We start from the raw sequence: 49,742 nt of genomic DNA on the forward strand, positions 1-49,742 counted from the left end.
AGCCTCAGTGCCATAGTCCTTGAGAAACTCAAACAGGCTGTAGCCTTTCTGGAATTGGATTTTGCTTTTGGCCATGATCTCGCACCTCGATAACTGTACGTAAGATCAGTATAGTTCGTGGTAACTGACTGCTAATCATGGGTAATTAGGAAATCGTTTGAGGCATCCAAGGTCAATATAATCTCTAAGGGCTTTTGTAAACTCTTGTATCTCAGAAAACTTATTTTTAAGGTGCCTATCATATTCGAGCCTTAGCCCTGTTAATTCCCACTCCTGCTCACCTTGGGAGGCTTTTCTAATCTCTATATCGAGCCTAGCTCTTTGTTCTAGGGAAAGTGCGAACAAGTATCCCACGAACAAAAAATGAAAATTTTAGTCATTTAATATCAATGGGTTACCAGTAAATGCTCTCGTGCCATATGACTTATTCGCACCTTCCCTATTTTTCCCTCACCCGAGCAACTCGTACGTCAGGCGTAATCGGACATTCGCGTAAATGGATTCTCCCGCCATAACGGCCAGCCGAATTCCCCCCTCCGGCTGGCCGACGCTGTTGCACGGTAACAACCGCAATCAAAGCTTCTCGTTCGTCCAATTACGCTGCGCTAATCGAACCTACAGGGGGGGTAATGAGCTGTTATCATTTGAGACAGTGCCCAGCGCCGCCACGCCCAAGAGGAAAGTCATGGATATACCTGCCGCCCCATCCCCCGCCATCTGCCAGCTGTGTCAGGAGAAAGCAGATCTCGACTTCGACTTCACCATGGCTTTTCAGCCCATCGTCGATTGCAGCCAGCGCACCCTCTTCGGCTATGAGGCCCTGGTGCGGGGGCTCAACAACGAGCCGGCGCAGAGCGTGATTGACCGGGTCAACGACGACAACCGCTACCGCTTCGATCAGCTGTGCCGGATCAAAGCCATCGCGCTGGCCGCCCGCCTCGACATGCGGGGCATGCTGAGCATCAACTTCCTGCCCAACGCGGTCTATCGCCCGGAGCGCTGCATCCGCACCACGTTGCAGGCGGCCCGCGAGCATCTCTTTCCCATCGAGCAGATCATGTTCGAGTTCACCGAGGTGGAACAGGTGCAGGACAACCGCCATATTCGCGGCATCGTGGATCACTATCAGGCCCTTGGCTTCAAGACGGCGATCGACGACTTTGGCGCCGGTTACTCGGGCCTGAGCCTGCTGGCCGATTTTCGCCCCGACATCATCAAACTCGACATGCACCTGCTGCGCGGCATCGACCAGGACCCGATCCGTCAGGCCATCGTTCGCCACTGTCTGGCGCTGTTTACGGAGTTGCAGATCACCCCGCTGGCGGAAGGGGTCGAGACCCGCGACGAGATGGCCTGCCTGCGGGAGATGGGCGTCAGCCTGATGCAGGGCTATCTGTTTGCCCGCCCCGGCTTCGAAACCCTGCCCGAAGTGGATTTCGCCAGCCTGTGAGCGGCGCTGGTCATCTCCCTTTGTTGGCGTTCATTCGGGCAAGGCGGGACGGGAGGCGGCCCGGAGGGTATCCACGGACGGACGGCAGAAAGCGCTGGACCGGGCAACCCCCTGGGCTAGGATAGGACTGTCACCCTTTGCAACCACCGCTCTGACAGGGACACCATGGCGCAGGTTTCAGGATACCGCTTCTTCGCTCTTTCACTGCTCTTGCTGCTGGCCTTCCAGGTATGGGGGGCGCAAGGCAGGGGCAACATCACACTGGTAAGCTCCCTTGAAACCAGGGACTCCCCCTATGGTCGCTGGCTCGATCTCATCTATCGGGATGCGTTCGCCCGCCTGGGCTATGACTTCCAGTACCAGGGCTACCCCGGGGGACGGGCCCCCCTGCTGGCAGAGCAGGGACAGGTCGATGGCGAGATCCACCGCGCCGCCAGCTACCAGCAGCAGACCCGTACCCTCCAGCGCGTGCCCGAGCCCCATTTCGCCGTCTCCTATCAGGCCTATGCCCACTAGCCCGGGATCCAGCTGCAGGGGTGGCACAGCCTGCAGGGCACCGGTTATCGGGTCGAGTTTCGCCGTGGCGCCAAGCTGCCGGAGATGATGCTGGGCAAGGTGGTGGCACCGGACCGGCTCTTTGCCATCGCCACCGCCGAGCAGGGGATGGGCAAGCTGCTCAAGGGGCGCAGTGACCTCTATGTGGAGCAGACCCTGATTGCCAGCCAGGCCCTGGCCGCCCTGACGCGCCAGGACCCGGGCTATGCCAGCATCTACTCCGCCGGGGTGATGGAGCTGGCCGATTCTTACGTCTATCTGCACGAACGGCATCAGGATCTGCTGGCCCCCCTTGCCGGCGTGATCCGGCAAATGAAGCAGGACGGCACGGTGGCGCGCTATGAGCAGCAGGCCATGGCGACTGAGGGCACCAGCCAACCTTAACGTCCTCTTTTTCCGCAAGCCCTCTCGCGCCCTGACCATGCAGGAAACCCGGGGCGATCAATTCTGTCGCAGACTCATGGCCGCAGCGGGCACCCTGTTCGTCAACTCCACGTTGACAAAAACGCCCCCTGTATCAGGGAACTCGCCATATAAAACCCCATCGACCTTGTGTTCATCTGGCTTGCGGCCAAAAGGCACCATGTCCGTCTGTGCATACCCCAAATCTTGCAACATCCCCCGCTCCGACCGTCCCATCATTTCGATGGAGTCGCGTCATCGTTCAGGCATATCTTCCCCTCGAGGCCCGTGCCAGGGCCCGATCACAGGAGCAATACATAATGAAAAAAGCAGTAACGGCCGCCTTGCTGGCCATGATGATGGCGGCCTCGGTTCAGGCGGCAGACAAGGTGACCACGGTGCCGGTGCACTTCGCCAAAGGCGCGCACAGCGCCAAGGTTGACGGCACCTTCTCCGGTTATGACACCATCAACTACACCCTGGGCGCCAAAGAAGGCCAGACCATGACGGTCGCCATCACCGGCAGCACCAATGCCAACTTCAACGTCTTCGCGCCGGGCGCCATCCCGGGTCAGGCCGAGGCACTGGGCGGCGGCAACCTGGACACAAAATGGCAAGGCACCCTGCCCAAGTCGGGCAAGTACCTGATCCAGGTCTACCAGATGCGCGCCACCGCCCGTAAAGGCGCCAAGGTCCCCCACTCCCTGTCGGTCGGCATTCAGTAACCGACGCCAATATTGCCTGTGTGACAAGCAAGAAGGAGCCCATGAGGCTCCTTCTTTGTCATTGTGTGCTGGCACTGCGACCCGGGTAACGGCTCAGCCCTTGTAGGCGGGCAGCAGGTCCACCATGTTGAGCAGGTGGAAGGCGGCGGTCAGCACGCCGAACAGGATCACCAGGACGATCATGAAGAGGCCGCCGGGGGCGCGGAAGCCCTCGCCACCGTCTTCGCGCCGGGCCGCCCGCACCTTCCAGGCCAGCAGAGGCGGGATGATGCAGGTCCACAGGGTCGCCACGGCGCCCGCATAGCCGATGGCCACCAGGAAGCCGAACGGGAACAGCAAGGAGAGCACCAGGGGCGGCAGGAAGGTCACCGCCCAGGACTTGGCGCGGCCACCGCGGCTGTTGTCGAACTTGAACAGGTCCGCCAGGTAGTCGAACACCCCCAGCCCCACCCCGATGAAGGAGGAGAGGATGGCCGCCATGGAGAAGGCGTTGAGGGCGCTGGCCACCGCCTTGGACTCAGTTACCGAGCCGAGCGCCTTGAGCAGGGCGTCCACGTTGCCCCCCTGTTCGATCACCGGGCCGAACTCGCTGCGCGGCAGGTTGCCAAAGACGCTCACCAGCCAGACGCAGTAGAAGGCGAGCGCGATCAGGGTACCCCCCAGGATGGCGCGGCTGGCGAGGCGCTCCTCGCCGTAATAGGCGCGCATGGAGGAGACGGAGTGGTGGTAGCCGAACGAGGTGAGCGCCACCGGCAGCATCACCAGGGCATAGGGGGCATAACTGACTTCACTGCCGACCCGGTCGAGCAGCAGGTCGAGGCGCACGTTCATCGACAGGCCGGAGATGCCGAAGGCAAAGCTCAACCCCATCAGGATCACCAGCAGCACGGAGATGCGGTCTACCGCTCGGGTGGAGTGCCACACCAGCAGGGAGAAGGCCAGGGTGAACAGGATGGAGGATACCTGGCTGCCCATCCCCGTCATGCCGTCGATGATGAGGCCGGCCGAGGTGATGTAGGCGTAGAGCAGGATGCCGCCGACGAAGTAGACGCTCAGGTTGTTGAGGGCGTTGACCTTCTCCCCCAGCAGATCCCGGGTCACGGTATCGAAGGAGACGCGCAGGGGATAGCCCCGATAGGATTCCAGCAGCATCCAGCCGGAGACCGTCATCACCACCATGGTCAGCGCCACCGCGAGCATGGACCAGAGGGTCCAGGCGCCCGCCCCCGCACTCGGCAGCCCCAGCATGCCGGCTCCCACACAGACGCCGGCAATGATGCATGCCCCGCCCACCAACGATGGTTTCTGTTCCATTACTCCCCCAAACGGATTGTCGACTGGTCACGGCACACCGCCGTGCTTCTCCTGCGTTCGCCAGTGCTGGCGCCGGGGGACTTTACCCTGCATGCCTTCGGGTATCAAATCCGGAGGGAAAATGGGGGAAACAAACTGGATCCTGCGCCCCGTCCAGACATGTGTTGGACGGGGCCAGGTTCAGACCACTCGGGTCATCCGCTGTAGACGGGCAGCAGGCCCGCCATGGCCATCAGGTGGAAGATGGCGGTAAGCACCCCGAAGACGATGACGGCCACCACCATGGGCTGGCCGCCGGGAGCCTTGAACCCCGCCTCGTCCGGGGCCAGCTCCCGGGACTTCTTCGCCAGCAGGGCCGGGATGATGCAGGCCCAGACGGTCGCCGCGGCCCCGGCATAGCCGATGGCCACCACGAAGCCGAACGGGAACATCAGGGAGAGCGCCAGGGGGGGCAGGAAGGTCACCGCCCAGGACTTGGTGCGACCGGCGCGGCTGTTGTCGAACCGGAACAGATCCGCCAGATAGTCGAACACCCCGAGCCCCACCCCGATGAAGGAGGAGAGGATGGCCGCCATGGAGAAGAGGTTGATGGCCTGGGAGACCTGCCTGGACTCTATCACCGAGGCCAGCGCCCCGAGCAGCACATCCACGTCGCCCCCCTTGGCGATGACGGGACCGAAGGCGGGGCGAGGCAGGTTGCCGAAGATGCTGAGCAGCCACAGCAGATAGAGCGCCAGCGCGATCAGGGTGCCCCCCAGGATCGCCTGCTTGGCCCTCTGCTCCTCGCCGTAGTAGGCCCGCATCGAGGCTACCGAATGGTGGTAGCCGAAGGAGGTGAGCGCCACCGGCAGCATGGCCAGGGCGTAGGGGGCCTGTCCCAGCTCCTCGGCAAAGCTGTGGAACAGCATGGCGGTGTCGATCTTGCTGGCGAGCCCCGAGACCCCGAACACGAAGCTCAGCACCATAAAGGCGATCAACACGACCGAAATCCGGTCCACCGCCCGGGTCGAATGCCAGACGAACCAGGAGAAGACCAGCACGAACAGGACGGAGGCCAGCTGATTGTCGATGCCGAGCAGACCGCCGAGGATCAGCCCCGACGAGGTGATATAGGCATAGAGCAGGATGCCGCCCACAAAGTAGACGGTCAGGTTGTTGAAGACATTGATCTTGTGACCGAGCAGATCCTTGGTCACCGAATTGAAGGAGGCGGTCAGCGCATAGGGTTTGAAGGCTTCCAGCAGCATCCAGCCGGAGACCGTCATGACGACCATGGTGAGAATAATGGCGAGCGATGACCAGGTGGTCCAGGCCCCGGCTCCCGCACTCGGCAGCCCCAGCATGCCGGCGCCGACACAGACGCTGGCAATGATGCAGGCCCCCCCGATGACGGACGGTTTTGATGTCATGTGTGTCACTCCCGAAACTTCACAAAGCTGTGAAAAAAAAGGGCACAGAAAAATCTGTGCCCCTGACTCGTTATGCTTCTATTAATTTTTTCTGCGCCTTGCCGGCTGCCTGGTCGTTATGCTCGACCTCTTTCAGTCTGGCGGTGAAGTGGCGCAGCACCGCCGGCTCGTAAATGAAGTCGAGCCCCTTCACCCGATGGGCGTTCTTCTTCACCTCGCCAAACGCCTCGATGACAAAGTCCATGTGGGTCTGGGTATAGGTGGCACGCGGAATGGTCAGGCGCAGCAGCTCCGCCGGGCAGGGGTGCTGCTTGCCGGTGGCGGGATCGCGCCCCAGCAGCAGGGAGCCGATCTCCACCGCGCGGATGCCGGCGACCTTGTAGAGCTCGCAGGCCAGGGCGTGGGCCGGGAACTGATCCGCCGGGATGTGCGGCAGCAGCTTGCCCGCATCGACGAAGGCCGCATGACCCCCCGCCTGCTGGCACACCACGCCGATGGCTTCCAGGCCGTCCACCAGGTACTGCACCTGGCCGATGCGATAGGCCAGCCAGTCCTGGCGCATGCCGTCACGCAGACCCACCGCCAGGCGCTCCATGGCGCCCCCTTCCAGGCCGCCATAGGTCGGGAAGCCCTCCTGCACCACGCACAGGGTGCGGCACTCGGTGTAGACGTCCAGCATGCTGTCATCCTTGAAGCACAGCAGCCCCCCCATCTGCACCATGGCATCCTTCTTCGCGGACATGGCGAGGCCGTCGGCGTACTTGTAGGACTCTTTGGTGATCTCCTCGATGGTCCAGTCGGCGTAGCCGGGCTCGCGCTGCTGGATGAAGTAGGCGTTCTCGGCGAAGCGGGCGGAGTCCATGATGACCGGGATGTCATACTTCCTGGCGATCTCGTAGACCGCCTTCAGGTTGGCAATCGACACCGGCTGGCCGCCGGCGGAGTTGCAGGTGATGGTGCTGACGATGTAGGGCACGTTGGCGGGGCCCGCCTCCAGGATGGCCTCTTCCAGCTTCACCAGATCGAAGTTGCCTTTGAAGTCGGCGGTGACCGAGGTATCGAACGCCTCCCTGGTGTAGACGTTCTTCGCCACGCAGCAGTTGATCTGGGTGTGGCCCTGGGTAGTGTCGAAGAAGTAGTTGGAGAGGGCCACCATCTTCTTGCGATCCAGCCCCTTCTCCTGCTCCCGCTTCTTGATGAGCACGGGGATGTAAATCTGCTCGGCGCCGCGCCCCTGATGAGTGGGGATGGTCAGGGAGTAGCCGAAGATCTCCTGCACCGCCTGTTGCAGGGCATAGTAGCTGCGGCTGCCGCTGTAGGCCTCGTCACCGCGCAGCATGGCGGCCTGCATGTCCTGAGTGATGGCGCCGGTGCCGCTGTCGGTCAGCAGGTCGATGAAGACGTCTTCGCTGTCCAGCAGGAAGGGGTTCATGCCCGCCCGGACAATGGCCTCTTCCCGATAGGCACGGGTGGTGCGCTTGACCGGCTCGATGACACGAATACGGAAGGGTTCGGGCAGATGCTTGAAGTTTTCCATAATATAAACACCCCAGATTTAAATATTCAAAATGAGTCTCTTCCCCCGCCGAAAATAGAATGTCCGGCAGGTGGGAAATATTGGGAAATGGATGCACGACATCGCCTCGCCAGAATAAACAGGCGAAGACAGGTGCAGCTATTTCAGTTCAGGAATGGAGGCGGGCTCGTGGCATGGCAGGCATGCCGCGCCGCCGCGGGGAATTACAGCGGGAAGAAGAACGCGATCTTATGGTCCAGGGTAAACCACTTGGGATAGCTGACCTTGATATTCATGTTGTTGCTCATCCAATTGATATTAACAACGCCAAATAACAGCACCCATTATGGTGGGGAGCGCTATATGATCAATTGCAATATGAGCAAAGTGGGATGGCGCTAACAATTTGGCGGGGGATTTTTATACAGCTTATTATCGCCAATCCGAAAGATCCCCCCATCATCCACCTTTTGCCCTTTCCCCCTCAGTGGCTCAACCAGGGCAGCCGCTGCAACAGCTCGTAGCGGTCAGAGATCGGTGTCTGGCTGACCCAGAGATCCAGCAAGCCATAGGAGAGTAGCGGCAACACCAGCAGCAACAGGCAGAGCAGCCCCAGCAGTTGGCGAGGCGCAAGCCGGTGCCCCTGGGTGCCCAAGTGCAGCGCATCGGCCCGCTTGGGGCAAGCGGCCACGCAGCTCTGGCAACTGGTGCACTCGAGGCTCTGCACCGCGATGAGCTGGTGCACCTGGATGCGCGAGGGGCAAACCCGGCTGCACTTGTCACAATCGTGGCCCGCACTTCGCAGGCAGCGGTCCGGGTCGCGGCGAATGCGCAATGGGGTCAGCAGGCCGAGCAGGGCGAACCAGGCGCCATAGGGGCAGAGGTAGCGGCAGAACCCTTGCCGGAAGGTGGCGGTGAGCAGCAGCACCCAGCCAAGGCACAGGCCCGAGATCAGGGTCAGGTTGAAGAAGAAGGCCCCCATCTTCATGTCCGCCGCCTGATGGTAGGGGCTGGCAAGGTAGCCGGGCAGGGCGGCGGCGGGTACCGCCAGCAATATGATGAAGAGCAGAAAGGCGAGCACCAGAAACTTCTGGCCGCGCAACACGGCATCGAGCCAGCGCGGCGGGGTCCACTCCCCCGGCAACAGGCGCGAGCGCAGGCCGTGCAGCCACTCCCCCACCAGCCCGAGCGGGCAGAACCAGGCACAAAACGCCCGACCCAGCAGCAGGGCCGACAGGGAGAGCACCAGCACGGTGACGGTGGCCGCCGGGTGATGGGGGTCCGTCAGCCCCTGCCCGAGCCAGGCCCGCAGCCCGAGACCACCTGCGATGGGCAGGAAACCATCCACCACGTCGGGGCGCACCAGCCAGGGGCTCATCCCCTGCCCCAACTGTCCGATATGAACAACATATTGAACCGCCACCAACCCCCAACATAGCAGCAATAGCTGCCTGGTAGCCGTTCTGAGACGTTGACTGTCTATATGAGCCAGCATGAGCAGGGGGTGATAGCGCAGCCAGATCGCCAGGGTCGTGGCCACCAGCCCCAGTGCGAGCCAGAGTACCGAATCCGCCACCAGCAGCCAGAGCGCGGCGGCCAACAGCAGAGAGAGCGTCCAGCCCCAACCGCTGCGGCCCTGCCACAACAACAGGACCAGATAGACCAGACCCGAGGTCATGGTCAGGGCTTCCAACAGGCTCATGTTTCCCTCACTGTGCTCATCCGAATCGAGGGGGCAGGATAACCAACATCTGAGTTGATGATTTTGATCTGCATGGGCAGAGGGGGCATTTGCCCGCTCCGCCCTCTGAGCCTTAAACCCCGTTATTTGCGGCTGTGGAATAGCGGCTGGTCGGATTCTGCCTGCTCGGCCCAGAAGTGGATGTTGAAACGGGCATCCTCCGACAGCTCGACCCTGTGCCAGTACCGGGGCGGGCTGGTGGCAAACTCCCCGGCCCGGATCACCAGGCTCACCTCGGGCTCCTCGGCCTGTTCGTCGGCAAAGCCGTGATAGGTGACGGTGCCCTCCATCACGCAGAGTTGGCCGAACACCCCGGCCGCGGTGTTGTGGTGGGTGAGCAGGGCCTGGGGCACATTCTGGCGGGTGAAGAAGGGGGTGGAGCGGCGCACCACCCAGTGAGATGGGATCAGTTGCATGGCCATATCGGTTCTCCTCGTGTGGCCGGGTCGACCCGGCCGATGCAATGTAAAGGGGTTAACGGGGCAGCTGACGCAGCAGCGGGAAGGCGGCGCTCATCTGGTCGCCCCCCACCACGAAGCCGCACAGCTCGCCTGCTTGGTCGCAGGCCTCGGCCACCATGCCGTGGCTGTTCCAGCGGCACTGCCAGGCAAGATCCTCGCCCCGGGTGCGACCGGCCAGTTGCAGCGGGTAGCGCGGCGTCTTCACCTTCACCAACATGGGGGGCAAAGTCAGCGGGGTCGGCGTCCCGAGCAGGGTGCGCGCCAGCGCATTGGCCCCCAGCACGATGGGTTGCAGGAAGGGGAGCAGCTGACCCTGCCACTGGGCGCAATCCCCCAGCGCGAAGATATGGGGGTCGCTGGTCTGCAGCCGATCGTCGACCAGGATGCCACGCTCCACTGCCAGCCCGGCCCCGCGGGCCAGGGCCAGATTCGGCCGCAGGCCGATCGCGGCGATCACCAGATCCTGCTCGCTGATGCGGCCATTGGTCAGGGTCACCCGCCAGCCATCCCCCGGCTGGGCATCCATCCTGGCGAGACCCGTTCCGAACTGCAGGCTGACCCCCTGGCTGCGTAGCGCCTGTTGCAGCGGCTCGGTCAGGGCGGCGGGCAGCAGGGCGCTTAAGGGGCTGTCGGCCAGATCCACCAGCGTCACCTCTTTTCCTGCGCTCGCCATGTCCATCGCCAGCTCGCAGCCGATGAGCCCCGCCCCCAGCACCAGGATGCGGCGGGCCTGGCGCAGTTGCGCCTCGATGGCGGCGAACTCCTGCTGGCTGTTGAGGGTGACCAGGTGTTCGCTGCCCGGCAGATCGGGGCGCGCCGCGCTCGCCCCGGTGGCCAGCACCAGCTTGCCGTAGGGGAATTCCCCCTGCTCGGTCAGCACCAACCGCCTTGCTGGGTCGATGCCATGCACCGGGCAGTGGGGCAGCAGCGCGATGCGCTGCTGCTCGGCAAAGTCGCTGCCGCTCTGGCGGGTCATGGCTGCGGCAGGGCAGCCCCGACTCACCACATGGCTCAAGTCGGGCTTGTTGTACTCGTCGCCGCTGTCGGCGGTGATGAGGCGGATGGGCTGATCCCAGTCCTGCTTGCGCAGGCTCTTGACCAGCTGCTGGGCAGCGAAGCCGCTGCCGATCACCACTATCTCCCGGCTGATGCCAGCGTCACTCTGCGTTGCTGCGCTCATACACAGGCCTCCACGGCGCAGGGTTCGAATACCTCCTTGCCGATGCCGCAACCCGGGCAGAGGAAGCTGTCAGGTACCTGGGCCCAGGGGGTGCCCGGCGCCACCAGCTGATCCGGCTCACCCAGCGCCGGGTCATAGACCCACTGGCAGACGGTGCAGAGCATGGCCTGATCATCGTCCCATTCGGCGGCGGCCGCTGCGGCTTGCGGCTCAACAGCAGGCATCGCGGGGACGGGTACCACCGCCGCATGAGTAGCGGTGATCGGGCGGGGTGCGTCCAGCGGGTGTAACGCCCACTGACGGGCGAGCTGGCGGCCATGCTCGCGGCATTCGGCCAGCGCCGAGCCATCCGGGCGCCACTTGCCCTTGAGTGAGAGGCTGATGTCGAAACCTGCATCCATCAATCGGGTCTGGATCCGGTCCACCGCACCGCCGGTCCAGCCGTAGCTGCCGAAGGCCGAGGCACGCTTGTTGCGAAAACGCAGGCCGGTGATCTCTTCGAGCATGCCCGCCACCTTGGGCATCATGACGTTGTTCATGGTGGAGGAGCCCACCAGTATCCCCTTGGAGCGGAACACCTGGGTCAGGATCTCGTTCTTGTCGTGGCGGGCCACGTTGTAGATCTTCACCGCCACGCCCGGGTCCACCTCGTGGATGCCCTGGGCGATGGCGTCCGCCATCATGCGGGTGTTGTTGGACATGGAGTCGTAGAAGAGAGTGATGCGATCTTCCTGATAGTGGTCGGCCCACTCCAGGTATTTCAGGATGATCTGGGTGGGGTCCTCGCGCCAGACGATGCCGTGGGAGGTGGCCACCATGCTCACCGGCAGGTTGAAGCCGAGCACCTCCTTGATCTTGGCGGTCACCAGGGGGCTGAAGGGGGTGAGGATGTTGGCGTAGTAGCGCTGGCACTGCTCCATCAGCTCGGTCTGGTCCACCTCGTCATTGAACAGGTGCTCGTCGCAGTAGTGCTGGCCGAAGGCGTCGTTGGAGAAGAGCACCGCATCCTCGGTCATGTAGGTCATCATGCTGTCGGGCCAGTGCAGCATGGGGGTCTCGATGAATACCAGCTGCTTGCCGTTGCCGATGTCCAGGCTGTCACCGGTCTTGACCGGGTGGAAGTTCCACTCCGGGTGGTGATGATGGCCGGTGATGGAGTCGATGGCGTTGTGGGTACAGTAGATGGGGGTGCCGGGGATACGGGCCATCAGCTCGGTCAGGGCGCCGGCGTGATCCTCCTCGGCGTGGTTGATCACCACGTAGTCGATGGCGGCGAGATCGATCTCGGCCGCCAGGTTCTGCACGAACTCCCGGCTGAACTTGTGATCGACGGTGTCGATCAGCACGTTTTTCCCTTCGCGGATGAGGTAGCTGTTGTAGCTGGTGCCCTTGTGGGTCTTGTACTCGGTGCCGTGGAAGTCGCGTACCTCCCAGTCCCGTTGGCCGACCCAGTGGATGTTGTTCTTGACGTGAATGCTCATCAGGCAGTTCCTCGAATGCAATAGTGGATGTTCAACTGAACCAGCTATTGCAGCGGACGTGCCAAATTGTAACCCATTGTTTTTAATGGCTTAGCATATCTCTCGTTGTCATTAAGACACCAGACCTTTATAGTCAAAATCACAAACACACTGTCATTTGGACAATTATCGTGATCTCGACCGACAGCCTGGCGCGCATCGCCCTCGACCTGCAACTCGGCATCTCCCATCAGGACCGCTTCCACCGCCTGATCCAGAGCGTGCGCAGCCTGCTGAACTCGGATGCCTCGGCCCTGCTGCGCTACGAGGGGGGCCAGTTCATCCCGCTGGCCATCGACGGCCTGATGCAGGACGTGCTGGGGCGCCGCTTCGCCCTCAAGGATCACCCGCGCCTCGAGGCCATCGCCCGCGCCGGGGATGTGGTGCGCTTCCCTGCCGACAGCGCCCTGCCCGACCCCTATGACGGCCTGCTGCCGGATCACGACGACTTCAAGGTGCACGCCTGCGTCGGCCTGCCGCTCTTCTCGGATCAGGCGCTGATCGGCGCCCTGACCATAGACGGCATGAACCCGGCCCAGTTCGACGGCATCAGCGACGAGGAGCTGCGGCTGGTGGGGGCCCTGGCCGCCGCCGCCCTCGACAACGCCCTGCTGCTGGAGCGGCTCGCCCGCCAGAGCAGCGAGCCCCTGGTCCCCGGCACCCGGCCCGGCCCTGAGCAACCGGAGATGATCGGCCAGTCCCCCGCCATGGCCCGGCTGCGCCACGAGATAGACGTGGTGGCGAACTCGGAGCTGAACGTGCTGATTTTGGGGGAGACCGGGGTCGGCAAGGAGCTGATCGCCAAGGCGGTGCATGGCGGCTCACCCCGCGCCCATGCCCCCCTGGTCTACCTCAACTGCGCCGCCCTGCCGGAGTCGGTGGCCGAGAGCGAGCTGTTCGGTCACGTGAAGGGGGCCTTCACCGGCGCCATCCACAATCGGGCGGGCAAGTTCGAGCTGGCGGACAAGGGCACTCTGTTTCTCGACGAGATAGGGGAGCTCTCCCTGGCGCTGCAGGCCAAGCTGCTGCGGGTGCTGCAATACGGCGATCTGCAGCGGATCGGTGACGACACCCCGCTCAAGGTGAATGTGCGCATCCTGGCGGCCACCAACCGGGATCTGAAACAGGCGGTGGTCGAGGGGCAGTTTCGGGCCGACCTCTACCACCGGCTGAGCGTGTTCCCGATCCACGCCCCGGCACTGCGGGAACGCCCAGGCGACATTCCCCTGCTGGCCGGTTATTTTTGCGAACGCTGCCGGCTCGGCCTGGGGCTGGAGCAGCTGCGTATCCAGCCACAAGCGCTGCAACTGCTCGAGCGCCACGACTGGCCCGGTAACGTGCGGGAGCTGGAGCACGCCATCCACCGCGCCGCCGTGCTGGCCAGGGCCGAACAGGGCAGCCCCTCGCCGACCCTGAAACCCCATCACTTCAACCTGGGACCGACGGGCTCATCCCTTCCAGCCGACACCGTCAGCCAGCCCGCCTCCCCGGCCATTGCCGGCCTGGGCCTTCGCGCCGCCACCGATCTGTTCCAGCGCCAGCTCATCGAGCAGACCCTGACCGCCCATGACGGCAACTGGGCCGCCACCGCCCGGGCGCTGGATCTGGACGGCGGCAACCTGCACCGCCTCGCCAGGCGGATCGGCCTCAAGGCCTGACGCCCCCAGATACCATAGGGGCCCAAAAACAGAAACCCCCTCGCTGGCGAGGGGGTTTCTTGTTCATGGCACCCGTGGCGCCGTCAGCGCAGGGACTTGACCGAGCGGCGGACGATGAGCTCGGGCTGGACCGTCATGGACTCCACTTCCAGCTCCTTGTTGCGGATCCGGCTCACCAGTTGCTGCACCGCCAGCAGACCGAGCTCGGCCTTGGGGTGGCGGATGGTGGTGAGCGGCGGGCTGGAGAAGCGCGCCATCTCCACATCGTCATAGCCGATCATGGAGATATCGTCCGGCACCTTGACCCCGGCCTCCCAGGCGGCGCAGATGGCACCGATGGCCATGGGATCGTCGAAGGCAAAGACCGCAGTCGGGCGAGGGGTGAGGGCCAGGATGCGCTGCATGGCATCGAAGCCGCTCTGGCTCTCGTAGTCCCCTTCGAAGATCTGCTCTTCTTTCAGGGTCATCCCCTGTTCAGCCAGGGCATCGCGCACCCCGTCCAGCCGTTGCTGGGTAGTCGGCTTGGCGAGATGGCCGGTGATGCAGACGATGTTGGTGTGGCCCTGCTCCAGCAGATGGCGCACCGCCAGACGCGCGCCGATGCGGGCGTTGTCGTTGATCACGTTGGCGAAATCGCACTCGTTGCCCCAGTCCAGCACCACTTGCGGCACGTTTTTGTGGATACGCAGCATGTCCCTGAACTGGGTGTCGATATCGGTCCCCAGCACCAGCAGGCCGTCGACCCGCTTTTCCATCAGTATGCGCAGATAGTGCTGCTGGCGGGGCGGCTGGTTCTCGGTGTTGCACAGGATCAGGCTGTAACCCTGCTCGAAGCAGTAGGCTTCCACCCCCTGTACCACTTCCGCGAAGAAGGGGTTGGCACTGGTGGTCACCAGCATGCCAATGGTCTTGGTCGAATTGATCTTGAGACTGCGCGCCACCGAGTTGGGCGCGTAGTTCAGCTCTGCCACCGCCTCAAGCACTTTCTGGGTTGCGTCTTCGCTGACCCGACGGGTGTGATTGAGTACATGTGAGACGGTGGAGATGGATACGCCTGCGCGCGAGGCGACATCCTTGATAGTTGCCATCTCTGTCTCCTGAATAACAAAGGCGGAACAGTAGCAGATTTCCCGAATAAAGGCTTGGTTTTAACGGGCGCAGCCAGTGAATTATCAATGCTGGCTAATCTATGCGGTCATTTCTTTTTGCGCAAACGGATTTTGGTCAAAATGAGAGCGGACGCAGAATGAAATATCGTCAGTTTTTTACTCTGGAAATTGTCACCATGACAATTTGTTAACTGTATGTTGCACCATCACAGCGACATTAAACTCCAATAAACAGCAATAAACTGCGTGTTAGTTTCACAAAACCCCTCTCGCGCCTGCTCCGGTTAGTATCTTTAACATCTTGTTATTGCCCGGCGAGGAATGATAGAACCTTATCTATCGCCGGGCTGGCGGGACACAGGCTCGGAATGACGTGCATAAAATGAAACAATTCACTGATTAAGGGACGAATCAATGCATAACTTCAGCAAAATGGCAGTCAGAGCAGCGGTTTCTTTGGCTCTGTTTGGATCAGTTTCCATGGCCAATGCGGCCGATACCATCAAGATCGGCATTGCCGGCCCCCTGACCGGCCCGGTCGCCCAGTACGGTGACATGCAGTTCACCGGCGGCAAGATGGCGGTCGAGCAGATCAACAAGGCGGGCGGCATTAAGGGCAAGCAGATCGAAGCCGTCATCTATGACGATGCCTGCGATCCCAAGCAGGCCGTGGCCATCGCCAACAAGGTGATCAACGACGGCGTCAAGTTCGTGGTCGGCCACCTCTGCTCCGACAACACCCTGCCCGCCTCCGACATCTATGAAGATGAAGGGGTACTGATGGTCACCCCCGCCTCCACCAACCCCAAGATCACCGAGCGCGGTTACCAGCTGACCCTGCGTACCATCGGTCTGGACAGCGACCAGGGCCCGACCGCCGCCAAGTACATCATCGAGCAGGTCAAACCCCAGCGCGTGGCCGTCATCCACGACAAGAAACAGTACGGCGAAGGCATCGCCTCCAGCGTGAAAGCCGCGCTGGACAAGGCAGGCGTCAAGGTCGTTGCCTATGAGGGCATCACCGCCGGCGACAAGGACTTCTCCGCCCTGATCGCCAAGCTGCAAAAAGAGAACGTCGACTTCGTCTACTACGGCGGCTACCACCCGGAGCTGGGTCTGATCCTGCGCCAGGCTGGCGAGAAGGGTCTGAAGGCCAAGTTCATGGGTCCGGAAGGCGTGGGCAACAAGGACATCTCCGCCATCGGCGGCCCGGCTTCCGAAGGCCTGCTGGTGACCCTGCCGAACAAATATGACCTGGTGCCGGCCAACGCCCCCATCGTAGAAGCGTTCAAGGCCAAGGGTCAGGACTCCTCCGGTCCGTTCGTCTGGACCACCTACGCCGCCATGCAGGCCCTGGCGGCCGGTATCGCCAAGGCGGGCGAGGATGATCCGGCTGCCGTCGCTGCCGCCATCAAGGCCGCACCGATCGACACCGTGATGGGCCCCCTGACCTGGGCGCCGAACGGTGACCTGAAAGGCTTCGAATTCGGTGTGTTCCAGTGGCACGCCGACGGTACCTCCACTCAACTCAAATAATCTGCCGGTCGGGGTGACGTGAGTCACCCCTCCTTTCTTTGCGGGCAAGTACACAGGGAACGCGGTATGTCCGAACACCTTCTTTATCTGGTTCAGCAGTTGCTGAACGGATTGACCATAGGCAGCACCTATGCGTTGATCGCCATCGGCTACACCATGGTCTACGGCATCATCGGCATGATCAACTTCGCCCACGGCGAGGTCTACATGATCGGCTCCTATGTCGCCTTCATGGTGATGGCCGGGCTCATGATGATGGGCATCGACAGCACCGTGCTGCTGCTGGGGGGCGCCTTCCTGGTCAGCATCATCATCACCGGCAGCTATGGCTGGTCCATAGAGCGGGTGGCCTATCGTCCACTGCGGGGCGGCAACCGCCTGATCCCCCTCATCTCCGCCATCGGCATGTCGATCTTCCTGCAGAACATGATGCGGATGGCCCAGGGCTCGCGTGACATCGCCATGCCCACTCTGATCTCCGGGGGCTGGACCCTCAGCGGCGAGGATGGCTTCCAGGCCAGCCTCTCCTACATGCAGCTCATCATCTTCGTGGTGACCTTCGTCACCATGCTGGCGTTGACCCAGTTCATCGGCCGCTCCCGCATGGGGCGTGCCTGCCGTGCCTGTTCCGAAGACATCAAGATGGCCAACCTGTTAGGGATAGACACCCACGTGGTCATCTCCATCACCTTCGTGCTGGGGGCCGCCCTGGCCGCCGTCGCGGGGGTGCTGCTCGGCATGTACTACGGTGTCATCAACCCCTATCTCGGCTTCATGGCGGGCTTGAAGGCCTTCACTGCCGCGGTATTGGGCGGCATCGGCAGCATTCCCGGTGCCGTACTGGGCGGCCTGCTGCTCGGCGTGGTGGAAGCGCTCACCGCGGGCTATCTCAGCACCGAGTACAAGGATGTGATGGCGTTCGCCCTGCTCATCTTCGTGTTGCTCTTCATGCCCACCGGCATCCTGGGTCGTCCGGAGGTCGAGAAGGTATGAAAAACCAATCTATGCATGCCCTCGTGCTGCTGTTCATGACCATCACTGGCATTCTCGGCCGTCCGGAAGTGGAGAAAGTCTGATGAAACGTCAATTTATCCATGCCTGCATCGCCAGCCTGGTGCTGCTGGTGCTCTCCTTCTGGCTGCTCGGCTTCAAGCTGGAGACCGATGGCTCCCGCCTGCTGGTGGTGAGCCGCCTCGATGTGTCGCTGGCCTGGCTGCTGGGGGGCGCCACCATCGTCTTCTGGTTCCAGATGCTGCGCGGCCAGATAAGCCGGCTGTTCCAGGCTTCCATCAGCGGCTTCTCCGTCGGCTTCACCAAGCTGGTGCTGCCAAGCCCCGAAGAGGCCCCCAAGCTCTATAACCTCACCGCCGTGCTGGTGCTGCTGTTTGCGGTGAGCTGGCCCTTCATGGCCTCTCGCGGCGCCATCGATCTGGCCACCCTCACCCTGATTTACATCATGCTGGGGCTGGGACTGAACGTGGTGGTGGGCCTCGCCGGTCTGCTCGACCTCGGCTACGTCGGCTTCTATGCGGTCGGCGCCTACAGCTACGCCCTGCTCAACACCTACTTCGGTCTGAGCTTCTGGGAGTGTCTGCCCATCGCCGGTCTGCTGGCGGCCACCTTCGGCTTCCTGCTCGGGTTCCCGGTGCTGCGGCTGCGGGGGGACTACCTGGCCATCGTCACCCTGGGCTTTGGCGAGATCATCCGCATCCTGCTCAACAACATGACCACCCTGACCGGCGGTCCGAACGGGATCTCCGGCATTCCGAAACCGACTCTGGGGGGGCTCGAGTTCAACCGCACCGTCAAGGACGGGGGCTTTGGCACCTTCCACGACTTCTTCGGCATCGCCTACAACGCCAACCACAAGGTGATCTTCCTCTACCTGATGGCCCTGGTGCTGGTAGTGGCGACCCTGTTCGTCATCAACCGCCTGCTGCGCATGCCGCTCGGCCGTGCCTGGGAGGCGCTGCGGGAAGACGAGATCGCCTGTAAGTCCCTGGGGCTCAACCCCACCATCATCAAGCTGACCGCCTTCACCATAGGCGCCTGCTTCGCGGGCTTTGCCGGCAGTTTCTTCGCCTCCCGCCAGGGCTTCATTAGCCCGGAATCCTTCGTCTTCATCGAGTCGGCCATCGTCCTTGCGATTGTAGTGCTGGGGGGCATGGGATCCCAGATCGGGGTGGTGCTGGCTGCCATCGTGATGACGGTGCTGCCGGAGCTCGCCCGCGAGTTCAACGAATATCGCATGCTGATGTTCGGTCTCTTGATGGTATTCATGATGATCTGGCGGCCGCAGGGACTGCTGCCCATGAGTCGACCCCATATGGAGCTGCGTAAATGAGCAACAATCAACCATTGTTGGATGTCTCAGATCTGTCGATGCGCTTTGGCGGCCTGCTCGCGGTCAACGGCGTCAAGCTGGATGTGGAAAAGGGGGAGGTGATCTCCATCATCGGCCCCAACGGGGCGGGCAAGACCACCATCTTCAACTGCCTGACCGGCTTCTATCGCCCGAGTGGCGGTGTCATTCGCTACAAGGGTGAGGAGATCCAGGGGCTGCCCGGCCACCTCATCGCCCGCAAGGGCATTGTGCGGACTTTCCAGCACGTGCGCCTGTTCAAGGAGATGACAGCGGTGGAAAACCTGCTGGTGGCCCAGCACAGGCATCTCAATACCGGCTTCATCGCCGGCCTGTTCAAGACCCCCTCCTTCCGCCGTGCCGAGAAAGAGGGGCTGGAGCAGTCCGCCTTCTGGCTGGAAAAGGTGGGCCTCAAGGATCTCGCCAACCGCGCCGCGGGGAACCTGGCTTACGGCCAGCAGCGCCGCCTCGAGATCGCCCGCTGCATGGCGACCCGGCCCGAACTGCTGATGCTGGATGAACCGGCCGCAGGCCTCAACCCCAAGGAGACCGATGAGCTCAACGAGCTCATCTCCAACCTGAGGGACGAGTTCGGGGTCTCGGTGCTGCTGATCGAGCACGACATGAAGCTGGTGATGGAGATCTCCAACCGCATCTTCGTGGTCAACCAGGGCACCCCGCTGGCCCACGGCAAACCGGACGAAATCCGCAGCAATCCGGCGGTGATCAAGGCCTATCTGGGCGAGTCGTAAGGACAAAAAGATGTTAGAACTTCGCAACGTATCGACCCACTACGGCAAAATTCAGGCGCTGCACGACGTCAGCGTCGAGGTGAAAGAGGGGGAAATCGTCACCCTGATCGGCGCCAACGGCGCCGGCAAGACCACTCTGCTGATGACCCTGTGTGGCGAGCCCAAGCCCAGCAGCGGTTCCATCTGGTTCGAGGGGGAGCAGATAGACTCCCTCACCACCGCCCGCATCATGCGCAAGGACATCGCCGTGGTGCCAGAGGGGCGCCGCATCTTCGCCCGCCTCACGGTGGAGGAGAACCTGCTGATGGGGGCCTTCTTCGTCGACAAGGCGGAGCAGCGCGGCCTGCTGGATCAGATTTTTACCCTGTTCCCCCGCCTGCACGAGCGGCTGGAGCAGCGGGCAGGCACCATGTCCGGCGGCGAGCAGCAGATGCTGGCCATCGGCCGCGCCCTGATGAGCAAGCCGCGCCTGCTGCTGCTGGATGAACCCTCCCTGGGACTCGCGCCCATCGTCATCCAGCAGATCTTCGACACCATAGAGCAACTGCGCCAGAAGGGGATGACCATCTTCCTGGTGGAGCAGAACGCGAACCAGGCGCTCAAGCTGGCGGATCGCGGCTATGTGCTGGAGAACGGCCGGGTGGTGCTGCAAGACACGGGGGCGGCCCTGCTGGCCAACCCGGCAGTGCGCCAGGCCTATCTCGGCGGCTGAGGATGCAGCAACCATCGTCACCCTTCCCCTGCCGCGCTCCCCGAGCCCGGCAGGGGAGCAGCCCCCCGCCGAGGAGCACATTGTGAGCCGTGCGCGGGCGACGCAGGATCAGCACCACTTCTGGCACGATCCCGCCCTGCCCTTCATCGAGGCGCGGGCGGTGCAGGATGGCCGGCGCGTCTGCTATGACAAGCACAGCCACCCCCACTTCTCCATCGGTGCCATCACCGGCGGCCACAGCCACTACCTCAACCAGCGCAGCCTGCAAGAGGTCGGCCGCGGCAGCCTGGTGCTGATGAACCCGGAAGAGGTGCACGCCTGCAATCCCGTCGCGGACCAGCCCTGGTCCTATCTGATGTTCTATATCGACAACCTCTGGTTGCAGCGCCAGCAGGAGGAGGCCGGGCTCGGCAACGCGTTTCGCCCCTTCGACATGACCGCAAGCCGGGATCCCCTGCTCTACCAGGGGCTCTGCCGGCTTCACCGGCAACTGGTGGAGGAGCCGGATCCCCTGGCTCGCGAAGTGGCCTGCCACCTCTTCAGCCGCCAGCTTCTGGCCAGGCTCACCCCGGCCAAGTGGGATGACCGCCCTCCCCGGCACCTGCAGCGAGCCGCCGAGCTGATGCAGGACGAGAGTGCCTGCGCCCTCACCCTGGCACAGCTGAGTGCGGTGGCCGGGCTTACCCCTTCCCACTTCGTGCGCGCCTTCAGCCGCCACTACGGCATGACGCCCCACGCCTACCTGCTCGATCAACGCATTCGCCACGCCCGCACCCTGCTGCGCCAGGGGCAGCCCCTGGCGGAAGTGGCCCTTGCCAGCGGTTTTGCCGATCAGGCCCACTTCCAGCGCCAGTTCAAACGCCGGGTGGCCGCCACCCCGGGCCAGTACAGAGCGCAGCTCGCCCCTCAGGACGAGCGCACCAGATAGGCGGCGCTGAGCAGCAGCAAGAGCGCCATGGCCCGATTGAACCAGCGCAACCGGCGGGGAGAGACCAGCCACCCCTGCAATCGGCTGCCCGCATAGGCCCAGCAGGCGATGGAGCCGAGGCAGATCACCAGATAGATGCCGGTAAAGAAAGCGATCTGGCTCATGCCGCCCGCGATCCCATAGGCTCCCATCCCCATGCTGGCGGCGAGCCAGGCCTTGGGATTGAGCCACTGCATCAAGGCCCCGTACCAGAAGGCGGGGGGCACACCCTCTACTTCCTTCACCTCGCCGCTGTCCACCAGCAACTGCCAGGCCATCCAGCCGAGAAAGAGCACGCCGCCCCAGTGAATGGCCCCCAGCGCCACAGGCCAGCGGGACAGGGCGCCGCCAAGACCCAGCCCCATCAGCAGGAGCAGCAGGATGAAGCCGAGGGTGGCCCCCACCACGTGGCGCAGGCTGGCCGTGAAACCGTACCGGGCGCCGGTGCCAAGGGCGACCAGATTGACCGGCCCCGGGGAGATGGACATGGCCAGGGCAAACCCGGCCATGGATAACAGCAGACTGAATTCCATGGATGATGCTCGTTCAATTGAGGGAAGCCCGAGCCTACCCGGCCCGGGCGGCACGATATTGAAGAAAATTGCGATCCCCTGGATGCCGCCCCCATTGCACACTTAGCGCAAACCGCCGCTTGCGGTAAACTGCCCTTCAACCCTCCATTTTCAGGACATCTCAATGGACCAGTTTGCCCATATCAGCGCCCATGATGCCCACCAGAAGCTGAGCGCAGGCGAAGCCCGTCTCGTGGACATTCGCGATCCCCAATCCTTCGAGACGGCCCACGCGGTCGGCGCCTTCCACCTCACCAACGGCACCCTGGTTCGCTTTATGAACGAGGTGGACTTCGATACCCCTGTCATCGTGATGTGCTATCACGGCAACAGCAGCCAGGGGGCGGCCCAGTATCTGCTGCAACAGGGCTATGACGAGGTCTATAGCCTGGATGGCGGTTTCGAGGCCTGGCGCAAGGAGTTCCCCATCCAGGCGGGGGACGCATGACAGAGGCGGGTCGTTCCTCCTCGACCGGCATGATCCAGCTGCTGGTGCTGGGCGACGCCCGTATGGCCCAGGCGCTGGTGGATTATCTCGCTACCCTGGGCATTCCGTGCGAGCTGACCCAGTCCGAGCTTGGCGTCTCGGTCTGGCTGGCGGACGAACGGCGCCTCGCCCAGGCCCAGCAGGAGGTCAAACGCTTCCTGAGCGAACCCAATCACCCCCGCTACATGGAGGCCTCCTGGCAATCCGGCCATGCCGATGCCCGGATCGACTACAGCAAGGGGATGACGGATCCGGTCACCGATTTCCTCCACCAGGCGGGCCCCCTGACCCTGGTGGTCATCATCGCCTGCCTGGCCATCTACGCTCTGGATGCCATCGGCCTGCCCATCTTCGACGAGCTCGCCTTCCATCCCACCCTGGCCCAGTTCACCGATTGGCAGGCCTGGCGCTACGTCACCCCGGCCTTCATCCACTTCTCGGTGCTGCACCTGGTGTTCAACCTGTTGTGGTGGTGGTATCTCGGTGGCCAGATAGAGCAGCGCCTCGGCAGCGGCAAGCTGTTCATACTGCTCATCGTCGGGGCTGCCCTGCCCAATATCGCCGAGTTCTTTGCCAGCGGCCCGCGCTTTGGCGGCCTCTCCGGGGTGGTCTATGCCCTGCTCGGCTACAGCTGGCTGCGAACCAGGCTTCAACCGGATTGCGGCCTCGCCATGCCGCCAGCCCTGATGGGCTTCATGCTGGTCTGGCTGGTGCTCGGCTTCTTGGACATGCTCGGCACCCCCACCGCCAACATGGCCCATTTGGTCGGCCTGCTGGTCGGCCTTGCCCAGGGCTGGCTGGACAGACACCACAGGCCGGGGTGACGCCTGGTTGCCGGCAACGGCTCGGCAACCATAGCGACCACCAACATAGCTCACCGGCGGGCCTGCTGATCGGCCTTGCCCAGGGCTGGCTGGACAGGCACCACAGGCCAGCCTGAGCCGATTTGCCATAAAAAAACGCCGCCCCAAGGGGCGCAATGCTGTTCACTTAAGAGAATTTGAGTTCCAGTCTACGTAGTATCAGGACAAAAAATCGAGGGAGGCATGATGCCTCCCTCTTTCTATTGCAAGCCCCGCTGGATAAAGGCTGGAGGAAGATCGACTGGACACAGCCTTGCCCCCTCAACTCAAATCCAATTTATGAATAATCAGTCAAAAAAGTGCTTATCTGAACAGCATTGCGCCCCAAGGGGCGGCGTTTTTATTGGTCGGCCAGCTTACTGCTTGAGCAGGCTGCCGTCGGTCACCTTGACCGCGGTACCGCCGCTTGCGAAGAAGCTGCCGAACTGGGTCTGCATCTCGGTGGTGACGGCGCCGGTCGGATCGAAGTTCTCGTCCGGTGCCAGCAGCGAGCTGTGACCCCCGGCCACGAAGCGGGCCGCTCTGTGGTTGGCGGCGCCGGTGGCGGTCAGCGGCTGCAGGGCCAGGACCTTGAACAGCGGCTCGGTGCCACCCAGCGGGGCGGTGGCGATGCTGTTCGGGATCACTCGATCCGACAGGCTCAGGGCGCCGTCGCCGACGATTTCGGTGGCAAACAGCGGGAAGTCCGCCGCGATGCCGCTCCCCAGGTTGATGGGGTCTGCCGAATCCAGCACCGACTGCGCCGCGAAGCTGTAGCTCTGCAAGGTGCTGGCCGCCGTGGCCTGGGTGGCCGCATCCTGGCTCGGCAGGAACTCGTTGACGAAGCAGGTCGGCACCGCCGTCTTGCAGTTCGGGGCGTAGGCGGTGAAGGCTGCCTTCAGGGCCGCACTGCCAGCGGTCAGCACGCTCATCTGGATGGTCGGGCCGAAGGTCGGCGAGTTCAGCAACAGCGGCGCTATGCCGCCACCCGGCATGGCCAGGCCGCCAGTGTCGAACTTGAACAGGGCGTCTGCCGTCGGGTTGCCAACAGACTGGTTGGCCACCGCCAGCAGGTTGGCTCCCGCGATGGCACCCAGAGAGTGACCCAGGAAGTGTACCTTGAGGCTGCCTGCGGTGCCGATGGCACCCTTGGCATTGGCCAGCCCCACTGCCAGACGCAGGCCCAGCAGATCCGCCACGCTCTGTTTCAGGTTGTCGCGGGCCACGGTCAGGTAGCTCAGGTTCAGGTAGGGGGTCGGGTTGTCGGAGGTGGTCACCGAGTCCATGCTGCCGGTCAGGGCGAAGCCGCGTTCACCGTGCAACGGATGATCGATCACCACCACGGCCACGCTCTTGCTCGCCTGGGCACCGGCACCAATCTGGCCAAGGGCCAGCGCATAGGCGTTCTCCTTCACCGAGGTGACGCCGTGCTGATAGATGATCACGTCGGTGATGTTCGCCAGCGGTGCGGCGGCGAAGATCCGCATCGGGACGGACTGCACCTCTTCCAGTGCCGGCAGCGGGTTGAAGCGCCCGATATTCATCTCGGGATCCAGCGCCTTGCCGCCAGAGGTGAGGGTCACCCCGATCAGCTTGCTCGCCTCCGCCAGCAGCTCGGCCTGACGGCTCGGATCGGCGATGAGTTCGCCCAGCAGGGCCGGATCCACACCCGCCCCCACCAGGCCGCCGATCACTTCGGCATCCTGGGCCTTCAGGGCGTTCGCGATGGCGTAGAGGCTGGGGATGGCACCGTGCCAGGACTGGGTCTTCGCCTTGTCCCAGGAGCCGGCGGTGGCCGGGGAGGAGAGGAAGTAGGGCAGCTTGACGGTGCCGGTATAGACCTGAGTCATGCCAGCCAGGCCTTTCAGTTGCGGGTTGGCGTCAACGGCGGCGGCAATCGCATCCTTCTGCTCCGGGGGCAGGAAGTTCTCGGCATCCAGCTGGGTCAGGAAGGGGCTGCCGCCGCTCACCGACAGGGTATAGGTGCCAGGCAGGCTGGTATTGCCCAGGGCGTCCTGCTTCCACAGGGCGGCAGCGTCCAGGGTCGGGCTCTTGAGCACGGATGCGGCCGCCCCTTTCACCGCCACCAGCACGTCGGCGCCGGACTGGGTACCGAACCAGTCGGAGAAGATCACGTGGTCGCTGGTGATGCCGGTGGCAGCCTTGAACAGCCCTTCCTGCAGCGCAATCAGGCCGCTGATGGTCTGCTCCTGGGCGTTGCTGCCGGTGCTGGTCTTGTAGTTGCTGTAGTCGCTACCCGGTCGCAGGGGGGCACCCGTGCTGTCTTTGAGGGTATCGGTCGCCACTATCATGTAGTAGGAAGAGGGGTTGAGCGGCTTGAGCGGCACCAGATTCAGCTTGCCGGTCGTCTCGGCCACCACGAAGTCCACCCCGTAGGTCAGCACCTTTTTCACGCCGCTCGGACGCAGGGCCGCACTGTCAAACTCCAGCTCCATCAGGTAGAGGGGTGCCACGGAGGCTGCGAATTCAGCAGCGGCCGGCGCCTTGACCTGGATGCCGGAGGCCGTCACCGGCACTATCTGGATCGCCTGGGTAGTCGACCAGCCATCCAGGGTGGAGAGGGCGGACACCGGGTTGGAGAGATCCGCCGTTTCCGTGGAGAATTTCAGGGTACCGTCGGTCGCACGGGCTGCCAGGGCGCTGGGTCGGACCGCATTGGATCCGCTCAGCAGATAATCGAGATAGCTTGAGGTATCGCCTGTGTTGTCGTCACTGCCACCACAACCGCTCAGCAGCGCACTGACGACGGCCGCATAAATTAGCTTTTTCTTCATATCCTTATCTCTTTTATGTTGTTATCCATGATGAGCCTGACGGGGTAGGGTTCAAACCCGACCGAATCATATTAACAGCAACGCAACAATTAATAAGCCTCTGGTCAGTCATCTGATCTGATTTTTTTGTGTACACCATCAAGGAATTGGAATTGATTCCCGGTGTCACAGGGTAGCAGCCAGGGTCCATCAACCAGACCCGACCAGAGCCCGATGGGATCCATGGCGCAAAAAGCCGCCCCGATCTCGGCAAAGGGGACGATTTGTCGGTAGAATGGCGCCATTGCTTAAGGAGACCCCCATGATCGACCCGAAAAAACTGGAAGAGATCGCCAAACAGATACACAACGCCCTGCCCCCCGGCATTCGCAGTATGGGTGAAGAGGTGGAGAAAAAGACCCGTCAGGTCTTGCAGGCTCAGCTCAACAAGCTGGATCTGGTGAGCCGCGAGGAGTTCGACGTGCAGACCAAGGTGCTGCTGCGCACCCGGGAGAAGCTGACCGCCCTCGAGGCCAAGCTGGCCCAGCTCGAGCAGCAGCTCGCTGCCAAGGGCGAATGATCCGGCGTGACCCGCCGTAGATAGCACAAACCCCAGCCAGGCTGGGGTTTGTCGTTTTTATGGGGACAACGAGTTTCTCATCCCCCCTTCTCTCGCAAGACGATAAGGGGGCAGATCGACGCTCTGCGGTTGGCCGTGGTCAGATAAACTCGTAGGCATCGCCGAAGATGCGCTCGGGCTCGGCGCCCAGCACCTTGAACTCTTCCCGCGCGGCACCGGCCATCTCGAAGCGGCCCGCCACATAGATGTCGTAGTCATGCAGGCTGACGAAGTCATCCATGATGGCCTTGTGCACCAGCCCGGTCCTGCCGGTCCAGTCGCTCTCGGGCTCCTGCACCACGGGAATGAAGGTCAGCGGCGCGTAGTCGCGCTCCCACTGCTGCATCTGCTCCAGCTCGTAGAGCCAGTGCGCCTGGCGTACGCCCCAGTAGAGGAACACCGGACGCTTGCTGCCGCTGCCGATCAGGTATTCCAGGATGGCGCGGGCATAGGAGAAGCCGGTGCCTCCCGCCATCAGGATCAGCGGTCGGGGGGATTCGTCGCGCAGGAACGCCTTGCCGGCGGCCAGCTCGACCTCGATCTCTCCCTGTTCGCGCATGCGGGCCAGCACCTGACCGGCATAGGCATTCTCGGGAGTGGCACCGATCTGCAGCTCCAGCACGCCGGAGCGGGTCGGCGAGTTGGCGATGGAGAAGGGGCGCTTGTCCGAATCGCTCATCACCACCAGCAGATACTGGCCCGGCTTGAAGCTCACCTCCTGCTGCGGCGCCAGCGCCACGTGCCAGATGGTGTCGACATATTCGCGCAGTTCCTCTACGCGGCACTTGATACGTTGCATTCTTGTCCTTGTGAGGGGCCTGCCCGGCCCGCTTCGCTCATGGTTTCACTGTTTTTATGGCGACCAGTTGGTGGTCAGGTCCGTCGAGCATACCCAATTCGGCACGGCAATACCGCACTTTTGCATCACAATGGCCGCGCCGCATCGGGGATCCCTCAGTCGAGGATCTTCAGCTCGTCCCAGATGGCATCGATCTTCTGCTTTACCGCCTCGTCCTGGACGATGGGCTGCCCCCACTCCCGGTTGCTCTCCCCCGGCCACTTGTTGGTGGCATCCAGCCCCATTTTGGAGCCGAGCCCGGAGACCGGCGAGGCGAAGTCCAGGTAGTCGATGGGGGTGTGCTCGATCAGGGTGGTGTCCCTGGCCGGATCCATCCGGGTGGTGATGGCCCAGATAACGTCCTTCCAGTCCCGGGCGTTGATGTCGTCATCGCAGACGATCACGAACTTGGTGTACATGAACTGGCGCAGGAAGGACCAGACCCCCAGCATCACCCGCTTGGCGTGGCCCGGGTAGCGCTTCTTGATGGTCACCACCGCCATCCGGTAGGAGCACCCCTCCGGCGGCAGGTAGAAATCCACGATCTCGGGGAACTGCTTCTGCAACAGCGGCACGAACACCTCGTTGAGCGCCACCCCGAGCACCGCCGGCTCATCGGGCGGACGGCCGGTGTAGGTGCTGTGGTAGATGGCATCCCGGCGCATGGTCATGTGGGTGATGGTGAAGACCGGGAACTCGTCCACTTCGTTGTAGTAGCCGGTGTGATCGCCGTAAGGCCCTTCGGGGGCCATCTCCCCCGGCTCCAGATAGCCTTCCAGCACGATCTCGGCGCTGGCGGGCACTTCCAGATCGCAGCTCAGCGCCTTCACCACCTCGGTACGGCTGCCCCGCAGCAGACCGGCAAAGGCGTATTCGGAGAGGCTGTCCGGGACCGGCGTCACCGCGCCCAGGATGGTCGCCGGATCGGCGCCCAGCGCCACCGCCACCGGGAAGCGTTCGCCCGGGTGGGCCTCCTGCCACTCGCGAAAATCGATGGCGCCGCCCCGGTGATCCAGCCAGCGCATGATCAGCTTGTTCTTGCCGATCTTCTGCTGGCGATAGATGCCGAGGTTCTGCCGCTTCTTGTAGGGACCGCGGGTGATGGTCAGACCCCAGGTGACCAGGGGCGCCACATCCCCGGGCCAGCAGTGCTGGATGGGGATCTGATCCAGATCCACCGCGTCCCCTTCCAGCACCACCTGCTGACAGGGGGCCGAAGAGAGCCGCTTGGTCGGCATGTTGAGCACCTGCTTGAAGATGGGCAGCTTCTCCATCAGCTCCTTGAGCCCGCGAGGCGGCTCCGGCTCTTTCAGGTAGGAGAGCCAGGTCCCCACCTGGCGCAGGGCGCTGACGTTGGGCTGGCCCATGCCCATGGCAACCCGGTCCGGCGTGCCGAACAGGTTGGTCAACACCGGCATGGTGTAGCCCTTGGGATTCTCAAACAGCAGAGCCGGGCCCCCCGCACGCAGGGTACGGTCGCTGATCTCGGTCATCTCCAGATAGGGGTCTATCTCGCGACTGATGCGCCTGAGCTGTCCGTTTTGTTCCAACTGCGCGATAAAATCACGCAAGTCCTTGTATTTCATGCAAGTACCCCAGCGGGATCAGGTGGTCCCGCATTATAACCCTGGCGGCGTATCCGGTGTACCCGTATCGGACCTCATGACGGACGAGGCGTGTCGCCGCTCCTGAAGCGTCAGCCGGTTTGCCAATTGACCCAGGAGCCTGGGCTCGTCCATCTGCAACAACAGGCCGGCCACCAGCCCGCCATACTGGTGCTTGCCGAGTTCGGCCAGGAGGAACTGCTGGGCCCCGTCCGGCAAGGGGGAGAGGCGGCTGAGCTGGTGCAGGGCGGGGACCATCAGGCGGCTGTTCTGGCTGGCGGCGATCAGCAGATCGCTCGCCTCCTGCCCTGAATAAAAGCGGGAAATGGTGTGTAGTGCAGTCAGGCTATCGTGATCCACTGGCTGACGCCACAGCTTGAGGTAGAGTGCCGTCTCCCCGGTCTGTTCGATGAAGTGCAGCAGCAACTGGTTGTCCGGCAGGAAGAGATTGAGGGCGGCAAGCCGCTGCGCCTCCCGGCGCAACACGGATACCGGCTGCCGATCGAGCACCGCCAGCAGGGCCTGCTGCTGCTGTGCCAGCTCGGGATTGCGGCTGTAGTAGACCTGCTTGAAGTCGAAGCGATCCTGCTCCAGCAACTGGCGATAGTTGTCCTGCCAGGCCAGCTGCTGCCAGTGGCTCAGCACCAGCCGGGCCTCGGCGGGGAAGTCATAGGCGGGTAGCTGCACCAGGAAACCGTCCACCTTCCCTTCCACCAGCCATTGTGGCGCCTTGGCCGCTTGTGCCCGCACCCAGGCCAGCAGCGCCGGGCTCGGTGCGCCCGATGACTTGAGCTCACCCAGCAACTGGAACAACAGGAACTCCCGCTGCCCCACCGACAGGGTCTCGAGCAACGCGTCCATGGCATCAAACTGCCCGAGCGCCATGCGGCCGTCCAGGTACGCCCGATGCCCCTCCAGTCCCTCGTCCGCCACCAGGGGAGCCTGCAATTGCGGCGGGGAATCGGCATGCACCGGGGCCGCCAGCCACAACCAACCCATCCATATGAACAACACCAGCTTCATGACGTCCCTTTCCTTGTGACATCGAGGCTTCATACTACTAAGCCAGCCGTGAAATAGATAAACAAAAACCGCGACCTGGGCCGCGGTTTTGTCATTGAAGAGGCTGTTACTTCTGTTGACGCTTCATGGAGTCGAAGAACTCGTCGTTGGTCTTGGTCGCAGCCAGCTTGTCGATGAGGAACTCGATGCTGTCGATCTCGCCCATGGGGTGAATGATCTTGCGCAGGATCCACATCTTCTGCAGCTCGTCCGGTGCGGTCAGCAGCTCTTCCTTGCGGGTGCCGGAGCGAGTGATGTCGATGGCCGGGTAGACGCGCTTCTCGGCAATCTTGCGCGAGAGGTGCAGTTCCATGTTGCCGGTACCCTTGAACTCTTCGTAGATGACTTCATCCATCTTGGAGCCAGTATCGATCAGCGCGGTGGCGATGATGGTCAGACTGCCGCCCTCTTCGACGTTGCGCGCCGCACCGAAGAAACGCTTCGGACGGTGCAGGGCGTTGGCGTCCACACCACCGGTCAGCACCTTGCCGGAAGACGGGATGACGGTGTTGTAGGCGCGGGCCAGACGGGTGATGGAGTCCAGCAGGATCACCACATCCTTCTTGTGCTCGACCAGACGCTTGGCCTTCTCGATCACCATTTCGGCGACCTGGACGTGACGGGAGGCCGGCTCGTCGAAGGTGGAGGCGATCACTTCGCCCTTCACCATCCGCTGCATCTCGGTCACTTCTTCCGGACGTTCGTCAATCAGCAGCACGATCAGCTCACAATCCGGGTGGTTGTAGGCGATGCTCTGGGCGATGTTCTGCAGCAGCATGGTCTTACCGGCCTTGGGCGGTGCAACGATGAGACCGCGCTGGCCCTTGCCGATCGGGGATGCCAGATCCAGTACGCGGGCGGTGATGTCTTCGGTGGAACCGTTGCCACGCTCCATGCGCAGACGCTCGTTGGCGTGCAGGGGAGTGAGGTTTTCAAACAGGATCTTGTTGCGGGAGTTTTCCGGACGGTCGTAGTTGACGTCGTTGACCTTGAGCAGGGCGAAATAGCGCTCGCCCTCTTTCGGCGGCCGGATCTTGCCGGAGATGGTATCGCCGGTACGCAGGTTGAAGCGGCGGATCTGGCTCGGGGAGACATAGATGTCATCCGGACCAGCGAGATAAGAGCCGTCTGCACTGCGCAGGAAACCGAAACCGTCGGTCAGGATTTCCAGCACACCGTCGCCAAAGATATCCTCGCCGCCCTTGGCGTGCGCCTTGAGGATTGCAAAGATAATGTCTTTCTTGTGCGCCCGAGCCAGATTTTCCAACCCCATGGATTCGCCAAGCTGGACCAGCTCGGACACAGGAGTGTTCTTAAGTTCAGTCAGATTCATAGTGGTGAAAGTCTGTAAGCAAGGATTGAAATGAGGAGACAGTCTGCTGGATTGATGCTGATCGGATTTGACTTGCCAGGCTGGTAGTTAAGCAAAGAGTCAGGCAAAAAGGTTAGCAAACGAGCGATAAACTAGCACCAATCAGGGTGAGCGTCTAGGTGATAAAACACAAGGAGCGCATTATTGCAATGCGCTCCTTCTTGATTATTACAGGTTGCCGTCCAGGAACTCTTTCAGTTGGGTCTTGGACAGGGCGCCGACCTTGGTCGCTGCCACTTCACCATTCTTGAACAGCAGCAGGGTCGGGATACCACGAATGCCGTACTTGGGCGGAGTGTCGGCGTTATGATCGATGTTCAATTTCGCCACGGTCACGCGACCTTCATATTCCTGAGCAACTTCGTTCAGGATCGGGGCAATCATCTTGCACGGTCCACACCATTCGGCCCAGAAATCGACCAGAACAGGGCTGTCGGCGTTGATTACATCGGCCTCGAAGCTGGCATCGCTCAGCTGAACAATCTTGTCACTCATCTCCAACTCCAGTCAGTAATTAAGGCTTTATTGATGGTTCAACAAAGGCAATAGTTGCCCTATTTGAAATGATCCTGTTTATTATTGCAAGCCTAACCTGATAACCTACCGCCATGAGCAAAACACATCTAACGACCGAAAAATTCGCCCAAATGGGCCTCGAACCCGAAGTTCTGGCTGGTCTGGAATCAAAGGGATTTCACTATTGTACGCCCATCCAGGCACTGTCCCTGCCCCTGCTGGTTGAAGGTCATGACCTCGCCGGTCAGGCCCAGACGGGGACCGGCAAAACCCTGGCTTTCCTGGCGGCGACATTCAACTATTTGCTGACCCATCCGCTGACCAGGCCGCGCCTCATCAACCAGCCCCGCGCCATCATCATGGCCCCGACCCGGGAGCTGGCCGTCCAGATCTATAACGATGCAGAGAGCATGTCAGCCTCCACCGGGCTCAAGCTCGGTCTCGCCTATGGTGGCGAAGGCTACGACAAGCAGCTGGCCGTGCTGGAACAGGGCGTCGACATCCTTATCGGCACCACGGGTCGCATCATCGACTACTTCAAGTCCAAGGTCATCGATCTCGGCAACATCCAGGTCGTGGTACTGGACGAAGCGGATCGCATGTTCGATCTGGGCTTCATCAAGGACATCCGTTTCCTGTTCCGCCGCATGCCCCCCGCCACCGAGCGTCTGAGCATGCTGTTCTCCGCCACCCTCTCCCTGCGGGTGCAGGAGCTGGCCTATGAACACATGAACCACCCGGAACATGTGCAGGTCGAACCGGAACAGATGACCGGCGTGCGGATCAAGGAGGAGCTCTTCTACCCCTCCAACGAAGACAAGATGTTGCTGCTGCTCTCCCTGATGGAAGAGGAGTGGCCCGAGAAAGCCATCGTCTTCGCCAACACCAAGCACGTCTGTGAAGACGTTCACGCCTGGCTGGAGAACGACGGCCACCGCGTCGGCCTGCTGACCGGCGACGTGCCGCAGAAGAAGCGGATGAAGATCCTGGAAGAGTTCACCAAGGGCACCCTGGATATCCTGGTCGCCACCGACGTGGCTGCCCGTGGTCTGCACATCCCCGACGTGACCCACGTCTTCAACTACGACCTGCCCGACGATGCCGAAGACTATGTCCACCGCATCGGTCGTACCGGCCGCGCAGGCAAAAGCGGTCACTCCATCAGCCTGGCCTGTGAAGACTATGCCTTCAACCTGCCGGCCATCGAGGAGTACATCCACCACCCCATCCCGGTCAGCAAGTATGACCGCGAGGCGCTGCTGGATGACGTCACCGCGCCGAAACGGGTGTTCCGCAACCGCCAGCCGGTGAACCGCAACATGCGGGATCGCCAGGGCGGTGGCAACAGCAACAACCGTCGTCGCCCCCCCCGCAAGAACTGAGGGATCGGCCAAGTTGCACAACTCGCCTCTCTATGCCGCCATCGACCTCGGCTCCAACAGCTTTCACATGCTGGTGGTGCGCGAGGTCGCCGGTGCCCTGCGCACCGTCACCAAGGTCAAGCGCAAGGTACGCCTCGCCGCCGGCCTCGATGCCGATTTTCGCCTCAACCGTGCCGCCATGGAGCGGGGCTGGGATTGTCTGCGCCTCTTCTCCGAGCAGTTGCAGGACATCCCGTCCGACAACATCCGGGTAGTGGGCACCGCCACCCTGCGCCTGGCCACCAACGTCGACGAATTCATCAGCGAAGCGGAACGGGTGCTCAACCACAGCATCGAGATCATCTCGGGCGAGGAAGAAGCCAAGACCATCTATGAGGGGGTCTCCTGGACCTCGGCCGGGGAAGGCAATCGGCTGGTGATCGACATCGGCGGCGCCAGCACCGAGCTGGTGATCGGCGAGCAGAGCGAAGCCAAGCTGCTCAACAGCCTGCACATGGGCTGCGTCACCTGGCTCAACAACCACTTCGGTGATGGCGAGCTCTCCGAGGCGCGCTTCAACCAGGCCATTGCCGCCGCCAAGGCGGTACTGGAGAAAGTGGCTGCGGACTACCGTGTCCTCGGCTGGCGCACCTGCGTCGGCGCCTCCGGCACCGTCCAGGCGCTGCAGGAGATCATGCTGGCCCAGGGCAAGAGCGAGCGGGTCACCCTACCCAAGTTGCAAGAGCTGATGGGTCAGGCCATCGCCTGCGGCAGACTCGATCAGTTGCAGCTCGAAGGGCTGGCGGCCGAACGGCTGACCGTGTTCCCCTCCGGCCTCGCCATCTTGATCGCCATCTTCGAAACCCTCGACATCGAGAGCATGACCCTGGCGGGCGGTGCCCTGCGTGAAGGGCTCATCTACGGCCTGCTCGGCAACAATCACGACTGTGATGCCCGGGATCGCACCGCCGACAGCCTGATCAGCCGCTACCAGCTCGACAAGGAGCACGCCGAGCGGGTCCGCGACACCGCCATCGAGGCGTTCACCCAGCTGCAGCCGGCCTGGCGCCTCTCCAAGCGCTACGGCCGCCCGATCCTGCGCTACGCGGCCCTGCTGCACGAAATCGGTCTGTGCATCGAGTACAAGAAGGCGCCGCAGCACGCCGCCTACATCATCGACAACATCGACATGCCGGGCTTCACCCCCGCGCAGAAGAAGCTGCTGTCGGCCCTGCTGTTCAACCAGCGGGATGAATTCAAGCTGGAGCCGCTGGAGAAACAGGGCGCCGTCACCGGTCGCCAGGCGATCCGGCTGGCCCGCATCCTGCGCATCTCCCTCATCCTCTGCATGCGCCGGACCCAGGGCACTGTGCCCAGGTTCATGCTGCAAGCCGATGAAGATGCCCTGACCCTGACCCTGCCCAAGGGGTGGCTGGACGAGCACTACCTGCGCGCCAGCGAGCTGCGCCTCGAGGTGGAACGCCAGCAGAATATGGGCTGGTCCACCCGGCTGCTGGAAGCCTGAGGCACACACCCCATGGCCGATTACCAACCCGTCAGCTGTGACCTGTACGACTGGCTGGAGATCGCCGCCAGCTGGCAACTGCCCGTCACGATCACCGACCGGGATGGACGAACCTGGGCGGACAGGATCCGTACCATAGAAGCCAGCGACGGAGTAGAATATCTGCTGCTGGAGCGCGCTGAGCGCCTCAGCCTGGCGGACCTGGCGACCCTGGAACTCGTCTGGCAAGGGGAAGAAAAGCGGATCCACTTCGCCCCACCCCGCAGCCAATGAATAGCAAGAGGGCCAACCTGATCAGGTTGGCCCTCTTCGTTTGACGCTCAAACTCCCTGCCAGTCGCCACTCAACTCGCCAGCGCCGCCATCACATAGACGTCGAAGCGGTTGCTCTTTGTCTCGATGGCCATGCTGGGCTTGTGCTCGTTGAGCCAGCCCGCATAGTCGGGCCGCTTCACCACCACCCGCTTGTCAGCCATCCTGAGCGCCGCCGGCAGCAGGGCATCCGCGTCGAGATCCGCCCCCACCAGGGACTGGAACACCCGCATCTCTTTTTTCACCAGCGCCGACTTCTGCTTGTGGGGGAACATGGGATCCAGGTAGATGACCTCCGGCCGCTCGGTCAGCGCCAGCAGGGTCTCCACCGCCGGGCCTTGCAGCAGTTGCATCCGCTCGCGCACCCAGAGGCCTATCTCGGGATCCTGCCCCGCCCGGGTCAGACCGTCCTGGAGCAGGGCCGCCACCACGGGGCTGCGCTCGATCAGGGTCACCTTGCAGCCGAGGGAGGCGAGCACGAAGGCATCGCGCCCGAGCCCGGCGGTGGCATCCACCACGGTCGGCATGGCTCCCGACTTCAATCCCACCGCCTTGGCGATGGACTGGCCGCGCCCGCCACCGAACTTGCGCCTATGGGCCACCGCCCCTTCCACGAAGTCCACATAGACGGCCCCCAGCTTGGGTTCGTCCAGCTTGCGCAGCTCCAACCGCGATTCGGTCAGCACCAGGGCGAAGGGAGCGGGAAACGCCACGTCGGCAAGGCGCTGGCGCAGGGCGTCGAGCTCGCCATCGCGGGCGGGCACTTCACTGAAAACCTGAATATGGGGCATAACATGGACTCATCACGGCGCAGAAGCCGGCATGATAGCAGAAGCGGGGGGTCAGCTCACCGTGGTCAGATTCGCCAGGTTCATGCCCTGACGGTTGAGACTCAGGTACTCGGTCAGATCGTCGAAGGGCAGCGGGCGGCTGAGCAGATACCCCTGGGTGAAGGCGCACCCCTTCTGGCAGAGGAAGTTGAGCTGCTCCCGGGTCTCCACCCCTTCGATCACCACCTGCATGCCGAGGTTGTGCACGATGTTGATGATGCCGTCGAGCAGCAGGCGGTCCTGCTCGTTGAAGGGAATATGGCGCACGAAGGAGCGATCGATCTTCACCAAATCCACCGGGAAGGTACGCAGGTAGTTCAGTGCCGAGTAGCCGGTGCCGAAGTCGTCGATGGCCAGCTTGCAGCCCGCCTCGCGCAGAGCATCGATCCGCACCCTGTGCTGATCGCTGGTCTCCATCAGCAGAGATTCGGTGATCTCGATGATGATGTCCGCCGGATCCAGCTCGAAGTGGCGGATCACCCTGAGCCACTCGTTGGCCTCCGGGTCTATAGTCTGGAACTCCAGGGTGGAGCGGTTGATGGACATCTGCAGATCCGGGAAGCCGGACTGCTGCAATCTGGCCAGATCCCGGCAAGACTGCCACAGCACCAGGGCACCCAGCCCCTGGATGAGCCCCGCCTCTTCCGCCAGCGGGATGAAATCCGCCGGTGAGACCTGACCCCAGTGGGGGTGATACCAGCGCACCAGGGCCTCCAGCTTGGCGACCCGGCCGCTGCGGTTGTCCCAGATGGGCTGGTAGGCCATGGTCAGCTGGCCCAGCTTGATGGCCTCCGCCAGATCGTGCTGCATCTGGTGGCGCTGGCTCACCTCTTCCCGCATGGAGGCGTTGTAGGTGCCGAGGGGGCGTCCCTGGCGCTTGGCGACGAACAGGGCCTGCTCGGCATTGCGCAAGAGCTCGTCGCTGTCGCCGCCGTCATTGGGACAGAGGGTGATCCCCAGGGTGGCGGTCACATAGAGGTGCTGGTTGGCCAGCATGAAGGGACGGGCAAAGCCGCCGATCACCTGCTTGGCAAATACCTCGGCCTGACGGCGGTTGACGATACCGGGCACCAGGAAGGCAAACTCGTCACCGCCGATGCGGGCCACCAGGTCCTCGGTGCGCACCCGGCTCACCAGCCGATCCGATACTTCCCGCAGCAGGGCGTCGCCCACATGGTGATCCATGCTGTTGTTGACCGCCTTGAAGTTGTTGAGGTCGAGCACCATGAGGGCGAAGCGCTCCCCCCGCTCGCAGAAGCGGGCCAGACAGCGACCGAACAGCCAGCGGTTGGGCAGGCCGGTGAGGTTGTCGTAGTTGGCCTGGGCGGCGATCTTCTGCTCCGCCAGCTTGGTCTGGGAAAGATCGCTGAAGATGGCGATGTACTGACTGATCTTGCCCCCTTCCCGCACGGCGCTGATCATCAGCTGCTGGGGATAAAGCTTGCCGTTCTTGCGCTTGTTCCACACCTCCCCACGCCAGATCCCCACCCGCTCCAGGGCGTGGTACATGTCCGCATAGAAGGTCTGATCGTGCAGTCCGGACTTGAGCATGCTGGGCCGCTGGCCACACGCCTCCTCCTCGCTGTAACCGGTGATCTTCTCGAAGGCCGGATTGACCGAGATGATGCGACTGTCGGCATCGCACACCAGAATGGCTTCGGAGAGGTTGTCATAGACCCGGTGGGAGAGCTTGAGCTGCTCCGCATGGCGCCTGATGGGATCGATGTTCTCCAGCACCACCATGAGATAGTCGGGGTGCATCTGCTCGTTGCGGATCAGGGTCACCGTCACCCGTCCCCACAGGACGGTCCCATCCCGATGGAGATAACGCTTCTCCTGGGTAAACGCGGGACGCTCTCCCCGCTTGAGGGCGTCGTAGAGCGCAATGCTGGTCTGCCAGTCGTCCGGATGGTTGATTTCGGCGACGGTGAGCTGTTGCAGCTCCTCCTGGCTGTAGCCGAGCATCTTCTCGATGGCTGGGTTCGCCCAGAGGATCTTGCCGCCCAGATCCACCTTGCCGATGCCCACGGGCGCATGGGACATCATGGTGTCCAGGAAGTGGTGATGTTCCGGTTGCGCCGGCTGCTCCTGGCTCTGGCGCTGCTGATACATCAGCGCCAGCTCACGACCGGCGAGCGGGGCCAGCAGACGCAGCAGGCCCACTATCTTCTCCATTCTCGGCATGGCCCGCTTGAACATGACGCTGCACAGGCCGATGGTCTCTCCCTCGGCGTTCTTGAGCGCGACGCCGGCATAGGCTCTCACCTCGCAGCGCTCCAGCACGGCAGCGTGGGGGAACAGCTGGCGGGTGCGATCACTGAACCAGGCTTCACCCTGTTGCATGGCGATCTCGCCCGGAGTGTCGGCGAGGGGGAAGCTGTAGGAGTTGATGTCGAGGGAGACGGGATAGGCGGCATGCACGGTAAAGAACAGACCCGCTTGATCCTTGCCGGACACCAGGACGAAGTCAGCCCCCACCGCGTTGGCGATTTCACTCACAAAGGCATCAAAATATCCCTGACCACTCGAATGAGACAGGCTGGAGATGATTTGATAGACAGACTCGAGTGCTCGCCTCATGGCAAGGTTCTTTCTCTCCCTGGAAGGTAGAACCCGACTCTACTGAAGAGGCGGGGACAGTGCAAACATGCACTCCGCAAGATATTAAAAAGGCTTGGAAAAAGGGACCAAAAGGTCCCTTTTTCTATCAAAAATCACGTTTCGATCCCACTATGCCGCAAATGTGTACCTGCTTGAAGCTCCCGCAGTGGCGCGGCAGCTCATCCAATCGAGGCTCACTGTGGCGGCGGGACCTCACGCGGCGATACCACTGTGACGCAGCAGCGCATCCACCTGGGGCTCCCGGCCACGGAAGGCACGGAACAGCTCCATCGGCTCCCTGGAGCCGCCCTTTTCCAGAATGTTCTTCAGGAAGGAGTGGCCCGTGGCCGGGTTGAAGATCCCCTCCTCCTCGAAGCGGGAGAAGGCGTCGGCAGAGAGTACCTCGGCCCACTTGTAGCTGTAGTAGCCCGCCGCGTAGCCGCCCGCGAAGATGTGGGAGAAGCTGTGCTGGAAGCGGTTGAACGCCGGAGGCGTCATCACGGCGACCTGGCTGCGCACCTCAGCCAGCAGCGCAGGGATCTGATCCGCTCTGGTCGGGTCAAAGGTCTGGTGCAGACGGAAGTCGAACAGGGCGAACTCCAGCTGGCGCAGCATCTGCATCGCCGCCTGGAAGTTGCGGGCGGTCAGCATCTTCTCCAGCAGATCGGCGGGCAGCGGCTCCCCGGTCTCGTAATGGCCGGAGATGAAGGCCAGCGCCTCGGATTCCCAGCACCAGTTCTCGAGGAACTGGCTCGGCAGCTCCACCGCATCCCAGGCCACGCCGTTGATGCCGGCCACGCCGGCCACATCGATGCGGGTCAGCATGTGGTGAATGCCGTGGCCGAACTCGTGGAACAGGGTGACCACTTCGTTGTGGGTGAACAGGGCCGGCTTGCCGTCCACCGGGCCGTTGAAGTTGCAGGTCAGGTAGGCCACCGGCTTTTGCAGGGAGCCGTCCTGACGGTAGCGGCGACCCAGGCAGACATCCATCCAGGCGCCGCCCTGCTTGTGCTCGCGGGCGTAGAGATCCAGGTAGAAGCTGCCGCGCAGCTCGTCATCGGCGTCAAAGATGTCGTAGAAGCGCACGTCCGGGTGCCAGGTGTCGATGCCGAGACGCTCGCGCACCTTCATGCCGAACACCCGCTTGACCACCTCGAACAGCCCCTTCACGACCCGACCGGCGGGGAAGTAGGGACGCAACTGCTCATCAGAGACCGAAAACTTGTGCTGTTTGAGCTTTTCTGCGTAATAGGCAAGATCCCAGGCCGCCAGTTCGTCCTGACCGTGCTGCTCGGCGGCAAAGGCGCGGATCTCCTCCAGCTCCGCCTTGCCTTGGGGCAGGGACTTGGCAGCCAGGTCGGTGAGGAAGTCCACCACCTGCTCCGGCTTGTCCGCCATCTTGGTCGCGAGGGAGAGTTCGGCATAGTTGGCAAAGCCCAGCAGTCGGGCCAGCTCCCGGCGCAGGGTGAGCAACTCGGTCATGATGGCGGAGTTGTCCCACTTGCCGGCGTTGGGGCCCTGGTCGGAGGCGCGGGTGGTGAAGGCCTCATACAGCTCGGCACGCAGGGCGCGGCTGTCGGCATACATCATCACCGGCAGGTAGGAGGGGATGTCCAGGGTGAACAGCCACCCCTCCTTGCCCTTGAGTTCGGCCATCTGGCGCGCGGCAGCCTGGGCGCTCGCGGGCAGACCAGCCAGCTCGGCCTCGTCGGTCACCAGCTTGTGCCAGCCCTGGGTCGCGTCCAGCACGTTGTTGCTGAAACGGGAGGCGAGCTCCGAGAGGCGGGCCTGGATCTCGCCGTAACGCTGCTGCGCCTCGGCAGGCAGACCGATGCCGGAGAGGCGAAAATCGCGCAGGGTGTTCAGGATCTCCTTGCGCTGGGCATCATCCAGCCGGGGGAAATCATCGCTCTCGGAGAGGGCCAGATAGGCTTGATAGAGCCCTTCATGCTGACCGACATAGGTCTGGAATTCGGACAGCAGCGGCAGGCAGGCATCGTGAGCCGCCCGCAGCGCCTCGCTGTTCTGCACGGCGTTGAGGTGGCTGATGGGGGACCAGATCCGGGAGAGGCGGTCGTTGACCTCTTCCAGCGGGGCGATCAGGCTGTCCCAGGTGTGAGGCTCCTTCTGGGCCAGCACATCCTCAATCTTCTGTTTGCAATCGGCGATGGCCTGCGTCACGGCAGGTTGCACCTGATCGGGCTGGATCTGGCTGAAGGGAGGCAGCGAGTCCATTGTCAGCAAAGGGTTAGTCATCTGCGGTACCTCTAAATGCTCTGCAGCCCCTGCCGTCCAGAAGCCTGCTTGGACCATCTAAGATGTAGGCAGAAACCCCATTTATCAAGCCTTTGCCGCCAAGAGACGGGCTTGTTGCCCACTTTTTCAGGCATTTTGTTCATAAAACCAGCATTTCATCTGCCAGAGACGACAATGCCGGCCCGAGGGCCGGCATTGTGAGGGCATGGACACTCCCCGCCTCAGCGTCGGGCGTCCTCTTTCAACCACTGGGCGACCCGCTTGGCGAAGTAGGTGAGGATGCCATCGGCCCCGGCCCGCTTGAAGCAGAGCAGGGATTCCATCACGCACTCTTTCTCCTTGAGCCAGCCATTCTGGATCGCCGCCATGTGCATGGCGTACTCGCCGCTCACCTGATAGGCGAAGGTCGGCACGCCGAACTGATCCTTCACCCGACGGATGATGTCCAGGTAGGGCATGCCCGGCTTGACCATGACGCTGTCTGCCCCTTCGGCGATGTCGAGGGCCACCTCGTGCAGGGCTTCGTTGCCGTTGGCCGGGTCCATCTGGTAGGTGGCCTTGTTGCTCTTGCCGAGGTTGGCGGCGGAGCCCACCGCATCGCGGAACGGGCCGTAGTAGTGGGAGGCGTACTTGGCGGAGTAGGCCATGATCTGCACGTTGACGAAGCCATTCTCCTCCAGCGCCGCGCGGATGGCACCGATGCGGCCGTCCATCATGTCGGACGGTGCCACCATGTCGGCCCCGGCGGCGGCATGGGAGAGCGCCTGCTTCACCAGGATCTCGGTGGTGATGTCGTTCTGCACATAGCCTTCGTCATCGATGATGCCGTCCTGGCCATGGGTGGTGAAGGGGTCGAGCGCCACATCGGTGATGACCCCGAGCTCCGGGAAGCGAGCCTTGAGGGCACGGGTCGCCCGCTGGGCCAGGGCATCCGGGTTGTAAGCCTCTTCCGCCATCAGACTCTTTCTCTCCAGCGGCGTCACCGGGAACAGGGCCACCGCCGGCACACCCAGGGCCACCAGTTCGGCGGCCTCTTCGAGCAGCAGATCGATGGAGAGCCTGTCCACCCCCGGCATGGAGGCAACGGCCTCTCGCTGACCCTCCCCCTCCAGCACGAACACGGGATAGATGAGATCGTCGACGGTCAGTACGTTCTCGCGCACCAGGCGGCGGCTGAAGTCATGTTTGCGCACCCGGCGCAGGCGACGGCCCGGGAAGGCCCCCGGAAGAGTTGTGGCCATGAATCACTCCAAAAGCGGAAGTTGGAAGAATGCGGCGGAGGTGGCCCGGGTATGGGCCAGCAAGGCCTCGGGCGCTTCACCACGGCAGGTCGCCACCACCTGGGCGATGTGCGGCAAAAAAGCGGGTTCGTTGCGTTTGGGCCTGGGTTTCAGATCCCGCGGCACCAGGTAGGGGGCGTCCGTCTCTATCATCAGGCGACCCGCCGGAATGCGGGCCACCTGCTCGCGCAGCAGCTGGCCACGGCGCTCGTCACAGAGCCAGCCGGTCACCCCGATATGCAGCCCCAGCGCCAGGCACTCGTCCAGCTCGGCGTCGGAGCCGGTGAAGCAGTGCAGCACGGCCCCCGGCAGGCGGGGCAACCAGGGGCGCAGGATCTCGACGAATTTGTCATGGGCATCGCGGCAGTGCAGAAACACCGGCATCCCGAGCTCGGCGGCGAGCGCCAGCTGGGCGTCAAACACCGCATCCTGCACCGGGCGGGGGGAGAAGTCCCGGTTGTAGTCGAGACCGCACTCGCCGATAGCCACCACCTGGGGCAGGGCCGCCAGTTCCCGCAGGGCGGGCAGGGTCGTCTCATTGACGCTTTTGGCATCATGGGGATGCACCCCGGCGGTGGAGAAGCAGTAACCGGGCCAGCGGGCGGCCAATGCGGCGCTCTCGCGGCTGCCGGCCAGATCGGTGCCGGTCAGGATCAGGGCTTCCACCCCGGCGGCGCGCGCGCGTTCCACCAGGTCGGCCTGTTCGCCTGCGAACTGGCTGCTGGTCAGGTTCAAACCGATGTCGATCATGGAGTCAGGGGTTCCGGACAAACGAGGTGCATATCAGGCATTTGAAAACCATCTACTCGATGGGGCCTTACCATACGCCTCGAACGGATGCATGAAAAGAGGAAGGGAGCCTCAGCTCCCCTCTTCCGTTTGTTGCTGCTCCTCGTCCTCTTTCTTCACGTAGAAGCGGGCGAAGAACAGACCTATCTCCCACAGGCCCCACATGGGGATCGCGAGCAGAGTCTGGGAAAAGACATCGGGCGGCGTCAGCAACATACCGACCACGAAGACCCCGACGATGACGTAAGGGCGCTTCTCCTTCAGGCTCCTGGGGGTGGTCACCCCGGTCCAGCAGAGCAGTATAGTGGCCACCGGGATCTCGAACGCCACCCCGAACGCGAAGAACAGGGTCAGCACGAAGTCCAGGTAGCTGGCGATGTCGGTCGCCACCGTCACCCCGGCGGGGGCGGTACTGGTGAAGAAGCCGAACACCAGGGGGAACACCACGTAGTAGGCGAACGCCATCCCCGCGTAGAACAGCACGGCGCTGGAGGCCACCAGAGGCAGGATCAGCCGCCGTTCGTGCTGGTACAGACCGGGTGCGATGAAGGCCCAGGCCTGATAGAGCAGATAGGGGATCGCCACGAAGAAGGAGACCACCAGGGTCAGCTTGATGGGCGTGATGAAGGGCGTCGCCACATCCGTCGCTATCATGCTGGTGCCTGCCGGCAACTGGCTGAGTAGCGGCTGGGCCACGAAGTCGTAGATGTTGTTGGAGAAGTAGATGAGCGCGATGAACACCAGCAGGATGGCGGAGATCGCGCGCAGCAGACGGGTTCTCAGCTCCACCAGATGGCTGATGAGGGGCTGTTCTGCCTGACTCATGGCTTCACCTCCCCTTTGGCTGCGGACTCGCTGGCGGGCACAGGCTCGCTCTCTCGCTGGCTGTTGACCGGTGGCACCTCTGGGGTCGCGGGCACCGAGGCCGCCACCGGAGTGGCTGGCTCAGCCTGGGCGAGCTCCCGAGGCGGGCGGATCTCGTTCTCCCCCTGATAGGGACGATTCACAGACTGGGCGGCCGCTTTCAACTGCTCGATGGACTCCTGCAGCTCGGGGCTCAGGTTGTTCATCTGCAACCGTTCGGCCTTCTTCAGGTCGTTGTGCAGATCCTGCAACTTGAGCTCCTGTTCCAGCTCGGCCTTGACCGAGTTGGCGGTGCTGCGGATCAGCCTTATCCAGTGGCTGGCGGTGCGGATCGCGACCGGCAACCGCTCGGGACCCAGCACCACCAGGGCGACGACGCCGATGACGACCAGTTCCCAAAAACCGATGTCGAACATGGCTTAGGCCTGATCTTTGTCTTTCTGCTTGGCGGCTTCGGCGTTGCTGGCCGTCTCGTTCAACTGCTTGGTCGGGAACTCGGCATCTTTCTGCTCGGGTTTGGTGTCGGCCGGCTCATCGGAGAGCGCCTTCTTGAACCCCTTGACCGCCGCGCCCAGATCGCCGCCGATACCGCGCAATTTCTTGGTGCCGAACAACAGCACGACGATGACTGCGATGATCAACAACTGCCAAATACTGATACCACCCATGACTTTTTCTCCGGATAGGCGCCCGATGGCGCAGGTTATTTAATGGGAACGGGTTCGCAACCAACCCAGCAGCCAGCATAACCCGGCGCCGGCGAGGCTGATTTGTCCCCACTCAATGTGTTGTTTCTGGGTCAGCAAGAATACACCCGCGAGCAGCAGGCTGGCTCCAACCCCTAAGAGGTAGCGAGCCTGCCCCTGACGGCGACTGTGGCGACGGAAATCGGCAAACATCTGGTCGAAGTGGTGCTGCTGATGGCGGGCCTGACGCAGGGTCTCGTAGACCAGCTCCGGCAGCTCCGGCAGTTTCTCCGCCCAGAACGGCGCCTTCTCCTTGATGGCATTCCACACCGCCTTGGGGCCGACCTGCTCGTGCATCCAGTTTTCCAGATAGGGCTTGGCGGTCTGCCACAAATCCAGCTGGGGATAGAGCTGGCGACCCAGCCCTTCCACATAGAGCAGGGTCTTTTGCAGCAGCACCAGCTGCGGCTGCACCTGCATGTTGAATCGACGGGCGGTGTTGAACAGATTGAGCAGCACGTGGCCGAAGGAGATCTCGGAGAGCGGTTTCTCGAAGATGGGCTCCAGCACGGTGCGGATGGCGAACTCGAACTCGTCCACCTTGGTATCGGGTGGCACCCAGCCTGACTCCACGTGCAGCTCGGCCACACGGCGGTAGTCGCGATTGAAGAAGGCGAGGAAGTTCTCCGCCAGGTAGCGCTTGTCTTCCCGGTTGAGGGTGCCGACGATGCCGCAGTCGATGCCGATCCAGAGCGGATTCTCCGGGTGTTCGAAAGAGACGAAGATGTTGCCCGGGTGCATGTCGGCGTGGAAGAAGCTGTCGCGGAACACCTGGGTGAAGAACACTTCCACTCCGCGCTCGGCCAGCAGCTTCATGTTGGTGCCGTTGGCTTCCAGCGCGGCAATGTCGGAGACCGGAATGCCGTAGATCCGCTCCATCACCAGCACCTGCTCGCGGCAGTGCTCGGTGAACACCTCGGGCACGTAGAGCGCCTCGGAGCCGGTGAAGTTGCGGCGCAACTGGATGGCGTTGGCCGCTTCGCGCATCAGGTTGAGCTCGTCGAGTATGGTCTTGCGATACTCCTCCACCACCTCGACGGGGCGCAGTCGTCCGCTCTGGGGCACGAAACGGGCCACCAGACGGGCCAGGGCCTGCATCAGGCGCAGGTCGGCCTCAATGACCGGCTCGATATCGGGACGGATCACCTTGATGACGATCTCGCGGCCGTTCTCCTTCAACCGGGCGGTGTGCACCTGGGCGATGGAGGCGGATGCCAGCGGCGTCTCGTCGAAGTCATCGAACAGGGTCTCGACGGGGCAACCCAGGCTCTCTTCTATCTGGCGACGGGCGGCCTGACCACAGAAGGGAGGCACCCTGTCCTGCAGCAGGGCCAGCTCTTCGGCAATGTCGGGGGGCAGCAGGTCTCGGCGGGTCGAGAGCATCTGGCCGAACTTGATGAAGATGGGGCCCAGGGCCTCGAAGGCGAGGCGAATGCGGGCGCCACGGCTCATGCCTTGTTGCTTGTTCTTGAGCCAGAACAGACTGCGACGGGCCAGACGGCCAGGCCAGGGCTGATAACGGGCGGGCACCAGCTCGTCGATGCCCTGTTCCAGCAGGATGCTGACGATGCGATAGAGGCGTTTGAACTCCTTCGGGGTCATCAGCTCACCTGCTGTTCGAGGCGGGCAAGCCGCAACTCGATCGCCTTCATCTGTTGGGCCAGCTCTTCGACATCGTCATTGAAGCTCGCCACTTCCAGCGGACCCGGGGCAAGCCTAGCCTCCTCGGTCAAATACTCGGCCACTTGACGCTGGGAACGGCACAACTCTCGCCCCACAAAACGGCGAGCCTGACGGGCACCACTGCACAGGATGTGGGCCACCACGTCGCCGGTGTAGCGGGACAGCTCCTCTTCCCAGTCGATATCGAGCTCGCCAAGCAGGGCGCTGAATGCCTGCACCAGCTGGGGGTCACCGCTCAGGTCCAGCTTCTCCTCGCGGATGTAGCGGGTCAGGGCGGAAGGCTCCTTGAGCAGGCCGAGGGCGGTCAGGGAGAGACTCAGCACCGCATCCGCCTCCCCTTCAAACCTGGCCAGCACATCCAGACGGCGCTCCGAGAAGACAAACCAGAGCGGCTTGAGCTCGCGCAGCTCCAGTTTGAGTACCTTGCCCGTCAGCTTGCGCAACCGCTCCGGGCTCTGTTTGTCCAGGGCCAGCAACTGGTTGAGGCTGGTTTCGATCACCGCGGTGACCATGGCATCCATCGGCATAGGCGACCTTAAAACTTGTAACCGCGGTGCAGGGCGACCACGCCCTGGGTCAGGTTGTAGAACTCAACCTGTTCGAACCCGACATTCTCCATTATGCCTGCCAGGGTCTGCTGATCCGGGTGCATGCGGATGGATTCCGCCAGGTATTTGTAACTTTCGCTGTCATTCGCGACGATTTCGCCCATTTTCGGCAGCAATTTGAAGGAGTAGAGATCATACAGCTTGGCGATCACTTCGCTCACCGGTTTGGAGAACTCCAGCACCAGCAGGCGGCCACCCGGCTTGAGCACCCGGAACATGGAGGCAAGCGCCTTGTCCTTGTCGGTGACGTTGCGCAGGCCGAAGCCGATGGTGATGACGTCGAAATGGTTGTCAGGGAACGGGAGCGCCTCGGCATTGGCCTGTACGTAGGAGACGTTGTTGGCCACCCCCAGGTTGCGCAGTTTGTCGCGGCCCACTTTCAGCATGGAGTCGTTGATGTCCGCCAGGACCACCTGACCGGTCTCACCCACGATGCGGGAGAACTTGGCGGTCAGATCCCCTGTACCGCCAGCCAGATCCAGCACCTTCTGTCCTTTGCGGACACCGGAGCAGTCGATGGTAAAGCGCTTCCAGAGGCGATGGATGCCGAACGACATCAGATCGTTCATCAGATCATACTTGGCCGCTACCGAATGAAAGACACCGGCGACCAGGGTTTCCTTCTCGGTCGCTGCCACGGTTTTATAGCCAAAATGCGTAGTAGTAGTCTGTTCCGACATCCCTCAAATACCCATAGAGCAAAGAATGGCCGCCAGTTTACCAGAGCCGATGGCGTGCGGACACCTCAAACCCGGCTTGCGACCAACTGCATCCCCAGCACGACCATGGCCAGACAGAGGAACAGATTGAGACCGATATTGAGCAGCGCCTTCAGATAGGCCCCTTGCTGGGCCAGCACGACCGTATCGAGGGCAAAGGAGGAGAAGGTGGTCAGGGCGCCGAGGATACCCACCATCAGCAATGGCTTCATCGGGTGTTCCACCACGTGACCATGGCTGATCAGGGCATAGGCAATCCCCATGATGAAGGAACCGACCACGTTGACCACCAGGGTGCCATAGGGAAAGTGGCGTCCCAGCAGCCAGGCCATCAGCTCGGCGATGCCAAAACGCAGGCAGGCACCGAAGGCGCCTCCGGCAGCGACAAATAACCAGGTTTGCATCAAGCAGTCTCCAAGAGTGTCAGGTTGGCATTATGCAAAATGTCGGCAGCAGGGGACAGCCGGGCAATTAATCGACCCTGCTAGACCCTAGCGGCGAAAGTCTACCCGTTCTGGATTCACAAGGTGGAGGGTCGTCTCGGCCGGGCGAGTATCGGCGATGACTCTGCCATGGCGGATGGAATAACGTACCGGCACCTGGCGGCGCACCGCATCGAAACCATTCTCTGCAGGAAGGATCAGCAGGTTGGCGGGCTTGCCCACCTCGATGCCGTAGCGATCCTGCGCGTTCAGGGTGCGGGCGCTGTGGCTGCCGATCAGCTTGAGGCTGTCATTGATCTGCTCGTAGCCCATGATCTGGCAGACATGCAGCCCCATGTGCAGCACCTGCAACATGTTGGCCGTGCCCATGGGATACCAGGGATCGAACACGTCGTCATGACCGAAACAGACGTTGATGTTCGCCTCCAGCATCTCCTTCACCCGGGTGATGCCACGACGCTTGGGATAGCTGTCGAAGCGCCCCTGCAGGTGAATGTTCACCAGCGGATTGGCGACGAAGTTGATGTCCGCCATCCTGAGCAGCCGGAACAGCCGCGAGGCATAGGCTCCGTTGTAGGAGTGCATGGCGGTGGTGTGGCTGGCGGTCACCCGATGGCCAATACCGCGCTCGTAGGCCAGGGTTGCCAGCGTCTCGATAAAACGGGACTGTTCGTCATCGATTTCGTCGCAATGCACATCCACCAGAACCTGATATTTCTCTGCAAGATCGAAGACGTAGTGCAGACTTTCGACCCCGTACTCCCGGGTAAACTCGAAATGGGGGATGGCGCCTATCACGTCGGCGCCCAGTTTGAGAGCCTCTTCAAGTAACGCCTTGCCGTTGGGGTAGGAGAGGATCCCCTCCTGTGGGAAGGCCACTATCTGCAGCTCCACCCACTCCTTCATCTCCTCCCGCACCTCCAGCATCGCCTTCAGGGCGACCAGATTGGGATCGGAGACATCCACATGGGTGCGGACGAATTGGATGCCGTTGGCGATCTGCCACTTCAACGTCTGGATGGCCCGCAGCTTCACATCCTCGCGGGTCAGCAGTGCCTTGCGCTCCGCCCAGCGTTCAATCCCCTCGAACAGGGTGCCGGAGAGGTTCCAGCTCGGTTCACCGGCCGTCTGGGTGGTATCAAGATGGATGTGAGGCTCGATAAAGGGGGCGATGGCGAGACCCTCCTCACCATCAAGCTCATGGGCTGCGAGCAGAGGGGTGCTCATGGGCTCGATGGCCCGGATCACGCCTCCCTGACAGAGGATTTGCCACATCCCTTCCCTGCCCGCCAGACGCACATTCCTAATCAGCATGTTCTTTCCCCTTCGAAAGCGTAGTTGTCTTTGCCAATCCACAACTTAGCCCGGATCCCTTTAAGAGAGAAGCGGCGCCCGGAAAGCATACGGGATAGAAAGGGAAGATATCTCAACAACAAGAAGGTGCGACATTGCAGGACTGCAATTTGCGATGGATGGCTGAAAGGCAGATACAAAAAAGCCTCCCGATTGGGAGGCTTTCTTATTTAATGGTGCTGATACCCAGAATCGAACTGGGGACCTCATCCTTACCAAGGATGCGCTCTACCGACTGAGCCATATCAGCACACTAACCGGTAAAGACCACGCTCAATGCGTAATCTAAAATTGGGTGCCTGGCAGTGTCCTACTCTC

46 protein-coding genes and 1 tRNA gene are annotated in these 49,742 nt (G+C 62.5%); 17 read left to right on the top strand and 30 right to left on the bottom strand.

The features are described from left to right. The first annotated feature begins 685 nt into the window (after positions 1-685). The 3 genes from MUW49_RS16420 to MUW49_RS16430 all read left to right on the top strand — a co-directional run bounded on the left by MUW49_RS16420 (position 686) and on the right by MUW49_RS16430 (position 2,389). Positions 686-1,450 (top strand): EAL domain-containing protein, encoded by a 765-nt coding sequence (locus MUW49_RS16420; RefSeq protein ID WP_042882743.1) that lies wholly within the window; start codon positions 686-688, stop codon positions 1,448-1,450. A 165-nt stretch (positions 1,451-1,615) separates the two neighbouring features. Continuing rightward, the gene (locus MUW49_RS16425) at positions 1,616-1,966 is read left to right on the top strand and encodes a hypothetical protein (protein WP_244812980.1); all 351 of its coding nucleotides are present in this window, start codon (positions 1,616-1,618) and stop codon (positions 1,964-1,966) included. A gap of 84 nt (positions 1,967-2,050) precedes the next feature. Beyond that, the gene (locus MUW49_RS16430) at positions 2,051-2,389 is read left to right on the top strand and encodes a hypothetical protein (protein WP_244812981.1); all 339 of its coding nucleotides are present in this window, start codon (positions 2,051-2,053) and stop codon (positions 2,387-2,389) included. A gap of 57 nt (positions 2,390-2,446) precedes the next feature. Here the strand turns inward: MUW49_RS16430 and MUW49_RS16435 are convergent, their stop codons facing one another. After that, complete coding sequence (locus tag MUW49_RS16435) at positions 2,447-2,623, bottom strand: hypothetical protein (protein WP_160171055.1); 177 nt, start codon at positions 2,621-2,623, stop codon at positions 2,447-2,449. A gap of 104 nt (positions 2,624-2,727) precedes the next feature. Between MUW49_RS16435 and MUW49_RS16440 the strand changes: the two genes are divergently transcribed. Next, complete coding sequence (locus MUW49_RS16440) at positions 2,728-3,132, top strand: hypothetical protein (protein ID WP_043155444.1); 405 nt, start codon at positions 2,728-2,730, stop codon at positions 3,130-3,132. 93 nt (positions 3,133-3,225) lie between these two features. Here the strand turns inward: MUW49_RS16440 and MUW49_RS16445 are convergent, their stop codons facing one another. From MUW49_RS16445 to norV, 7 genes are all read right to left on the bottom strand, one after another. After that, positions 3,226-4,446: an aromatic amino acid transporter gene (locus MUW49_RS16445; RefSeq protein WP_200163957.1), complete on the bottom strand. Its 1,221-nt coding sequence runs from the start codon at positions 4,444-4,446 to the stop codon at positions 3,226-3,228. 194 nt (positions 4,447-4,640) lie between these two features. Beyond that, a complete protein-coding gene (locus MUW49_RS16450; RefSeq protein ID WP_244812982.1) occupies positions 4,641-5,855 on the bottom strand; it encodes an aromatic amino acid transporter in 1,215 nt (404 codons plus the stop codon). A 70-nt stretch (positions 5,856-5,925) separates the two neighbouring features. Beyond that, complete coding sequence (tnaA, locus tag MUW49_RS16455) at positions 5,926-7,392, bottom strand: tryptophanase (protein WP_114523036.1); 1,467 nt, start codon at positions 7,390-7,392, stop codon at positions 5,926-5,928. A 463-nt stretch (positions 7,393-7,855) separates the two neighbouring features. Further along, positions 7,856-9,073, bottom strand: a complete 1,218-nt coding sequence (locus tag MUW49_RS16460; RefSeq protein WP_114523035.1) for a 4Fe-4S binding protein — start codon at positions 9,071-9,073, stop codon at positions 7,856-7,858. 122 nt (positions 9,074-9,195) lie between these two features. Beyond that, the gene (locus MUW49_RS16465) at positions 9,196-9,534 is read right to left on the bottom strand and encodes a DUF1971 domain-containing protein (protein WP_114523034.1); all 339 of its coding nucleotides are present in this window, start codon (positions 9,532-9,534) and stop codon (positions 9,196-9,198) included. Positions 9,535-9,586: 52 nt separating this feature from the next. Further along, on the bottom strand, positions 9,587-10,753 hold the full coding sequence (gene norW / locus MUW49_RS16470) for an NADH:flavorubredoxin reductase NorW (protein WP_128297070.1): 1,167 nt from the start codon (positions 10,751-10,753) through the stop codon (positions 9,587-9,589). Beyond that, entirely contained in the window at positions 10,750-12,234 is a 1,485-nt protein-coding gene (norV, locus tag MUW49_RS16475) for an anaerobic nitric oxide reductase flavorubredoxin (protein WP_128297071.1), read from the bottom strand. Before norV ends, norW begins: the two co-directional genes overlap by 4 nt. Positions 12,235-12,404: 170 nt before the next feature. Between norV and norR the strand changes: the two genes are divergently transcribed. After that, positions 12,405-13,931 carry a nitric oxide reductase transcriptional regulator NorR gene (gene norR, locus MUW49_RS16480; RefSeq protein WP_113978411.1) on the top strand — a complete coding sequence of 509 codons (1,527 nt, stop codon included), beginning with the start codon at positions 12,405-12,407 and terminating at the stop codon, positions 13,929-13,931. A gap of 83 nt (positions 13,932-14,014) precedes the next feature. On the opposite strand, the gene MUW49_RS16485 is transcribed toward norR, so the two are convergent. Next, positions 14,015-15,019 (bottom strand): substrate-binding domain-containing protein, encoded by a 1,005-nt coding sequence (locus MUW49_RS16485; protein ID WP_113978410.1) that lies wholly within the window; start codon positions 15,017-15,019, stop codon positions 14,015-14,017. 435 nt (positions 15,020-15,454) lie between these two features. Between MUW49_RS16485 and MUW49_RS16490 the strand changes: the two genes are divergently transcribed. The 6 genes from MUW49_RS16490 to MUW49_RS16515 all read left to right on the top strand — a co-directional run bounded on the left by MUW49_RS16490 (position 15,455) and on the right by MUW49_RS16515 (position 21,330). After that, complete coding sequence (locus MUW49_RS16490; RefSeq protein ID WP_039041003.1) at positions 15,455-16,576, top strand: branched-chain amino acid ABC transporter substrate-binding protein; 1,122 nt, start codon at positions 15,455-15,457, stop codon at positions 16,574-16,576. A 66-nt stretch (positions 16,577-16,642) separates the two neighbouring features. Then, entirely contained in the window at positions 16,643-17,569 is a 927-nt protein-coding gene (gene livH, locus MUW49_RS16495) for a high-affinity branched-chain amino acid ABC transporter permease LivH (protein ID WP_244812983.1), read from the top strand. 82 nt (positions 17,570-17,651) lie between these two features. Beyond that, entirely contained in the window at positions 17,652-18,920 is a 1,269-nt protein-coding gene (locus MUW49_RS16500; protein ID WP_039041002.1) for a high-affinity branched-chain amino acid ABC transporter permease LivM, read from the top strand. Continuing rightward, on the top strand, positions 18,917-19,690 hold the full coding sequence (gene livG / locus MUW49_RS16505; protein WP_010672381.1) for a high-affinity branched-chain amino acid ABC transporter ATP-binding protein LivG: 774 nt from the start codon (positions 18,917-18,919) through the stop codon (positions 19,688-19,690). The genes MUW49_RS16500 and livG overlap by 4 nt, the downstream gene beginning before the upstream one ends. A gap of 10 nt (positions 19,691-19,700) precedes the next feature. Continuing rightward, positions 19,701-20,402, top strand: coding sequence for an ATP-binding cassette domain-containing protein (locus tag MUW49_RS16510; RefSeq protein WP_201872455.1), 702 nt, complete (start codon positions 19,701-19,703; stop codon positions 20,400-20,402). An 82-nt stretch (positions 20,403-20,484) separates the two neighbouring features. Continuing rightward, positions 20,485-21,330, top strand: coding sequence for an AraC family transcriptional regulator (locus MUW49_RS16515; RefSeq protein ID WP_069652902.1), 846 nt, complete (start codon positions 20,485-20,487; stop codon positions 21,328-21,330). On the opposite strand, the gene MUW49_RS16520 is transcribed toward MUW49_RS16515, so the two are convergent. Further along, positions 21,309-21,902, bottom strand: a complete 594-nt coding sequence (locus MUW49_RS16520; RefSeq protein WP_232092720.1) for a LysE family translocator — start codon at positions 21,900-21,902, stop codon at positions 21,309-21,311. The two genes, MUW49_RS16515 and MUW49_RS16520, sit on opposite strands and share 22 nt — an antisense overlap. A gap of 163 nt (positions 21,903-22,065) precedes the next feature. Between MUW49_RS16520 and glpE the strand changes: the two genes are divergently transcribed. Then, positions 22,066-22,389 (top strand): thiosulfate sulfurtransferase GlpE, encoded by a 324-nt coding sequence (glpE, locus tag MUW49_RS16525; protein ID WP_244812984.1) that lies wholly within the window; start codon positions 22,066-22,068, stop codon positions 22,387-22,389. Positions 22,390-22,418: 29 nt separating this feature from the next. Next, entirely contained in the window at positions 22,419-23,252 is an 834-nt protein-coding gene (gene glpG / locus MUW49_RS16530) for a rhomboid family intramembrane serine protease GlpG (protein WP_049636383.1), read from the top strand. 395 nt (positions 23,253-23,647) lie between these two features. Here the strand turns inward: glpG and MUW49_RS16535 are convergent, their stop codons facing one another. Continuing rightward, positions 23,648-26,065 (bottom strand): VolA/Pla-1 family phospholipase, encoded by a 2,418-nt coding sequence (locus tag MUW49_RS16535; RefSeq protein ID WP_244812985.1) that lies wholly within the window; start codon positions 26,063-26,065, stop codon positions 23,648-23,650. 301 nt (positions 26,066-26,366) lie between these two features. Here MUW49_RS16535 and MUW49_RS16540 point away from each other — a divergent pair, with 301 nt between their 5' ends. Next, positions 26,367-26,624 carry an accessory factor UbiK family protein gene (locus MUW49_RS16540; RefSeq protein ID WP_010672374.1) on the top strand — a complete coding sequence of 86 codons (258 nt, stop codon included), beginning with the start codon at positions 26,367-26,369 and terminating at the stop codon, positions 26,622-26,624. A 139-nt stretch (positions 26,625-26,763) separates the two neighbouring features. Here the strand turns inward: MUW49_RS16540 and fre are convergent, their stop codons facing one another. From fre to trxA, 5 genes are all read right to left on the bottom strand, one after another. Continuing rightward, positions 26,764-27,462 carry an NAD(P)H-flavin reductase gene (gene fre / locus MUW49_RS16545; RefSeq protein ID WP_010672373.1) on the bottom strand — a complete coding sequence of 233 codons (699 nt, stop codon included), beginning with the start codon at positions 27,460-27,462 and terminating at the stop codon, positions 26,764-26,766. 155 nt (positions 27,463-27,617) lie between these two features. Then, a complete protein-coding gene (ubiD, locus tag MUW49_RS16550; RefSeq protein ID WP_010672372.1) occupies positions 27,618-29,087 on the bottom strand; it encodes a 4-hydroxy-3-polyprenylbenzoate decarboxylase in 1,470 nt (489 codons plus the stop codon). Between the two features lie 33 nt (positions 29,088-29,120). Continuing rightward, positions 29,121-30,128, bottom strand: a complete 1,008-nt coding sequence (locus MUW49_RS16555; RefSeq protein WP_244812986.1) for a hypothetical protein — start codon at positions 30,126-30,128, stop codon at positions 29,121-29,123. A gap of 106 nt (positions 30,129-30,234) precedes the next feature. Further along, a complete protein-coding gene (gene rho / locus MUW49_RS16560; RefSeq protein WP_010672370.1) occupies positions 30,235-31,500 on the bottom strand; it encodes a transcription termination factor Rho in 1,266 nt (421 codons plus the stop codon). A 207-nt stretch (positions 31,501-31,707) separates the two neighbouring features. Continuing rightward, a complete protein-coding gene (gene trxA, locus MUW49_RS16565) occupies positions 31,708-32,034 on the bottom strand; it encodes a thioredoxin TrxA (protein ID WP_010672369.1) in 327 nt (108 codons plus the stop codon). Positions 32,035-32,147: 113 nt separating this feature from the next. Between trxA and rhlB the strand changes: the two genes are divergently transcribed. The 3 genes from rhlB to MUW49_RS16580 are packed head-to-tail and all read left to right on the top strand — an operon-like array spanning position 32,148 to position 35,214. Continuing rightward, positions 32,148-33,437 carry an ATP-dependent RNA helicase RhlB gene (rhlB, locus tag MUW49_RS16570; protein WP_041212041.1) on the top strand — a complete coding sequence of 430 codons (1,290 nt, stop codon included), beginning with the start codon at positions 32,148-32,150 and terminating at the stop codon, positions 33,435-33,437. 13 nt (positions 33,438-33,450) lie between these two features. Next, the gene (gene gppA, locus MUW49_RS16575) at positions 33,451-34,941 is read left to right on the top strand and encodes a guanosine-5'-triphosphate,3'-diphosphate diphosphatase (RefSeq protein WP_244812987.1); all 1,491 of its coding nucleotides are present in this window, start codon (positions 33,451-33,453) and stop codon (positions 34,939-34,941) included. Positions 34,942-34,953: 12 nt separating this feature from the next. Further along, positions 34,954-35,214, top strand: a complete 261-nt coding sequence (locus tag MUW49_RS16580) for a Rho-binding antiterminator (protein WP_041214156.1) — start codon at positions 34,954-34,956, stop codon at positions 35,212-35,214. Between the two features lie 70 nt (positions 35,215-35,284). Here the strand turns inward: MUW49_RS16580 and MUW49_RS16585 are convergent, their stop codons facing one another. From MUW49_RS16585 to MUW49_RS16650, 14 genes are all read right to left on the bottom strand, one after another. Next, on the bottom strand, positions 35,285-36,034 hold the full coding sequence (locus tag MUW49_RS16585) for a class I SAM-dependent methyltransferase (RefSeq protein ID WP_244812990.1): 750 nt from the start codon (positions 36,032-36,034) through the stop codon (positions 35,285-35,287). Positions 36,035-36,094: 60 nt separating this feature from the next. Then, positions 36,095-38,662: a GGDEF domain-containing phosphodiesterase gene (locus MUW49_RS16590; RefSeq protein ID WP_216944857.1), complete on the bottom strand. Its 2,568-nt coding sequence runs from the start codon at positions 38,660-38,662 to the stop codon at positions 36,095-36,097. Between the two features lie 234 nt (positions 38,663-38,896). Continuing rightward, positions 38,897-40,939, bottom strand: a complete 2,043-nt coding sequence (prlC, locus tag MUW49_RS16595; protein ID WP_042864699.1) for an oligopeptidase A — start codon at positions 40,937-40,939, stop codon at positions 38,897-38,899. Positions 40,940-41,160: 221 nt separating this feature from the next. Further along, a complete protein-coding gene (hemB, locus tag MUW49_RS16600) occupies positions 41,161-42,180 on the bottom strand; it encodes a porphobilinogen synthase (protein ID WP_039041081.1) in 1,020 nt (339 codons plus the stop codon). Between the two features lie 3 nt (positions 42,181-42,183). Beyond that, entirely contained in the window at positions 42,184-42,969 is a 786-nt protein-coding gene (locus MUW49_RS16605; RefSeq protein ID WP_244812988.1) for a TatD family hydrolase, read from the bottom strand. Positions 42,970-43,080: 111 nt separating this feature from the next. Further along, entirely contained in the window at positions 43,081-43,833 is a 753-nt protein-coding gene (gene tatC / locus MUW49_RS16610) for a twin-arginine translocase subunit TatC (RefSeq protein ID WP_010672360.1), read from the bottom strand. After that, positions 43,830-44,288, bottom strand: a complete 459-nt coding sequence (gene tatB / locus MUW49_RS16615) for a Sec-independent protein translocase protein TatB (protein WP_244812989.1) — start codon at positions 44,286-44,288, stop codon at positions 43,830-43,832. Before tatB ends, tatC begins: the two co-directional genes overlap by 4 nt. A gap of 3 nt (positions 44,289-44,291) precedes the next feature. Further along, positions 44,292-44,540 carry a Sec-independent protein translocase subunit TatA gene (gene tatA / locus MUW49_RS16620; RefSeq protein WP_010672358.1) on the bottom strand — a complete coding sequence of 83 codons (249 nt, stop codon included), beginning with the start codon at positions 44,538-44,540 and terminating at the stop codon, positions 44,292-44,294. 39 nt (positions 44,541-44,579) lie between these two features. Further along, positions 44,580-46,220: a ubiquinone biosynthesis regulatory protein kinase UbiB gene (gene ubiB / locus MUW49_RS16625; RefSeq protein WP_042017422.1), complete on the bottom strand. Its 1,641-nt coding sequence runs from the start codon at positions 46,218-46,220 to the stop codon at positions 44,580-44,582. Continuing rightward, on the bottom strand, positions 46,220-46,828 hold the full coding sequence (locus MUW49_RS16630; RefSeq protein ID WP_201872756.1) for an SCP2 sterol-binding domain-containing protein: 609 nt from the start codon (positions 46,826-46,828) through the stop codon (positions 46,220-46,222). The genes ubiB and MUW49_RS16630 overlap by 1 nt, the downstream gene beginning before the upstream one ends. A gap of 8 nt (positions 46,829-46,836) precedes the next feature. Further along, entirely contained in the window at positions 46,837-47,589 is a 753-nt protein-coding gene (gene ubiE / locus MUW49_RS16635; RefSeq protein WP_201872755.1) for a bifunctional demethylmenaquinone methyltransferase/2-methoxy-6-polyprenyl-1,4-benzoquinol methylase UbiE, read from the bottom strand. 65 nt (positions 47,590-47,654) lie between these two features. Then, positions 47,655-48,032: a fluoride efflux transporter CrcB gene (gene crcB / locus MUW49_RS16640; RefSeq protein WP_010672354.1), complete on the bottom strand. Its 378-nt coding sequence runs from the start codon at positions 48,030-48,032 to the stop codon at positions 47,655-47,657. A gap of 87 nt (positions 48,033-48,119) precedes the next feature. Then, positions 48,120-49,385: a cytosine deaminase gene (locus tag MUW49_RS16645; RefSeq protein ID WP_182976201.1), complete on the bottom strand. Its 1,266-nt coding sequence runs from the start codon at positions 49,383-49,385 to the stop codon at positions 48,120-48,122. 213 nt (positions 49,386-49,598) lie between these two features. Then, positions 49,599-49,674: transfer RNA gene (locus MUW49_RS16650), tRNA-Thr, on the bottom strand. Positions 49,675-49,742: the final 68 nt, after the last annotated feature.

Source organism: Aeromonas sp. LsrichE-8G, assembly GCF_022869435.1.
Taxonomy (GTDB): Bacteria; Pseudomonadota; Gammaproteobacteria; order Enterobacterales; family Aeromonadaceae; genus Aeromonas; species Aeromonas caviae.

What these genes read in the sequence shown, in the direction of transcription:
- MUW49_RS16420 (WP_042882743.1), top strand. Translation starts at nt 686, where the DNA reads ATGGATATACCTGCCGCCCCATCCCCCGCCATCTGCCAGCTGTGTCAG.
- MUW49_RS16425 (WP_244812980.1), top strand. Translation starts at nt 1,616, where the DNA reads ATGGCGCAGGTTTCAGGATACCGCTTCTTCGCTCTTTCACTGCTCTTG.
- MUW49_RS16430 (WP_244812981.1), top strand. Translation starts at nt 2,051, where the DNA reads ATGATGCTGGGCAAGGTGGTGGCACCGGACCGGCTCTTTGCCATCGCC.
- MUW49_RS16435 (WP_160171055.1), bottom strand. Translation starts at nt 2,623, where the DNA reads ATGTTGCAAGATTTGGGGTATGCACAGACGGACATGGTGCCTTTTGGC.
- MUW49_RS16440 (WP_043155444.1), top strand. Translation starts at nt 2,728, where the DNA reads ATGAAAAAAGCAGTAACGGCCGCCTTGCTGGCCATGATGATGGCGGCC.
- MUW49_RS16445 (WP_200163957.1), bottom strand. Translation starts at nt 4,446, where the DNA reads ATGGAACAGAAACCATCGTTGGTGGGCGGGGCATGCATCATTGCCGGC.
- MUW49_RS16450 (WP_244812982.1), bottom strand. Translation starts at nt 5,855, where the DNA reads ATGACATCAAAACCGTCCGTCATCGGGGGGGCCTGCATCATTGCCAGC.
- tnaA (WP_114523036.1), bottom strand. Translation starts at nt 7,392, where the DNA reads ATGGAAAACTTCAAGCATCTGCCCGAACCCTTCCGTATTCGTGTCATC.
- MUW49_RS16460 (WP_114523035.1), bottom strand. Translation starts at nt 9,073, where the DNA reads ATGAGCCTGTTGGAAGCCCTGACCATGACCTCGGGTCTGGTCTATCTG.
- MUW49_RS16465 (WP_114523034.1), bottom strand. Translation starts at nt 9,534, where the DNA reads ATGGCCATGCAACTGATCCCATCTCACTGGGTGGTGCGCCGCTCCACC.
- norW (WP_128297070.1), bottom strand. Translation starts at nt 10,753, where the DNA reads ATGAGCGCAGCAACGCAGAGTGACGCTGGCATCAGCCGGGAGATAGTG.
- norV (WP_128297071.1), bottom strand. Translation starts at nt 12,234, where the DNA reads ATGAGCATTCACGTCAAGAACAACATCCACTGGGTCGGCCAACGGGAC.
- MUW49_RS16485 (WP_113978410.1), bottom strand. Translation starts at nt 15,019, where the DNA reads ATGGCAACTATCAAGGATGTCGCCTCGCGCGCAGGCGTATCCATCTCC.
- MUW49_RS16490 (WP_039041003.1), top strand. Translation starts at nt 15,455, where the DNA reads ATGCATAACTTCAGCAAAATGGCAGTCAGAGCAGCGGTTTCTTTGGCT.
- livH (WP_244812983.1), top strand. Translation starts at nt 16,643, where the DNA reads ATGTCCGAACACCTTCTTTATCTGGTTCAGCAGTTGCTGAACGGATTG.
- MUW49_RS16500 (WP_039041002.1), top strand. Translation starts at nt 17,652, where the DNA reads ATGAAACGTCAATTTATCCATGCCTGCATCGCCAGCCTGGTGCTGCTG.
- livG (WP_010672381.1), top strand. Translation starts at nt 18,917, where the DNA reads ATGAGCAACAATCAACCATTGTTGGATGTCTCAGATCTGTCGATGCGC.
- MUW49_RS16510 (WP_201872455.1), top strand. Translation starts at nt 19,701, where the DNA reads ATGTTAGAACTTCGCAACGTATCGACCCACTACGGCAAAATTCAGGCG.
- MUW49_RS16520 (WP_232092720.1), bottom strand. Translation starts at nt 21,902, where the DNA reads ATGGAATTCAGTCTGCTGTTATCCATGGCCGGGTTTGCCCTGGCCATG.
- glpE (WP_244812984.1), top strand. Translation starts at nt 22,066, where the DNA reads ATGGACCAGTTTGCCCATATCAGCGCCCATGATGCCCACCAGAAGCTG.
- glpG (WP_049636383.1), top strand. Translation starts at nt 22,419, where the DNA reads ATGATCCAGCTGCTGGTGCTGGGCGACGCCCGTATGGCCCAGGCGCTG.
- MUW49_RS16535 (WP_244812985.1), bottom strand. Translation starts at nt 26,065, where the DNA reads ATGAAGAAAAAGCTAATTTATGCGGCCGTCGTCAGTGCGCTGCTGAGC.
- MUW49_RS16540 (WP_010672374.1), top strand. Translation starts at nt 26,367, where the DNA reads ATGATCGACCCGAAAAAACTGGAAGAGATCGCCAAACAGATACACAAC.
- fre (WP_010672373.1), bottom strand. Translation starts at nt 27,462, where the DNA reads ATGCAACGTATCAAGTGCCGCGTAGAGGAACTGCGCGAATATGTCGAC.
- ubiD (WP_010672372.1), bottom strand. Translation starts at nt 29,087, where the DNA reads ATGAAATACAAGGACTTGCGTGATTTTATCGCGCAGTTGGAACAAAAC.
- MUW49_RS16555 (WP_244812986.1), bottom strand. Translation starts at nt 30,128, where the DNA reads ATGAAGCTGGTGTTGTTCATATGGATGGGTTGGTTGTGGCTGGCGGCC.
- rho (WP_010672370.1), bottom strand. Translation starts at nt 31,500, where the DNA reads ATGAATCTGACTGAACTTAAGAACACTCCTGTGTCCGAGCTGGTCCAG.
- trxA (WP_010672369.1), bottom strand. Translation starts at nt 32,034, where the DNA reads ATGAGTGACAAGATTGTTCAGCTGAGCGATGCCAGCTTCGAGGCCGAT.
- rhlB (WP_041212041.1), top strand. Translation starts at nt 32,148, where the DNA reads ATGAGCAAAACACATCTAACGACCGAAAAATTCGCCCAAATGGGCCTC.
- MUW49_RS16580 (WP_041214156.1), top strand. Translation starts at nt 34,954, where the DNA reads ATGGCCGATTACCAACCCGTCAGCTGTGACCTGTACGACTGGCTGGAG.
- MUW49_RS16590 (WP_216944857.1), bottom strand. Translation starts at nt 38,662, where the DNA reads ATGAGGCGAGCACTCGAGTCTGTCTATCAAATCATCTCCAGCCTGTCT.
- prlC (WP_042864699.1), bottom strand. Translation starts at nt 40,939, where the DNA reads ATGACTAACCCTTTGCTGACAATGGACTCGCTGCCTCCCTTCAGCCAG.
- hemB (WP_039041081.1), bottom strand. Translation starts at nt 42,180, where the DNA reads ATGGCCACAACTCTTCCGGGGGCCTTCCCGGGCCGTCGCCTGCGCCGG.
- MUW49_RS16605 (WP_244812988.1), bottom strand. Translation starts at nt 42,969, where the DNA reads ATGATCGACATCGGTTTGAACCTGACCAGCAGCCAGTTCGCAGGCGAA.
- tatC (WP_010672360.1), bottom strand. Translation starts at nt 43,833, where the DNA reads ATGAGTCAGGCAGAACAGCCCCTCATCAGCCATCTGGTGGAGCTGAGA.
- tatB (WP_244812989.1), bottom strand. Translation starts at nt 44,288, where the DNA reads ATGTTCGACATCGGTTTTTGGGAACTGGTCGTCATCGGCGTCGTCGCC.
- tatA (WP_010672358.1), bottom strand. Translation starts at nt 44,540, where the DNA reads ATGGGTGGTATCAGTATTTGGCAGTTGTTGATCATCGCAGTCATCGTC.
- ubiB (WP_042017422.1), bottom strand. Translation starts at nt 46,220, where the DNA reads ATGACCCCGAAGGAGTTCAAACGCCTCTATCGCATCGTCAGCATCCTG.
- MUW49_RS16630 (WP_201872756.1), bottom strand. Translation starts at nt 46,828, where the DNA reads ATGCCGATGGATGCCATGGTCACCGCGGTGATCGAAACCAGCCTCAAC.
- ubiE (WP_201872755.1), bottom strand. Translation starts at nt 47,589, where the DNA reads ATGTCGGAACAGACTACTACTACGCATTTTGGCTATAAAACCGTGGCA.
- crcB (WP_010672354.1), bottom strand. Translation starts at nt 48,032, where the DNA reads ATGCAAACCTGGTTATTTGTCGCTGCCGGAGGCGCCTTCGGTGCCTGC.
- MUW49_RS16645 (WP_182976201.1), bottom strand. Translation starts at nt 49,385, where the DNA reads ATGCTGATTAGGAATGTGCGTCTGGCGGGCAGGGAAGGGATGTGGCAA.